Below are 56,071 nucleotides of genomic sequence, written 5' to 3' on the forward strand. Positions count from 1 at the left end.
TTGGGATTTATTATAACCAGTTGGTGCCGTACGGTCAACCGTCATTTGTCTCCCCTGTCCAATCGCCTGCTAAAGCTCCAAAAACCAGTGGTTGCTCTGCATCATCGATCCTTTCGGGTATTCAACCTCGCACGGGCCATCCAAGGTAAACCCGAGCTTCCTGCATACCCCATTGGAGCCGGGATTATCGATCGCTGGGAAAGCATGGATCGAGCGGTACTTTCTCTCGCGCTTAACGATGCCGATAACCTGAAGCATGGCCGCGGTAGCGAGCCCTTTGTTCTGATATAGCGGCAAAATACTCCAGCCCGTCTCGTAAACTTCTTCCCCTTGCCAGTCGCTGTCCCAGTATCCAACTGAGCCGACTTTTTCCCGATGCGGAAGTTGAACTACGCTAAACATATTTCCCGTTTTCTGCCCGGAAATATTCAAATACCGCTGATGCCGGTTCAGGAGTTTCTCCTCGGACTCCGGTCCGCCGAGATGCTCCGTCATTTCCGGAGTATTTTGCAAACGAAGCAAAACCAAATCGTCCTCGGACCATGCCCGGAGTTCCACTTGCACAGCATCCTTCGCCATTTATTCGCCGCCTTTCAAGAACGTATGTTCTATATCAAGGGTAACTGAAAATGAGCAGGTGTGCAACTCCCCATCGGAAGTTCACAAAAAATATATAAGCCATTTGTTAGGATTGTACAAATTTCGCGAAGTTTCGACATGGAAGCCTTTACCAAACTCTACTATAATTAAAAGAAACTATTTTCTCTTTTAAGGATATTTTTCCTCGATCACTAAAATTAAGGAGGCGGAGATCGCTCCGAATCGCACTTTTCTTTTTTGAAAGTTACAACCTTTATCCCTATTTCGCTTTGGAGGTAATCGATATTGAAAAAGACCAATAAACGTATGATATTATTTTTGCTTGTCTGGATGATGATCATCATGACGGTAGCGACTCCGGTTTCGGCTCAATCCTTCCGGGATGCTAAAGGCCACTGGGCGCAAGCCGCAATCGAGAAATGGAGCGACTACGGGGTTGTAAACGGATCCAATGGAACGTTCAAACCCAATGCCGACATAACGAGAGCAGAATTTGCAGCCATGCTCAATAACACGATGAAATACATAGAAAAAGGTGAGAATCCTTTTTCTGATTTGAAGAGCAATGACTGGTATGCCGACGCCATTTTGAAGCTGCATGCCGCAGGTGTTCTTAATGGATCGGACGGCAAAGCATCTCCTGTTGGACAACTGACTCGCCAGGAAGCCGCCGTCATGATCGCGCACGCTTTTCATATGGATGACACCTCGTCAACAGCCAGTGTTTTCAAGGATAATGACGCCATTGCCTCTTGGGCCAAGGGTGCTGTCGCCGCCCTGTCCGCGAAAAAGGTACTAAACGGTATGCCGGATGGAACCTTCCAGCCATTATCCCACCTAACGAAAGCAGAAGCGGTTACGATTTTAAACAATTTGCTGCAAGTGCTAATCACGAAATCCGGAACGTATTCCGAGAATGTTCAAGGCAATGCCTTGATCAACACGGGTGGAGTCACCTTACAGAATTCGAGCATTTCGGGGGATCTCTATATCGCTCCTGGCGTGGGAGAAGGCGAAGTGACCCTGAACAACGTCAAAATCGCCGGTTCCGTGATCGTCCAAGGGGGCGGGGAGCATTCGGTGATCTTGAATAGCGTCAGTGTCGGAGGCTCCTTGATCGTCAATAAAGCTGGCGGCAAAATCCGCATTGTCGCAACAGGAACAACCTCCGTATCTGTCGTCAGGCTCGAGAGCGGAGCGCTGTTGGTAACCAAGGAACTGTCGGCCGGCGGCGGGATTGAAACCGTCGAAATCCCGGCAAGTCTCGCAGCAGATCAAAAAATCGTCCTGGAAGGCACGTTTGCGAAAGTGACCAACTATGCGAAATCCGCCAACATCACAGCCAACGGCACGATCAAAGAGTTGGATGCCCAAGCGGATACTGCCGTAACCGGGAATGTTACCATCGACAAATATTCAGGTACTGACGGCGTTGCGATTACCGTAAATGACAAATCTGTTCAGCCCGGACAGAATAGCGGTGGTGGTGGCTTCTTCGGGGGCGGCGGAGGTGGCGGTGCCCAAATCATCGCGGTAACCGGCGTATCCATTGACTCATCCGACGCTACGATGGTCATCGGTGAGACAAAAACATTAACGGCTACCGTTCTACCAAGCAATGCGACTAACAATAAGGTTACGTGGACTGTCGCCGATGGCAGCACTAACGTCATCACCGTCAGCCAAACCGGCGTCGTCACCGCCGTAGGTAAAGGAACAAAGAACGTCAAGGTTGTAACGGATGACGGCAGCAAAACAAACCAGATCGCCATAACGGTCGTTGGCCAGGAACAAGCCATCTTCACCGCCATTGAAAAGGATTATCTCGGAACAAATGCAAGCCGCAACGCGATTATGGCAGACTTGAATCTTATAACGTCCCTGCCGGCATATCCCGGCGTCTCGATCGCTTGGAGTTCGGACAAGGAGGGCGTTTTATCTGCCGTCGGAAAAGTAACGAGAGGCAACGACGACCAAATCGTCAACCTCACCGCAACCGTAAGCGGAAGCATTTCAGGAACGAAAACCTACGAAATGATCGTCCGCGAAGAAGGCGTGATCAGCGTGGAAACCAGCGATTATATCGATTCGTATTTTGCCGACGGTTACCCGCAGGCCTATATGAAAAACGGATCGCTTTGGGTTCGATATAAGCTGACGAAACCGGCGGAAGTGTTCATGACCGTCGATTCGCTGCCCGACTCCCCACAATCGGACATACAGGCTGTGCTTGAAGGCTACTCTGGTAAAAATCGCAATATCGACTATGTGGGAGATTATCCTTATTTCAACATCGAAGCCTCCCAAGTCAATCAAATCCAAGAATTTCAAACGGTGAGCGACCCGGGACACATTGGCTCGGCTCGCGTGAACTTCGTTATCCGCGATAAAACCAATCATCTTTCCAGCGATGTAACATCTATTTTGCTGAAGCACACTCATCCGACTTACGAATACTCGCCAAGCCCTTTTACCATAGCGATCAATCAGGCGTTGTCAAAAATTTACGTTCACTTCACGACTTATTTGAATGAAAAGAGTTCAATAGTCCCCGGGGACTTTACATTAGACAGCGCCGGGTCCATAACAAAAGCCAGCATTGTAAACTCCCCCGATCCCGCACATGGAGGCGCCTATATTGCACTTGATGTCAGTGGCCTAGCTACGAATTCCTATTATGGAACTCTTCATTTATCATACAAAGGGAATAGTTTGCAGGACTATTCAGGTCGGTCCATTCACGAATTCTCCAATATGGTTGTATCGACCCACGAGCAAGCTGCCCGCGTCATGGTTAGCCCCGACCGAAAGAAGGTAATGGCTCGAATATACCCAAGTTGGGATTCTTCAGGGATTGGCGGAATCGAAAATAACCCGAGCAATCGCATAACGGTTTCCGTTGGAGACGCCGTATATCAGCCTGCCGCCACTGCTTATGAAGACATCCGCATCATGAAGACCTTTTATTTCACTTTCGCCGAACCGCTTCCGAAAGGGAATGTCACCCTCAAAATCGACACATCTGGAATGACAGACCTGGCCATGGATCCATTCACAGATCCGATCATGTCGACGCTAGTTTTTCAACTTGACTATGCAGGTACGCCGACCGCCTCTTATAAGGATGGCTACTTGAAGCTTACGTTCGCTAACGGCTTTATAGCGGATACACTGAGCTCGGCAGCAGGATTGGTGGTTCGTATTGGAGGGGTTGATTACACTCTACGAGGATTCATCGCTAAGCCCGACCCGTTTATCCAACCGGAGAAAAATGCATGGAATGTTTACGCCATCGACTTGAACGATAAATATTCGTCTCACATTAAGAATGTGATCGAAAATGCTTTCAGAAACGGGCAGCAGGTCCAGGTGAAATACATGAAAACGAATGGTGCAAATCCACTTCAGTTAGGTGATTCCATGGGAACGCTTGTTGATGACTTCGACTATGTGACGGTCACGCCATCTCCCAACTAATCATGCTCTCCCTCTTCCGAGATTGCCTTTGGTTTCCGAACCGGGCAATCTCTTTTTCATGTCCGCATCGCCCTCATATTCTTTTCCCAGCAAAAATAGTATGCTAAAAACAAAAAGAGAACCGATGGGAGTGTTGACGGATGGCGGTAAAGGTTGCCCTCTTTGACTTCGACGGGACGCTAGCGGATACGTTGCCTTTGGCATTCCGGTCATTTCAGTCCGTATTTGCGAAATACGATCAGCGGATAGTTACGAAAGAGGAGCTCGTGAAGATGTTCGGGCCGACGGAAGACGGAATCCTTTCGGCTAACCTAGCCAATGCCACCGTACTGGCCGATGCGACGCGCCATTTTTACGACGTGTATAAACAAGACCACCGGCAAGTCGTCCACCCCCACCCGGACATCCTCTCACTGCTGCAGACACTCAAGGAACACGGCATCCGCATCGGCGTGATCACCGGAAAAAGCCGGAGAGCCTACGAGATATCAGCGGAAGCGTTGGAGATGGCGCCATTTTTCGATCTGGTCATCACCGGGGACGATGTGGAACGACCGAAGCCCGACCCCGAGGGCGTGCTGAAAGCAATGACAACCCTAAACGGGCACAAAGAGGATACCATCTTCCTGGGCGACAGCATCGCCGACGTCAAGGCAGGGCAGGCGGCAGGTGTCCGCACCTTCGCTGTGCAATGGCTATCCACCTCCCAAAGCTCCGAATTCGAGCTGAGTCCGGAACACATCTATCGAACGGTTCCGCCCTTTCTCGACTGGGTATTCGGTGAAAATAAGGAATAAAGGCGCGTTCATGTTGCTCCGAGGGGCACACTCGCTATATGCTATAGGAAGACATCATTCCAATCTCTTGCGATAGGAGTCACCCCTCTATGACAATTGGCTTCTTCGACTCCGGTATTGGCGGGGTTACGGTATTGGCAGAATCGCTGCGTCGGCTCCCAGCGGAGGATTACCTGTATATGGCCGACACGCTGCATGTTCCATACGGCACGAAATCGAAAGAGGATGTGCAGATATACGTTCTTGAAGCGGTGGACCGGATGATCCGGCAAGGCATTGATGCTCTTGTAGTAGCTTGCAACACCGCAACCAGCATCACTATAAATGAATTAAGGGAGCGCTATTCGCTTCCGATCATCGGTATGGAGCCGGCGGTTAAACCGGCAGTGGAAATGAACCGGGCGACAGGAAAAAAAGTGCTCGTATTCGCCACCCCCCTCACCTTGCAGCAGCCGAGATATTACGCCCTAGTGTCCCGGGTAGACGAGGAAGGTATCGTGGAATCCTTACCGTTGCCTGAACTTGTCCATTACTGCGAAGCGCTTCAGTTTGATCGAAAAATAATGGGTGATTACTTTCGCTCCAAGCTTGCTTCCTACGATCTAAACAATTACGGCATTGTAGTCTTGGGCTGCACCCACTATATCTACTATGAAGAGATTTTGCGGGAGCTCTTACCGCCTCATATCCAGATTGTTGACGGGAACGTCGGTACCGTCAGACGGCTTATGGCGCAGTTGACCCGCTACGGAATCACAGCCGACAAAGGAAGCGGCCGTGTGCGGTTCATGTGCACCGGCGATGAGCCCGAATATCTGGCCAAAATGCAAACTGCCCTGACTTTGCTTCAGGAAGCGGCGGTTACTCCGGTTTCCTCCGAATGAGGCGGAACTAAGGCTACAACTCCCCATACCGAAAACAAACGCCCTCCATACTGCCGGAGGGCGTTTGTTTAGAAAAAGGCGTTTATTTCTTGTCGCGGATCTGCACGAGCAATCCGCTATCCCCGTAGCTGAACAAGCTGCTGTTCGCCCAGAGCAGGCCTCTCGCATTATACGGTACTTCCGTATCGTAAAAATCCCAGTTCTTCAAGTCAGGCGATACACCGATTATGCTGCCCTGCTTATACCGGTAATCCTTTCCGGTCCAGACCAGCCGTCCGCCAGCATAAAGTTGGGGGTCCTCCTTAACATAATCGTCGTAGGTTCCTTTTACCGTGGACCAGGCTATACCGTCCTTGGAGGTGTACACATGATCGGACATGATAATAAAACCATCCGCTTTCGCCATCACATTGGTAAACACGTTTGCCGGCCGGTTATAGTAATATTCGCCCGTTGAAGAATCCATCCTCTTCCATGAGGGATTATCCTTACCTAGAGTGAACGAAGTTTCCGTCCATTTGTTCAGATCCCCCGATGTAAGGACGACCGCCGTCTTGTTTTTCGTTCCCACCGCCACGACGGTTCCTTTATTCACCGCAACATCGAGAATGAAGGCCGATGTTTTCGCCCCCGCTTTCCAGGACGTTCCGTTTGCCGACGTATAAAATTGGCTGCCGGAGGCTTCCCCCGATTTGTTATACGTTTGGCTTACGGCCAAATACGTCTTCCCCGTCCAAACGACTCGTGCCAAGTATCCCCCGGAGGCGACGGTCGACTTCTTCCAGCCCGTTCCGGTTGCCGACGTGTACGCAGAACTTCCACCGACCGCGACAAACCCACCGCTTCCATAGGTCACCGAGGAAAGATACGGCTGGCCGGTGGAATAGCGGTCCGACGTCAGCGTCTTCGTCCAGTTTCCGCCGTCCTTGCTCGTCCAAATCGCCGGCACGTCGTAAACCATATCCGAACCTACCGCTACGTAAAGTCCGTTAGCATAGACCATGTCATAGAAATAGGAAGCCGGATAAGGCTTGACTTTTACGGACCAGTTGACCCCGTCCTTCGACACGGCAATCGAGCCGTCTTCCCGGCCGAACCCGACGAAATTCTGACCATCCTTTAAGACGCTCATAGCAAAAGGCTGGTTGGCGATCTTTTGCTTCGTCCAGTGCAGTTTGTCGGTTGACGTGTAAAGGGCTCCTTCACCTCTCCATAAAACCCCGTATATCATATACTTGGCTCCGACTTTGAACATGGGGCTTAAGCCGATATCGTACAAAGCCGGCTCATTTCTCACCAAAGAAAAGGTAATGCCGTCTTTTGACGTGAAAATATTGCCGTAATAATCAATCGCCGTTATCGTTCCGTCCGCCGCCACTTCCATGATGCTCGCCCAGTAATTGGGGATTAACCTGTCTCCGTTATACATGGCCTCATATCTAAGGTTCGGCTTGATGGAGCCCGATTGCTGTTTCCAGCTCTTTAAATCGTCGGAAGTATAGAGCAGCATCTCGGCTTTCACTTTATCCTTGGCTTTGACGGTAAATTGGTTCCGGCTGGAAGCCGCACCTTCATATGTATATCCGCCCGACATGACGACGTACCGCTTCCCGTTCCAGACGAGCTCACCATGATCCGGCACGGTGCCCCGTTTCTCCCAAGATACACCGTCGGCTGAAACGTAGACGGGCATCTCGTCGTCTCCCATCCTTACAGCACTAAGAACGTATTGGTTCTGAATGTAATCCACGTTCGATACGGAATAGGCTCCGTCATCATTTCTTAGCTCGAAGGAAGTCCAAGTCTTTCCATCCAAGGACCAGAAGGTTTGGGGCATAGAGGTGTTGAACGTTGAAAAATAGAAACGATCCTTGGCAAAAATAAGAGTCGTGTACTTGCTCTCCGCAGGGAGAGGCGCTTTGGACCAGGTATTGCCGAAATCCGTCGAGCGCATCAAGTACCGGTCGGTAGTGGCGACGATGACTCCTTTGCCGTTACCCGCAGACGACCCTACCAAATTGCCGTCCAATCCAGAAGGGGAAATATCGAATCGGGTGCCGCCGTCCGCCTTCTTCAAGGAAAACTTAACCTTTACCGGAGATGCGATCACTTTAGTGCTGGAAGCCGCTCCAACCTGGCCGGCTGCGTTATTGCCCCACGACCAAATGTCTCCCGCCGCATCTACCGCAAAGCTGTGATCTGCGCCGTATCCGCTTGCGATGGTGACGATGTTCTGTAACCCGCTGACCTGGATGGGAACGATGCTGTCTTCTTTGCTGCCGTCACCCAGTTGCCCCAAACCGTTCACTCCCCAGGCCCGAACCGTGCCATCCTCAAGGAGCGCCAGAAAATGGTTAGCACCGGACGCAAGCTTGCGCACGTGATTAAGGCCTGCAACGGGAGCGGCCTCAAAATACCCCCGATCGCGGGGAAACAATTGCAGATCACCTTTCAGCTTGCCTGTTCCCCAAGCCCAAACGGATCCGTCTTTGCGCAGGGCGTAACCTGTCGTCTGATTGTTGTCAAAGGTAAGCTCCACCGCATCGGTCAGCCCCTGAACCTGGACACCCTCATCCATTCCGGACAATCCCAAAAACCAAACGGTTCCGTCAGCTTTAATCCCGTAGCCATCCTCAATGGTGACGATGCCATCCAGGCTTGCCTTTCGCGTATTTACGGTAAAAAATTTCCCGCCTGGCATATCCGTCCAGGTCACCAGTTCGCCGTTCTCTTTCCATGCAAAAATATAAGTATCGCTTGCCGATATTTCCTTTACATTCGCTACACCCGGAACCTGTACGAACATCGCCTTTGCTTGTTGGTAAGGCTCATGCACCCATACGGTTCCATCCTCCAGCAGAACTGCCGTCGTTTCATCTTTCGTGCACAGTTCTTTTATAGGCTTGTTCGTAAAAAAGCCCATTGCCTTAGGCGCATCAATCCCTGCGACAAATGCAAAATCGTCATAGTGGCCCCAAGCATAAAGCTTTCCGCTCGCATCAAGAAGATAAGATTGTGAGCTTCCCGCCGCCAGAGTCCGCGGAACGGATGCGGAAACGGAGTTCCCTTCGGCATGGGCAGGCGTGCTCCACTTGCTGATCGGGAATGTTGCCGATAACGCTATAATCAAAACCAAAGTTCCCGCCCATCTGCGGAAGGAAGAAAAATACGACATAATGGCAAAAAACCTCATTTCTTGGAATGGTTCTTCCATTTTATATGGGATGCCTTCATTTCGCTGTGAGATTTGTGGACATGCAAAAAGAGCCCAGTCCGCGCCTTCAGCATGCCCGCTACAAAAGTTTCAGCAAACATTCAGTACCGCTTAAGCAGTCGCTAAGCTTGGTTTCAGGTACCCGGAAAATAATGGACTGTGGGCTTGCCGAGATTTTCCTACTCATGAGAGGAGCCCGGCCATTTATGTCTTTATCGGTCAACAATGCCACGACGGCGTCTTCAACGCAAGCAACGTCCGTCACCAGTACGCACAAGCATCACCATCTTCAAACGGCAGGCAAAAACACAAAAACCGGTACCGCGTCCACCGACACCATTGAATTCAGCGAAGCTCTCCAGATGTATATGGCCGGCAATCAGACCGACTATCCGCAACCGACGGGCAACTACGATGCAAACGCCAAGGAATACTCACTGTCTATCGATCAAAAGAAACAGATGCTAGCGGATATCCAAAACCTTCTCGGGAACGAAACTTCCGCTACCTCAGAAACGGAGAATTCCGACGCTCTCTCCTCCTTGAAGGACGAGCTCTCCGGCTACGATTCTGAAAGCACCACCGATGACAAGGTATCCGACCTGTTCGATCAAGTGATGGAGACGCTGCAAAGCATGCGTCCGGAACGCCCCGATGGCCCGCCTCCCGGAGATCGGCCCGACGGCCCGCCTCCAGCGATGACGACGGAACAGAAGAAAGCGTTTCTGACCGCGCTTCAGGAGAAAATAAGCGACGGCTCTTCCGCCACGGACGCTACGGACTCGTCTTCCGGCGCTTCCGTTCAACAAGGTTGGCAGGACTTGCTGGCTGAGTTGAAAAACTTCGATGCGGCAAACACAAGCGACGACGAAGTAGCGAATTTGTTCCAAGAAATCGTTCAAGCAGCCCGCCAGGAACAAAGTCTGCCACCTCGGGTAGACGCGATCTAACCGGAAAACCATTAGTCAGCGTACCCGCCATGGACTCGCGCTGTAGCTGACCCGCATTGCCTGATCGAATCGGCAAGCCCACACTTACCACTCCTTTTTTGAGGAACCCCCTATCTGCCACTACAAATCGATTGACAGACCCCCTTCCTATTGACAATTCATCCTACATAAAATAACATAACGTTATATAACACTTGTTATTTTTGTTGGAAGATGATCCCATGCCGCCCAAAAGAGAACTGACGAAAGAACGAATACTGGATGGCGCCTTTGATTTTGTCCGAGTCAACGGCTTTGATGCTCTAACCGCCAGAAGCATTACCCAATTCCTGCAATGCTCGACCCAGCCCGTTTATAGTGTCTTCGGAAGCATCGACGGGTTGAAGAAAGCGGTATACGAAAGAACGGCGGAGTTTGCTGGAAGCCGTATGAAAGAGTACCAAAACCGCGATAACGCCTCTGCGCTCAACTTGGCCATCGGCTTTTTACTGTTCGCCAAAGACGAAAAGCAACTGTTTCGCACCTTGTACCTCTCGGGATACAAAACCTACGATCCAAAGAGTGAACTTTTATTAGGCGAAGAATTGACCACCTCCCACATGCGCTTCAGCAAACGTCTCCACTCGGCTACCGCTCCCCTGATCAAATCGCTGTTTCTCAAGCTCTCCATCTATCTCATCGGAATCGGAACGATGATGAACTCGGGTACGCTGGAGTTGGGCATCGACGAGGCAAAGGAAATGGTTACCGAAATGTACGAAATGCTACTCACCAAAGAGGGGCTTAACAACACCGGAAGCCGAACCGGCGGACAAGGGAGTGAAGGATGATGACGGAAACCATCGGAATAAAGCTGGCGGAAGGCGGGTGCGCTGAGGTTTTTGAATGGGGCATATCCGGGAAGAAAATCGTCAAGCTGGCGAAGCCCAACACCGATCTCATCTCCTTGCAAAACGAGATGCATCATACCCATGTCGCTTGGGAACTCGGGCTGCCGGTTCCCCGGGTTTATGAGTTGGTAGAGGCGGAGAGCAGAAACGGGATCGTCTTTGAGCGTATAAACGGCGATTCTCTTCTGGAGCGATTTGTCAGAGCGATTATGGAGCAGCAAGAAGAGCCTACCGCCGGTGAGGAAACGGATGAATTCGGGGATATCCATTCAACTGCCGATCTGCTGCACCTTGTTCATACCCATACAGCCCGGAACATGGACATGCCGGATCAACGGCAACGCATCAAGCGGGACATTTGGTGCGTGCCCTACTTAGAGGACAGCGAGAAAACAGCGGTGACCGCCCTGTTGGATCAATTGCCGCCAAAGCACGCACTCTGTCATGGCGATCCGAACCCGGGAAACATCCTGCTTGCGGATGGCCGTCTCGTCCTTATCGATTGGAACGACGCCACCGTCGGCAATCCGGAAGCGGACTTGGCCGAATACGTGGTGATGATGCGGTACGCCGTTTTGCCAGCCTCTGTCCCGGAAAGCGTGAAGCTTGTCTTTCATGAATTCCGGGAAAAGGTCATCCGTGAGTTCATGGCCGAGTATGAAAAAAAGTCCGGCATCACCTACGCAGACATAGTGCCATGGCTAGTTCCCATAGCCGCCCGCAAGTTATCGGCCGACAGTTTGTGCGAGGAAGAGCGCTCTTTACTTATCAGCGAGATCAGAAGTAAATTAAAGCTTCTGAATAGTACGGTTTAAAAGATCAACACCCTCCCGATGGGAGGGTATCGTTTTTATTTCGAAAGCTGACCGCCTCTCCTGTATAATGGAACCATCTGATTTTGGAAAGGATGCGCACCCATGAACATCACCGAATACACCGTCGAGCTGGTCAAGGACCCCTTCGGCATCATCTCGGGCAAACGCTATGAGTATTTTATCGACTTGGACATCGACGAAGAGGATGAACTGTTCTCGGAAAATGGAGTCTCGGTCCGGGTCATTTACAAGGTGGACGGCAAAAAGGAAGGCATCGTGAAGTACGAGCTGTTGGAGCGGACAACCCACAAGCTGCTGGATTTTGATCTGGAACAGGACGAAGTGGAGGAACTGGCTGTCTTCTGCAAGGAACATTTGGCGGAGGATTGAAGAGACCGCTTGCTGCAGCCGTGACAAAAGAAACCGGATCATCCCGCCAAACGGGAAGTCCGGTTTCTTTTATATATCTTATCGTTTATAGATTGAGCATCTTCATGCTGGCTTCCGGATAGCGCTGCCCTGCCGCAACGCCTTTGGGAGCCGCTTCTTCGATCCGGTCCAAATCGCTCTTGCTCAGTTTCACCGCCGACGCCCCAACGTTTTCCTCCAGATAAGAGCGGCGTTTCGTTCCGGGGATCGGCACGATATCCTCCCCTTGGGCGAGCAGCCACGCCAACGCCAACTGCGAGGCGGTGCAGTCTTTTTCGACGGCGATGCTCTTGATCCGGTCTACCAGCTCCAGGTTTTTGCGGAAGTTATCCCCTTGGAAACGGGGGGAGTGGCGCCGGAAATCATCCTCCGCCAAATCCTCGAAACGCTTGATCTGTCCCGTTAAAAATCCCCGTCCGAGCGGACTATAGGGGACGAAGCCGATGCCCAGCTCCCGGCAAAGCGGCAGAATCTCGTCTTCCACGTCCCGGCTCCAGAGGGAATATTCCGTCTGCAAGGCGGCGATGGGATGCACCGCGTAAGCCCGGCGAATTGTGGCCGGACCCGCTTCGGACATGCCGAGATACCGCACCTTACCTTCCCGGACCAGATCGGACATGGCGCCAACGGTTTCTTCGATCGGCACGTTCGGGTCGACCCGGTGCTGGTAATAAAGATCGATGTGATCGACTCCCAACCGGCGCAAACTGGCCTCGCAGGCGGAGCGGACGTATTCCGGCCTGCCGCTCACGCCGAGACGCTTGCCGATCTTTTCATCGAAGGTGTTGCCGAACTTGGTGGCCAGCACGACTTCGTCCCGCCTCCCTTGGATGAACCGGCCAACAAGCTCCTCATTTTTTCCGCAGCCGTACATATCCGCCGTATCCAGAAAGACGACGCCCAGATCCAGCGCCAGGTGCAAGGTTTTCGCAGACTCCTCGTCATCACGTCCGCTGTAGAAATCGGACATCCCCATGCAGCCGAGCCCGAGAGCCGAAACGACTAAACCGCTTTTGCCTAACGTCCTCTTCTCCATATCCACGCCACCTTTCCCCGTTTGAATTCTTTTCCATCTTACTCTTCCCTATAGGGCAACGCAAAAAAGGACGTTCGATCCAGATGTCCCCTCGCAATATTGAAAAATTATCAAAAGTTAATTACACATGCCGATGGTTCCTTTTATAATTAAGAAAAATTTGGCAATCAGGGGGAGAGCATTATCGACCAAATCAAGGCTATGCAAACCATCATCGAAAACATTATGAAAGAGAATATGTCTGCAGAAATAGCCGATAGGCTGCAGCATGCCGCTTTTCCCATATCGCTTCCAAAGGGAGAGATTCTGGTTCATGCCGGGGATCACCAGACTGAATTGTATTTTGTTCGGGGGGGCATTTTGCGAAGCTATTATCTCGATCGGGACGGCAACGATATGACGAAGCATTTTCTGGAGGAGAACGCCTTTTGCGGTAGCGAAAGCCTGATTCGGCAGGAACCATCCACTTGCTGCATCGAAGCCCTTGAAGACAGCGAAATCCTTGCTTTTCACGCGTCAGACATCAAGAATTTGATCCGTACGTTTCCCTACTGCATGAATGTCTATGCCAAAGGACTGGAAGCTGTCATCCGTTACAAGATGGACCGGGAGATCAGCTTTCTAGTCAAAAGCGCCACAGAGCGTTATCTTGATTTCAAACGAATGCATCCTCAACTGGAAAAACGGGTCAATCAAGCGTACATCGCCTCATATATCGGCATAACGCCGATCTCGCTAAGCAGAATCCGCAGGACCATTCGCGAGGAAGGGACACAGACGGAAAGGGGGGCCTTACGGTGAAATGGGTCCAAATGCAAAACAGCAAAATCCCGGCGATCGCCTTGGGCACCTGGTCGTGGGGAAGCGGTTTGAACGGAGGAAATCATGTTTTTGGGAATGGTTATCGCGAAGAGGAGTTAAAGCCAGTTTTTCAAAAAGCGCTCCAGCATGGGTTCACGCTTTGGGACACGGCGGCGGTCTACGGAATGGGCGCTTCGGAGTCCATCATCGGTCAATTGATAAAAGACGAGCATGATATCATCCTGTCTACCAAATTCACCCCCCTCGGCTTTCAGACAAGGGGAGCGATGCGCCGCTCCTTAAATAAAAGCCTGGGCAGACTCGGTCTTGACCATGCCGATCTATACTGGATTCATAACCCGAAGAGTGTCCGGAAATGGACGAATGAACTGATCCCCCTCATGAAAAGCGGAAAAGTCCGCCATGCCGGCGTCTCCAATCATAATCTTCAGGAAGCAACAAAAGCTGCAGCCCTTCTGGAAAGCGAGGGTCTGCAGCTGTCTGCGGTGCAAAATCATTATAGTTTGCTGAACCGGACATCGGAAGAGGCGGGGATCTTGCAATGGTGCCGCCAGCGGGGCATCGTTTTTTTTAGCTATATGGTTCTGGAGCAAGGCGCGTTGACAGGAGCCTACAGCGCTACTCATCCATTCCAAAGCGGAACGCGCAGGGGCAAGGCATACCCCCCGGACGTGTTAAAAAAGCTCGAGACGCTGACAGCCGTCCTGAATCGAATCGGTGCGAGCCACGGAGCCGGGCCGGCGCAAGTTGCAACCGCATGGGCGCTATCCAAAGGCACGGTGCCGATTATCGGGGTCACAAAAGAATCCCATATCGACGGCGCGTCGTTCGCCCTGCAGCTAGAGTTAAGCCAGAGCGACATAGCCGATATGGAGAAAGCAGCTAGAGATACAGGACTTGAATTGAGAGGCTCCTGGGAAAAGAGCATGCGTTCAAGCTAGAGAACTTGAAAAAACGGACGTTCCCTGTTCAGGTGCCGCAGAACGTCTGATACTGACAAGCTGAGGGCGGTGCGGGAGAGGCATAGGTCATCTGCTCGGGAGAATGGGCGAAGGGATCGGCCACAGCCGTATGCAGACTCTCCATCACCCTGAGGTCCCCATGATTAACAGCCGCATCCAACGCTTCCTCCACCTGGTGATTGCGAGGGATTAGCGCCGGATTTTTTTGCCGCATTAATGCTTTAGAAGCTTCCCAGTCTTCCGATTGCTTTCCTAACCTTGTTTGCCACTGTTCCCGCCACCGGCCAAAAGCTGCAGTTTCCACCAAAGCGGAAACTCCCGGTCTCGTGTCGTCGAAGGTCAACGCAAGGAAGGTGTTGGTGTAATCGGCCTTATGAACTTGCATCAAGCCGAGGAGATCATGGATCAACGCTTCATCCTCCGGCTCTTTATTGAACATTCCCAGTTTCGCCCGCATGCCCGCAAGCCAGAAGTTTCGGTACAGATCGGCAAATTTCGATATCGCCGTTTCCGCCAGCTTGACCGCCTGCTCCTCCACTTCGTGCAGGAGAGGAAGAAGCGTCTCCGCAAAGCGGGCGAGATTCCACTGGGCGATATGCGGCTGATTGCCGAAGGCATAGCGTCCCCCCGTGTCGATGGAGCTGAAAACCGTGGCCGGGTCATAGGCATCCATAAATGCGCATGGACCGTAGTCAATGGTTTCGCCGCTGATGGCCATGTTGTCGGTGTTCATCACCCCGTGGATAAAACCGACCAACTGCCATCGGGCGATTAGCTCGGCTTGGCGCTTAATTACCGCATCAAGGAATGCACGATAAGGGTTATCCGCCGATGCCGCTTCCGGATAATGCCTCCCAATCGCATAGTCCGCCAAGGTGCGAAGCTCATCGGCGGTGCACCACTGGGCCGCATATTGAAAGGTGCCGACCCGCAGATGGCTGGCGGCCACCCGCGTTAAAACCGCTCCGGGCAGTTCGGTTTCCCGGTAGATCGGCTCGCCGGTTGCAGTAACGGCCAAGCTGCGGGTGGTCGGGATGCCCAATCCCGTCATGGCTTCGCTGATGATGAATTCCCGGAGCATCGGTCCCAATGCAGCCCGACCATCTCCCCGGCGAGAGTAGGGTGTCTTGCCCGAGCCTTTGAGCTGGATGTCATATCGCTCGCCGTTCGGTGCAATCTGCTCACCCAAGAGCAGTGCCCGACCATCACCCAGCATCGTAAAATGTCCGAATTGATGCCCGGCATAAGCTTGGGCAATAGGCTCGGCACCTTCCGGCACGCGGTTGCCCGCAAACACCTCCGCCCCGTATTCACCGCCCAGCTCCTTGGCATTCAGTCCCAATGAGGCTGCCAGTGGTTCGTTGAGAAGAACCACCTGCGGCGAACGCACCGGATTCAAACTCATCCGCGTAAAAAATGGTTCCGGCAAGCGGGCATAGCTGTTGTCGAAATTCCAGCCGGCTGTATTTTTTTCCTCTGTCATTCGATCACCTTTATCCGTTCGACATGGTTGAAAATAATCGTTCCGTCATCGGTTTAGTATGCGCCGCTCCGCATCTCGGAAATCCGCCATTTCGGCCCCTTGCTTCGACTGCATCTGTATGAAGTTTATCACACTTAGGCTCAACCAAAATAGTCGAGGCACATGGCCTCCCGAACTTCCTTCATCGTTTCCCGGGCGATGCCGCGAGCGCGCTCGGTTCCGGACATCAAAATGTCATCAACGGTATCCGGTCTGGCCGCATAATAGGACCGGCGTTCCCGCATCGGCTCGAGGAGCTGCTCCAAAGCCTCGATTATGAACCCTTTGCAGGCGGAACAGCCCATGGCCGCTTTTTCGCAACCTTCGCGGATTTCCTCGGCACCTTCCGGACGGAAAGCTTGGTGGTACGCATAGATTGGGCAAACGTCCGGATGGCCGGGGTCGTTTTTATGAATACGGGCCGGATCGGTTACCGCCCTCTTGATCTTGAGGGTAAGCTCTTCCGTCGATGAATCCAGCATGATGGCGTTGCCCAAGCTTTTGCTCATTTTCGCCTGGCCGTCGGTGCCCACCAACCGGGGCATATCGCCCACGAGCGGCTTCGGCTCCAACAGGATGGGCTTATACAGCTCGTTAAACCGCCGAACAATTTTTCGGGTCAATTCCAAATGGGGAAGCTGGTCATCGCCCACCGGAACGATCGTCGCCTTGCAAAAGGTAATATCCGCCGCCTGGCTCACCGGATAACCGAGAAAGCCGTAGTACATGTCGTCGAGCCCGCCGCTTTTCGATTCAGACTTGACGGTAGGGTTGTGACGCAGCACATTCACCGTAACAAACATGGAATACAATACGGTCAGTTCGGCAATTTCCGGGATCATCGACTGAACGAAAATCGTCGACCGCATCGGGTCGATCCCGACGGATAAGTAATCGAGCGCCACTTCCCGCAAATGCCGGCGGATAAAATCAGGCTGCTCAAAATGGGTAGTCAGCGCCTGAATGTCGGCCAGAAGCACAAAGGTTTCATACTGATCCTGCAAAATCACGCGATTCTTCAAACTGCCGGCGTAATGGCCAAGGTGAAGCTTGCCGGTTACCCGGTCTCCGGTTAAAACACGTTCTGTCATCGTTAATCATCCTCCCTGGATTATGGAGCGTTTTTCCGTACAGAAAAACGGCATCCCGATTGAACCAACCTAATCGAAACATCGACCGCCGCCACCAACCTTCTTCCATGGCCACCACCCCCTTTCATAAATAAAAAAACTCCGTCCCCTAAGGACGAAGTTATCGCTGTGCCACCTTAAATGACCGTACCACTGCATGACGCAAGCAGTTGACGGCCTTCTCCTTCCGGTGCGGAGATTCCGTTTAGCGAATCTCGATACCGTCCCCTTGATAACGGCGGGATGCCCGGCATTTCCCTACGGCGCCTTGCATGGCGGCTCGGAAAAGCAACTCCAAAGGCCATTCGATCACGCTTCGGACACCGGTTCGCAGCAACCACCGGCTCTCTGCAAGTCCTTCCCGCATGTCTACTTACCCTTTTTCTACGTTGTTACGATATTGAAATTATCCTAAACGATATTGCGAGATTAGTCAACGAATGGGATGAATGAGCCTATTGTAAAAACAAAGGTACCATAGGATAAGTGACGACCGTAATATGATGCTTGGCATTACAGAGGCTGGTTTTATTGATGAAGATAATGTACCTTAAGTAACAAGCGATTAATCGCGACTTCGGAGGCTGACCAAAAGAAAGGAAGACCCCTATGTTCAAGCTGCTGAGTCGAAGCATCCGCGACTTCCGTGCCGCATATCTGCAACTGTTGCTCTTCGAATATTTGTTTGTGATTTTGACCAGCTTTGTCATTCTTCCGATCATTACGCTCATCTTCAACCGTGTTCTGACGGTAATCGGTTCCGGTTCGCTTATGAACGACGATATCGTTCAACTCGGCTTGAACTGGCGAGGTATGCTCGGCCTTACCGCCATCGGTTTGGTCGCATCTTTTGCGGTGTTCATCGAGCTTTGCGTGCTCGTTATCCTCGTCCAGCAGCACTATTTCGGCAAAAGGATCGCAACCGCCGACGCGTTATTGACTGCACTCCGTCAGACGCCCCGGCTGCTCGGCTTCGGTGCCATACAGCTGCTGATGATCTTGCTCGTGCTCATCCCGTTCGTCGACTCGCCGATATCGAAGTCGTTCTATGCGCTATTCAACGTTCCAATCTTCATGGAGCGCAATGTGCTGCATCCTTCACTGGTCATGACCATCGTCTACATCGCTATTGTAACTACAGCGATTTACCTTGTGCTCCGGTGGATCTTCGTGCTGCATTATATCGTTCTGGAAGGCAAAACAATCGGAGCCGCCATACAAAGCAGCCACGCCTTAACGCGGGGCAAGCGCTCGAAGGTGCTCGTTTCGTTACTCCTAATGAACGCGCTCGTCATAGGGACGGGTTTTGCAGCGATCTCCTCCTTGTCGTTTTTGCCTTATTGGCTCAATCATAACGTGCTGAAGGCGTTCACCGCGCACTATTCCCTGACACTGTCCTCGATGCTTACCTATATCCTGACGCTAACGGTCATGCCGACCAACATCGTCGTGCTGACGCGTTTGTTCTATTTGTTCAAACGAAGCAAAGAACGGATTGCCGGCGATCAGCTGAAGCTATACCACAGTTTTTTAGGCCGCTGGGAGGAGAAATTGACGGACGCAGCGAGGCGATTTCCACGTAAACGGACGTTGTTCGCCGCTCTCGCTCTCGTATATGTATCCTTAGCGCTGTTCGTTGGATGGAAAGCCAACGGGCATTTGGTCTACGCCAAGTGGAGCGTGCTCATTTCCGCTCATCGGGGTGACGTGGAGAACACCACGACTCCTGAGAACTCGCTTCCCGCCGTTTTGGACGCAATAGACAAAGGCATCCAATCCGTCGAGATCGACATACAGTTGACCAAAGACGGCGTGGCTGTCCTCAACCACGACGCTACTCTCAAACGTATGGCCGGAGTGAACAGCCGGATAAACGACTTAACGTACGCTCAGGTAAGCAAGCTCGCAATCGGGAAAGATCCGGACGGCAATCCGGTTCCCATCGCCACACTGGAGGATGTGCTGGGCGAGGCGAAAGGACGAATCAAGCTGCTGCTTGATCTGAAGCCCTATGGGACAAGTGAACCCCTCGTAAAAGAAACAATCCGATTAGTCCATGAATACGAGATGGAAGATGCCGTTTACATTCAGTCATTCGACAGCACCGTGCTGCGGCAAATCCGGGCACTGTCCCCCGACATCCGGATTGGTCAAATCATGTATTTTGCCTTTGGCAATTTATCATCGCAGGACGTAGACTTTTATACCGTCGAGCAAGTAATGGTGACAAAGTCATTTGTCGATCAAGCGCACGCCGCTGGACGCGAGGTATTGGTGTGGACGGTCAACGGGCGGCGCAATCTGAAAGAAATGCTAAAATTCAAGATCGATGGCCTCATCACCGACACGCCGGTACAGGCGCAATCGATGATCGAGCTGGATTTTATAAATTAGCACAACAAAAAATGCAGAGCGGCGGCTTTGGGACTGACCCCTGTTTCTGAGACAGGGGTCAGTCCCTTGAATAGACGCCCTTTTTTGTATATTATGTTTGATTAATATAAATCTGGAAGGTGATCAATTTGAAGCGAACTTTGATTATGGGCGGGTCTACGTTTGTAAGCCGTTCATTAGCTGAACATTTCATTCTTAAAGGCTATGAAGTAGATATCCTTACAAGAGGGGTGGGGAAATTAACTTATACCGGTTTCAGAGAGCATCTGAAGTGTGACAGGCATTCGTCCCTTGAACTCCAAAAAACACTGGAAGGAAAACAGTATGACTATATTTTGGATATTTCCGCTTACACCAAGAACGACGTATCCACACTTTTAGCATGCATAGATACCACGGCACTAAAAAAATACATATTCTGCTCATCTGCCGCCGTATATAAACCCGGCTTCGGCGCTCTATCCGAAAGTGACGAACGTGGCGAAAACCCGAACTGGGGACAATACGGATTAGATAAAAAAGAAGCCGAGGATTATTTGTTCCAGCAATACTTGAATACTGGTTTTCCGATGTTAATCTTCAGGCCCACCTATATCTACGGTGAGAATAATAACTTGTACCGCGAAAGCTATTTTTTCGATCGAATCAAACAGCGTAAGGCCATTCCGATTCCTTGTAGTCCAAATGGACAACTCACGCAGGTTCAATTCATACACATAGCCGACTTGTGCGAAGTTTTCGAATCCGCTCTGACCACCGATACCGTTGGAAAGGCGTATAATGTTACACACCCAGAGCTCATGTCCTGGGAAAAGATGCTCCATTGTTTCAGCCAAGTCACAGGAATCGAAGCAACAGCCAAACCAATCGATCATGAAGCTTTGCATGTTGAGGTGCGATCCTTTTTCCCGTTTCGGGACGTTAACATGGAGTTGGATATTTCCAACCTTATAAACGCCGGCCTTCATACCCCTTCTATCGCTCTAAGCGATGGACTGCGCAGGACATATCATTGGTATTTGCATCATTTGCCTCAACTGTCGGACAGCCGGATGACTAAAGTGGATGATCTGTAACCTCCGCACCTGTCCCCATGCACTGCGCACGATGCGTCAGCTACTTTTCTCTGCCACCTTTCGGCGCACTAGAGACTTTCACTCTTTAATCGATTGCGCTGCCGAGCGCACACAGGACCGTAACAACCTGCTTACCAGCAGATCGTTACGGTCCTTTTTACATTATCCCGCTCACCTCTTGCGCCCCCTCTCCCCCACTCTACTCCCGCCGCAAACGGCATATTAATTTTCTATAGTTTCTTGCCATTTAATAGAATATACTAAATAAGAATATTTATAAGGAGGAAAGCAACATGAACTACATACCAAAAAAATGGTCATTCATTATTTCCCTCTTTTTGATTCTTCAATTAAGTCTCGGATGCTGGATTTCACCCGTAGCCTTAGCGGTTGCCCCGAGCCTAGCCGTGGCTACGAGCAGCGGATCTGCCGCCTTCACTTCCGGCGATAATGCAGCTTCAATCCCCGTTACCATCGACCCTGGCCTAACGGTTTACAATCCGGACAGCACAATGTTAACCAGCGGGACAGTAGCTATCACAAGCAATTTCCAAGCTGGTGAAGACGTGCTGACGTTTATCAACGACGGAGCGACAATGGGCAATATTACGGCGAGTTACGATGCCAGCACCGGGGTTCTTACGCTGACATCCATTGGCGCTTCAGCCACCCTAGCCCAGTGGCAAAACGCCCTCCACTCGGTCACGTACACCGATTCAGCCGTCACTCCAAATACGGCATCGCGTACGATTAGCTTCTCGGTGTATGACGGATCGGTACTGAGTAATACGGCAACGAGAACCGTTACCGTAGCTGCAGTGGATCAGACACCTATCGTGACTTCAAGTGGCGGGCCAACCGGGTTCGTGGCTGGCGGTACCTTACCTTCGATCCCCGTAGTTATTGACTCCAGCCTAACGTTATCCGACTTGGACAACACAACGCTTGCCAGCGGAACTGTAGCCATTACAGGTAACTACCACAGTGGAGAAGACATACTGGCGTTCTCGAATACCAATTCGTCTTTATATGGCAATATTGTGGCAAGCTACAATGCCGCCACCGGGGTCCTTACATTGACGTCTTCCGGCGCTACGGCCACCCTAGCACAGTGGCAAAGCGCCCTCCGCTCCGTCACGTACACCGATACAGCCGTCACTCCAAATTCGGCAACTCGCACGATTAGTTTTTCTGTAAATGACGGAGTAAAGACCAGCAGCAGTACAACGAAGAGCATTACCCTAACAATGGCGACAAACCAGCCGCCTATCGTGATTTCGAGTGGCGGGTCAACCGGCTTCACCGCTGGCGATAACGTTGCTTCAACTCCAGTTGCTATCGACCCCGGCCTAACGGTTTTCGACCTCGACAATACGACACTATCTAGTGGAACTGTAGCCATTACAGGCAATTTCCATAGTGGGGAAGACGTACTGACGTTCACGAACAGCAGCTCGCTTTTATATGGCAATATTGTAGCGAGCTTTAATGCCGCCACCGGGGTTCTTACGCTGACATCTTCCGGCGCTACGGCCACCTTGGCCCAGTGGCAAAACGCCCTCCACTCGGTCACATACACCGATTCAGCCGTCACTCCGAATACGGCAACGAGAACGATTAGCTTCTCGGTGCATGACGGATCGGTAATGAGTAATACAGCAACGAGAACGGTTACCGTAACCGCAGTGGATCAAACACCTATCGTGACTTCAAGTGCCGGGCCAACCGGGTTCGTGATCGACGGTAACATGCCTTCAACCCCCGTTGCTATCGACTCCGGCCTAACGTTAGCCGACCTGGACAACACAACATTAGCCAGCGGTACAGCAACCATCACAGGTAATTTCCAAGCTGGAGAAGACGTGCTGGCATTTACGAACGACGGAACAACCATGGGTAACATTTCGGCAGCCTACAATGTCACCACCGGGGTGCTTACGTTGACGTCTGCGGGCGCTACATCCACCCTAGCCCAGTGGACAAGTGCCTTGCGCTCCATCAAGTACACCAATGCGTCAGCAACGCCGAATACATCGACGCGTACGATTAGCTTTTCTGTAAATGACGGAGTAAAGACCAGCAGCAGCGCAACGAAGAGCATTACCATAACAATGCCAATAAACCAGCCGCCTATCGTGACCACTAGTGGCGGATCAACCGGCTTCACCGCCGGCGATAACGTTGCTTCAACCCCCGTTGCCATCGACTCCGGCCTATCGGTTTCCGATCTAGACAATACGACACTATCTAGTGGAATTGTAGCCGTCACAGGCAATTTCCAAGCTGGGGAAGACGCGCTGGCATTTATGAACGATGGAGCAACCATGGGCAATATTACGGCAACCTACAATGCTTCCACCGGAGTGCTTACATTGACGTCTTCCGGTGCTACGGCCACCTTGGCCCAGTGGCAAAACGCACTCCGTTCGGTCACGTACACCAATTCATCCGCAACGCCAAATGCATCGACCCGCACGATTAGCTTCTCTGTGAATGACGGGTCAGCTAATAGCAGCATTGCAACGAAAGGTGTTACCATAAAGGCGTTAACGAGCATAAGCGCTGCTCCGCAAACCATAAACGTTACAGCTGGGTCAACCGCTTCTACGACAATAACAGCCCACTATTCGGATTTGTCCGAAACGGATGTAACCTCTTCCGTATCTTGGACTGTTCAAACACCTGCGGTTGCAAGTGTATCCGGGGGGACGATAATAGGCCTCAAGGCGGGAGGCACGGTCTTGACAGCCGTCTATGGGACCCAAACGGTGAATATGAACCTGACGGTGACATCCAGCGGAAGCAGCGGTAATTGGAATCCTGGCCCAAGTACAAGTCCGGCCGATCCCGATCCTGACCCCGTAACGACTCCGGCTGAAGAGGCCTCGCCTTTTTATGGGCTCGTTGACCTCGGTCATCTGATAGCCTCTATTAAAAACGACTTGGCTGCCGGGAATGCTACAGCATTCCAAGATACACCCTCCCACTGGGCTACCAGCAGCATTACACTTGCCGTTAGATTAGGGATATCCTCCGGCTATCCGGACGGAACCTTCAGACCGGATACTTCGATTACACGAGCCGAGTTCAGTACAATGATCGTAAAAGCCTTAGGCCTGCAAGCTGGAGGCGGAACCCGCGCATTTCAAGATACTCAGAACTCATGGGCGCGGAATTATATCGAGATCCTTGCTACAAATGGAGTCATAAACGGATACCCGGACGGAACGTTCCGACCGGATAATGGGATTACGCGCTCTGAAATGATGGCCATGATCTCGAAAATTTTGATTTTGGACAAAACCGACGTTGGCAAGGGCAAAGATTTCGTCGATGTTGAGCCCAATCATTGGGCCTACGATATAATCAAAGAAGCCTCAGCCGCCGGAATCATCCAGGGGCGAGGCCAGAATCAATTTGCACCCGACGATAACGTCACGAGGGCGGAGGCCATTACGGTTATCATTCACGTTCTGACAACGGAACCGACGATTCGGGACTTGCTATTGTAAGGATCGATATAATAAGGGAGTCATCTATCATTTTCCTTGTAAAAGAGGGTCGCAACGTCTGCTCAACGGCAGCCTGTTACGGCCCTCTTTTTATCTATTAACCCCCTTACCCACGAACCTCGGAAAACGCACGAAGGGGGACATACAGCCGATTATTGTAATTCAACACACTGACATCACTAGATGAACTTTCTTTTCCATCTACAAAAAGGTGCAATAAAGTCGGATATAGCCTCGCTTTCACTTCGTTGGATACCGATGCCGCCGCCACCGATGCCCCGCTTAAGACGAAGCCGCAGATCAACCCCATTACGAAACGTTTCATTTTGCCCTCTCTCCAATCCCATAAATTCCCAAATCCATCCTATAGACGAATAAATAACGGGAAAGTTGCGAGGACGAGCCGGAAAGGCTAGTCTGCTTTGCAATATCTTTTTACGAACGTGAAAATCAGCTCATCCAGCAAAGGGTTGGCCGTTTCGTTGGTAATGCCGTGTTGGAATAAAGCCGGCCACGTGAGCGCACCTTCAATCATGGCGTAAAACACCCGCGCCGCAAGAGCCGGATTGTCGATTTGCAGTTTGTTATCTTTGTGTGCCGCCATAAGCCAGTTTATAAACGGTTCAAGGGGAGAGGCATATTTCGCCCGGGTCATACGCGCATAATCGATATCCCGAATAAAGACAGAGGTCAAAACCCGTGATAATCCGAGCCTGGAGGGACTGTTGATCAAAAATAATTCAGCATGCGCAAAGGCTGCCAATTGTTCTTCTAACGGTTTTGCAGGGTCATACTCAATTTGCTTCAAGATTTGTTGTTCACTGAGGAGCTTGGCAATCACCGCTTGAAAGAGATTCTCCTTATTGGAAAAATGGTTATAGACCGTACGTTTGGAAACACCCGCGATCTCGGCAATCCGATCCATACTAGCATTGTCGTAACCCATTTCGGTAAACACCTGCATAGCCCCATTAAGGATGGATTCATGCTTCCTGCTCTTATCTCGTTTTTTGACTGCGGGTATAACGTCCATCTATCTATGCAATCCCTTCTATCGACAAAAATTAACTACACCGCATAGTGCAATTAACCCTTGTTTGGGAATTATTTACACTGTACAGTATAGTTAGCGTCTGAAGAAATTACAATGATATTGCTTAGGTTACGTGCACTGGAACTGTCGGGGGGCGAAGATGAGTATGACACCCTTTCGCAGCAACCTGTCACGATCTTTAGGGGCGGCTTTCTTGCTGCAAGCCTTAGCTTCGCTGGTCAGTGGAGGTTTTTTATTCAACCCGCTAATTGTTGAAGAGGATATACGCAAAACGATGCTCAACTTAGCCAGCCATGCGCCTCTTGTCCATGCAAGCATCATAGGCGATATCGTCACGGCTGCAGGGATCATATTTCTAGGAGCCATTCTCTTTGCGGTTGTCGGAAGCCAAAACAAAGGGATGGCCCTAACCGCCTTAGGATTGTACATCTTCGAGGCTGGGATCCTTGTCGCGAGCAAATGCGTTGTCTTTGGCCTGTTGAAGATCAGTCAAGACTATGCGGCTACCGGGGATAAAGCCATTGAACGCCTAGCCAGACTGGCTTTGGAGGCGGAGCATTTTATGTACACCCTGCACATGCTCCCCTTCGGTCTTGGCGCTATTCTCTTTTATTTCTTGCTGAACAAGTCCAATCTTATACCAAAATGGCTATCGCTATGGGGTTTGATTGCCGTCCCATTTGTGCTTGTTGGCGCTGTATGGACCATTTCCGACGCACATGTTCCTCCTGCTATTCTTGTCCTCGCTTTACCGTATGTCCCCTTCGAGTTTTTTGCCGGCCTATTCATACTGGTTAGAGGTTTTCACATGCCAATTCGGAAGGACTTGATCCAATGAGAGCGGTTGTGTGCACCAAATATGGCCCGCCGGACGTGCTTCAACTTATGGAAGTCCAAAAGCCTTCTCCCAAGCATGATGAGGTATGCATCAAAATCCACGCTTCCGCCGTAACGGCCAGTGACATCTATATTCGAGCCTCCCAATTGCCGCTCCGGTTTTTACTGCCAATGCGACTCTTTTTGGGGTTCACAAAACCGAGAAAGTCCATCATCGGAATGGTATTGGCTGGAGAAATCGAATCCGTAGGAAAAGACATCAAGCGGTTTAAAGCAGGGGATCAGGTTTACGGGATTACCGGTTTCGGACTTGGCGCTTACGCCGAGTACAAATGCATGAAAGAATCAGACTCCATGTACGGCTGCCTATCCCTAAAACCTGCAAGTATAAGTTATGAAGAGGCAACAGCCGCGGCATACGGCGGGCTTTTGGCATTGCAACGGGTGGAAGAAGGGAATATAAGTCCCGGTCAGAAGGTTCTTATCTACGGGGCATCAGGAACTTCCGGAACAATGGCCATCCAATTGGCAAAATACTATGGCGCTGAAGTTACCGGAGTATGCAGCACGCGCAATTTGGAATTCGTTAAATCTTTAGGGGCCGATCAGGTGATTGACTACACCAAAGAGGACGCTGCACCTCCCGTAGGCCCTTACGACGTTATGCTCGATACAGCGGGAAAAGCCAAAGACTCAACCGTAAAAGAGCAGTGCAAGAAAGCTCTGCGCTCGCAAGCAAACTATCGGTCCATCGATGACGGGAAATTAGAATTGAGCTCCAAACGCCTTGTAAAAATCAAAGAGTTGATCGATGCCGGCCACTTAAAACCGGTAATCGACCGAATCTATCCGATGGAGCAAATTGTAGAAGCTCATGAATACGTAGAAAAGGGCCGCAAGCGTGGAGGAGTCGCCGTATCCATTAAGCATCCCACGATGCCCCACACTTAATTACCAAAATGCAGGCGCTTTGGTGCATCAACCGCAAGCAGCGCAGGAGGATGCCCTCCATCAACGCGCCTGCCAAATACTCGCATAGGCATAGTTACGTACCGTACCATACCATCGATACCACGGAGAACCGCCTTCCTGCTGGGCATAAAACAGCGTCACTTCCGATTCAGGATCAATGACCGACGTAACAGCATCTTGCGCCATCCCAGCCAAACTCTCCATTTTGACTAAGGGAATTGTTATCCTCCCGATTCACTAAGGTTCGCACACCTAGGCCGTAACTGTTTGCAGCCTGTCGAATGCTTATTATTTGGATTATTTTTCCAGACAGCTCTGCAACAGTAAATCGACTCCCCCACGTAAAACGTTTGAAACTCCTCGTTAAACGGCGTTGACGGAGTTAGCAGCTAAACGCTGTATCTGAGTTCCGTTCTTCCAGCCAATTCTCAATTTGGATAATCAAATTTTCCGGATAGGTATAGCCGAATGTAGTCGCTACAGCAAAAGACAGACGACTGAATAACTCAAATGTTGTATTAAGTGCTTTCCAACTGCTGCTTTGTTCGAATCCTCCGAATGATTGCTTTAAATCTGCGATTATGCTTTGGTCGGCCCAATCCTTTATGAATTTCCCTGCATGCCACGTGTCGTAGTCAGGCCCATTCACGGCTTTGGCGTGCCACTCGATCATCTGCAGAAGCAGTTTTTTGCAATCCTGCTCCCGTTGATAGGCAACCCACATTTCGCCGCGCAATATTTGCTTCGCCGTATACAGACAGACGAATGCAAACATGTTCACGACCTGTAAATAAGATTCTTCGGTAATCGAGTTACTTTCGGGAACCGTTGTCTTTTTTGGCAATAAGTATTGACTCTTCCCTGTCTTGTCGAGAAGAATCCTGGCACCGCGTTGGAATCCGAGAGGAATCCGACCGTTCTCAATTGAGTTCTCCAGATCGGAAACATGGCGAAATAAAAAGTCGACCTGCAGCCCTCGATCAAAGAGAACAAGTCTTTCTGGATCCCCTCCGGCAGTTTGAAACACAAAGCTTGTCCACACATCGCCGATATCAATCAACCATTTATCGGTTCGAAAATAATAATCCGGGTTAGTTGAAAAAATCACGACATCTAAATCGGAGAACTCATCAAACGGCTTGTCAACTCTCGCTCGCGATCCAACGACATAGGCCGCCGAAATCTCACTGTTATTAAGCCCCCAGGCATATAGGCGCTCTTCAAGTATCTCATAAGGATCAGTTGCCATTTTACTTACCTCCGATTACGTAGACTCCAACAATATATAAGATAGGTTCTGTTATAAAAAAATTTCACTGACCCCAATTACTCTAGAACATTTTTCTGCCAAATACCACGCCGCACTTACGCGACGGAACTCATACCAACATCGGTCGGTTCATTTCAGCGAAATTGGAACATATGATCCGGATTCCGTTCCGACCGCTAAATAATCGACATCCTTGTGCTTCGATTCGACCATTGACCGCATAATCCTGAAAGCGACGTCGAGCTGTCCGCCGTCCTCTTCCGTTCTCAACGTACGAACGCCTGGCGGCAGAATCTCAGGGCAGCCAATCGTACAGAACACGGTCAGTTCAAGCTTCAGCCCCTGTGAAGCATTCGCGACGAACAATCCGACAAATTCGTTCAACGCCACCCCGCTCTTCCCTTGTTGCCGCAACAGGAACTCGGGCAAGCCACTGGCGCTGTCAGCGGACAGCACGAAGACCGACGCCGAATCGAGCTGCGAAGCGTTGATGATCTCCGTCATCATGCTCTCGTTGGAGAATTCGTCCAGCACGAGAAAACACTGCTTGCCGCTTCCACCCGATCGCTCCATCCATAACGCGAATGCCTGGCGGTAATCGATCACGACCTTTTTGAACAACGGATCGTCGATGTAACTGTCTATCAACACGATCGGCACCCCGATGCTGAAGTGAACCGATATGTCCCGAAACTTTTCCCTCTTCACATCGACAAGCAAAACGCCGTCCACTTCACGCTGACGCACGATGTCAAAAGTCGGTCTTTCCGAATCCATTCCGAGAACGAGCAGGTGGAGGCCCGCCTGCTTGCAGAGAGTTTCCGCTCGTTCGGCCAGCATACCGTAGTACATCTTCCTCCATAAGCCGTCCCGCTCGCTTCGGTTGAACAGCAGCGCCACCATGCCGGAATTCCCCTTGGCGAGAGAACGCGCCGTCAGGCTAGGGATATAATTCAGCCTCTTGGCGGTCTCCAGTACGCGGCAACGCGTCTCGTCCTTTATGACCTGATTGTTCACATTGTTCAAAATATAGCTGACCGTTGCCACCGAAACCTTCGCTTCGCGAGCTATATCTTTCATCGTCGCTTTTTTCAAACCAGACACCTCGATCATTCGCAGTTCTCGACGGGATTATCACAAGCCGACTAAGCGGATATTCACCGCCATCGCTCATCTCGAAATTCCAGTCGGCTCATCCTCCCACTCCTCTACAATGAAATGGAAACTGGACGATTCGGAAGTATCGAAGCGTCTGCCTGTCTCCCTTTTCTCATGAATACCAAAACCCCGCGAAACTTTTACATAGAACGTCAAATCCCTCGGCAACAGGAAACGCCCCTGGTACAAGCCGTCCCGTACTTTCGGAATTCCGAATCCGGCATGGATCTGCGTATTGTTAGGGGTGGTCAGTGGGACGTCTACGCGAATCTCGATCGACACGGTATCTGGCAGTTCACGAACGACCTCGATGCAGGCCGAGTCGGTAACGCCGCCATATCGAACCGTCACCTCCGCCGTCCCTTCGGACAGCGGAACAATCGTGCCGTCGTCATCAACCTTTAACACTTCGGGTGGATCAACCGCATATTCAGCGGCAAGTAGACTCATTTCAAAGCCTGTGTCAAAAGTGACCTTCGGATACAACTTCGATCGAAGCCCCAGAAGCCCGATCTGCTTTCTCCCTTCAAGATTCAGGCAGAGGGGACGGCCAATCTCGCCAAACAGGTACAACAATGGGCTATGCAGCCGTCTCGCCCAATCCGCTTGCGAATGGCCGGCCTTCTCATCGAATAAAAACATCAAATCTTCGCCAGGCTTGAAGCCTAGGCTGATCAGTTCTTCAACAAATGCCCGCACGTGGCGCGGCATGATAAGGCCCTCTGCTCCGCCAATATCGACCCAGACTCGTACAGGAGGCTTGTTCGGGTAAGAGCGGTAAAGCTTCATCTCGCTGATAGGTTCGCGCTTGCTCGCGCTGGTTGCTTGGTCGTTTACCACCGCATGCACAAAGAATGGGGACAAAATCGCGACGTGGCCGAATACGTCCGGCCTGCGAAACGCGATGTGATACGAAACGAGCCCGCCGGCCGACGAGCCAATTAAGGCAGTATGCTCCCGGTCTGTTAAGGTGCGAAACGTACGGTCGATCAACGGCTTCAACTCCTCAACGATAAACCGTTCGTACAACTCCCCTTTGCAGTCGGCATGAAACGTCTCTCCGACCCCTGGATTATCGTGGAAGTATTCGGATACCCTTTGATCCGATATCGACGAAATAGCGACGATTACCATTTCCTTTGCCCGATCTTCACGGATTAGCCGTTCCGCCGTCCGGTGCATCTCCCATGAATCTCCCTTTTCGTCGGACGAGAACATATGCTGACCGTCTTGTGCATAAAGGACCGGGTACCGAAGCGTTTCTGCTTCGTGATAAGAAGGGGGCAAATAGACGAAAACATCTCGCGAGTTATCCAAAAACGTTGAAAACACGTGGGAAAGCCTGACGATCTCCATTTCCGCAAAACCGTCCCCTCATTTTCACTTAAGCGTTTAATGTTTAGAACTTAATCGCTTAAGTTATATAATGGAAAAATTCTACTCTAAGCCCTTTTTCTTTGTCAATCGGAAATAATCAACCGATTCTTCCGGCTTCCGACAACAATGGTAGACAAATGCGCCTCACCAACTATTTTGCTTGCATCCGGTCCAAAGTTTTCTGATTGATTCCATTTTGCTGACATATAGAACAGGAAACCAAATAGGGCTGCACAGATCACCTACCGGCAACTTGTCACAACCCTCCAACCCACGTCTATCTCGGTCTATCGGCTCTTACTATTCTTCCTGTTTGATCCAAAATGACATAAAAGCTCCGGAAAACGAGTTTTTAAAGTCTTCAATGTCAACAACATGATTTTCCCAATTTAATTCAATCGCTGATGAAGGATGATTGACAATAAAACCTTTTAAAACTCTATTATCCCTTACTGCCCCAACAACTACGATCAAGTGACCTCCCGTTGGGATGACTACGCCATCACTATTTATTTTCCCGCCAGTAAAGCCGGCAGTAACTGACGCAATACATGGACGATTCTTTTCTAATTCAAATAGAACATCACTTACCTTGCTTTGCCTGAATGCTTGACCTTGAACTTTATAATCATTTGCAATTTTAACTAACCCTTTATGAATCCATCCTCGATCACAATGTGCTCCCTTTTCTACTCCCTTATATACTAATTCACCATATGGATCACTTAGCTTAAGTCCACGATGCTTCTGAAATCCATCGATTACCATTTTAATGGAAGCGATTCCGCAACCGCGCACTTGCCAATGTTCTGCCTCATGTATGCTCCTAAACCCCTGTAAGTGGACATCATTGAAATCAACTCGCTGACTGTAAAATGGGATAGGATACGACACTTTAATCATTTCTTCTAGCTCATTTTGATCATCGATTTCCAATGTTCAGGTGCTCCTTCTCGATCCGCTTGAATTTCCAGATATTATAATCATTATACCCGCCAAAAAAGGCCGGAACAATCTGCTCACCGGCAGTTAGTTCCGACCCACTTCCTTGTTCCAAGCCGCGTCCTTACGCGCCTTCTTCCTCCATCTCTTCCCGCGGCTCAGAGCCGACGGCGATGGGGTTCTATCCAGCCTGTACTTCTTCATGGGATATTGGGTTCATACAGAGTGAACGTGATTGCAGCGGGAGTCAGTCGTTTGTAAGTTGTTGTCCTTGGCTTATGAACCGCTCTTCCCAAAATGGGTACAAGAAAGCCGCCAAAAGATGGCGGCAACAAATCTGCATCATTGCTTCGTTTAGACCCTTGTGTGCATACAGATCAGAGGGTAGTGCAATTCGGAGGAAACACAGTCCGGCCTGGTCACGGCAACGGTTCAAACGGTGGTATTGATGGATTCGGTGTTTCTGTTGGTACTATTATTATTGGCGGCTGTAATGTTGGTACTGATGTTGGTACAGATATCGGTGTTGGTGTCGGCGTTGCTGTCTGTGTCGCTGTTGGTGTCGCTGTTGGTGTCGCTGTTGGCATTGCTGTCGGTGTCGGCGCTTCTCCGACCGACCATAATCGGCCTGATGCGCTTTCTCGGACTTGTATGGACGTGGTAAGGCGCATTCATGCAGTTGCGTGCTCTCATTTCGAGAAGCTCTTTTATACTTCTTTTGTTTCTAGTAATGCGTACATAAAAAGGAGAACGACCCTGAACGCATTATTGCGAAGGGCCGCTCTCTGTTTTACTTATGTTATTCTAATAAAAATCCAAATAATCTAAGGTATTACGTCCTAACGGTTACGACCCACACTACTGTAGAACCGTCCTGTGCTGTTACTGTGTAGATAATAGGACCCTTAGAAAAGTCTGTTGTAGCTCCAGATGCGGGACTTATCGTTGCATTTGCCGATACTGTAATACTTGGTGTTAGATTTTTCAAATCGGTTCCAGTTGAAACTTGAATGGTTACTGTATGAGCTACTGCATCAATTGTTGCTGGAGCTATTGAATTCGCTAGTGTAAAACCTGTAATGTCTTTCGCTTCATAATTTGGATTATCGAGCACTACATATCCTAATGGAACATCGTTAATGTCATAGAATACAAAATAATCATATTTCGTACTATGGTTATAGGTTGTGTATTCGGTGTTTGTTCCGTTAGATTTTGGAATCATTTCTCGCTGTTCTCCAACCCTAACTTCATCATGGGTAAATGGTCTAATCTGATTTGTCCCTATCCATGTCATGTACGCAAAACTGGAAAGTGAGGAATTAATTTGTCCACTTTCAACTCTTAACTTAGATCCTTTATTTACATACTTTTGACCAGAATCATGAAGAGCCTGAATTTCTGAATCTGTTAAGGCTCGAATCTCGAATCCGCTCTTATCACTTATTTCTTGTACCGGTGTTGAATCATACGCTTTTTCAATCCGTTGTCCATCATTTAGAGAGACCCAAATCGACCCGGTAACCGGCATATTCGGAATATTAATTTGTAGTCTACCAGATGTTTCCGTTTGGGTAGCCGTGGCAATTTCTGTACCTCCAGCAGCGGAATCAAAAACATGTACGATGCTTCCTATAGGTACACCACTAAGCATTATCCCAGAAGATGAATGGGAATAAATGGTTGGATCTTCAAAACGGCGGATGTGCAAGTAATACGTATTATTACCTATGTAATTATTTTGAACCGAAATCGTGAAGGCCCCCATTGTACCAGCGGGAATACTAAGTGTGTATATTCCATTTATTGGCTGAATCTCAGTAGCACCCTGAAATACTTTAATTGAAGCATCTTGAGAAACAGCAGTTGCTTGCAGTTGAACAGATTGTACATGGTTCGGAACAATAACTCTATAATTGGTATGATCCGGTTGGAATCCTACACCGCCCGTCGAATTAAAGGAAGTGTCTTCTTGTTTAAGCGTATATGCGTTGGTGCCATCAGTAATTTGTAAGGAACTAAGGGATAGATCCGAAGAAGCAACTGCATGTATTGATATTTGATTCGACACAGCGACAACTTCATGAGTCACAGCATTTTCCAGTGTGAGTCTGAATGTATAGACGCCTGATTTGGCTACGATGATCCATTCTTTCGAAAATTGAGTAGTCATAAAAGTATCGATAGACTGCCCATCTTGTGGACCAAAACCATTTTTCAAAATATTTACCCAACGGTCCTGATCATACGCGAATAGTTGAACATCTTCACCAGTTCGACCTGCTGATGCACCGATATCTACCGGCTTAATTCGAACTTTACCAGCATTAGGATTCCCATTGTCTTTACTTAGACCTAATGATGGAACAATACCAATACCATGCCAATAGATATTGTTTTGAAAGTAAACGCTGTCGGTGACCGTCTGAGAATTACTATCTATAAGTTCATATTGTGCGTTTACAGGAAGTAACTGAGAATTTTCTTTTTGATAGGCCGAATTCGGTATAGCCAAAGAGTACACATTTGGGGAAGGCTGTGTAGGTGTAGGCGTTGGTGTAGTCGTACCTGTAGTCGTACCTGTAGTCGTACCTGTAGGCGTAGGTGTAGGCGTTGGTGTAGGCGTTGGTGTAGGCGTTGGCGTAGGTGTTGGTTGATCGTTCTTCACGGTATCTACACCCTTAATGAAGTTGACTGCCATAGCTGCTGCTTGTTCACGATTAGCATTACCTTGTGGATTGAATGTACCATCAGAATTGCCATGAATTAATCCATACTTAAACGCTAAGGCAACATAGTTCTTAGCCCAATCAGAAATACGATCAGCATCTTTGAAGTTCAAAGGAGCCGTATCATCAATCTTACCTTGCGTTTGTAATGCCTTTGCCATAACAACTGCAGCTGCTTCCCTTGTTAATACATCATTGGGATTAAATCTACCATTGCCTTCACCGCTTATAATTCCTGCTTTATATGCTGCCTCTATGTATGGGACGGCCCAACCTTTAACATCATTGAAAGAAGATTTGGCATTCAAATCTACAGGAAGTTTGAGGGATTTTACGAGAATTGTTATAAATTCTGCGCGTGTCAAAGCACCTTTTGGATTAAAATGGTTTTCATCGCCCCCATTCACAATACCTTCTTGCTGCAGCTTGATGATCGCATCTTTTGCGAAAGAGCCATCAATATCCTTAAAACTGGTTGTTTCAGCGAAGGCAGGAATTGTAGAGATAAATACCATCGCTGAGGCTAATGCAGCTACAAAGAACTTTTTCATTGTACTAGTTTCCTCCTGACGTCTAGTAAATTACCTTTCGAGCATATTTCCTAGATATTAACATAAAAGCAGTCCCCATGATTTAGCATTATATGACAATTTTCCAGATTTATAATCGTTTTATTTACAATTTTTTCGATTTCCGACACTTTTTAACAATAACCTGACAGGACACACTCGCTGAAGTTTGGCTCCGGGGTTCCTGCAACTACTTTCTCCAACGAAAACGCCAAAAAGGGTCGGAACATTCTGCTCGCAAGCAGTCTGTTCCGACCCTCTATTTTGTTCCAATCCGCGTCCTTACGCTTCTTCCGCTAACTCTTCCCGCGGCTCAGGATCGATAATATCAGTTATCTCCTATCTAAAGACCAACTTATCATTTCTTCATCCCTAGACACTTCAGCAAAGCCTATTTTCCGCAAAACCTTTGCAGACCCTGAATTGGTTACCAAGCATTTAGCAGTAATCGACTTTACTTCGGGTTGGGAACACGCCCAGTCAGCCAAAGCTTTTGCCGCTTCAGTTCCATAGCCTTTCTCTCGTTCACCTTCAATAATTGCATAACCTAAATCAACTTTACCTTCTGCATTAGGCCTGCCTTTAAACCCTGCGTCACCAATAATCATCATTCTATCTTTTCTGATTATCAGCCAAGACTCAAACCCGGAAGGTTGCCGTCCAACCAATTCCAAATTTTTTATTATTTTTGGCAGGGTTTCTATAGCATCGTCGTCGGGCCATCCACTCGCTAGGTTGAATCCTTTATCGGTTAGTTCATTATAGTTATTTTCCAAAACCGAAGTTGCTATTTCAAATGTGAAGGGCACTAAGAGCAATCGGTCTGTCGAGATTTGTTTGACTCCCATTCTATGAATCCACTCTTTCCTTATAGATGAAATACGTGCGTGTCAATTCATCTAGCCTTATCCATGCAAAAGTCTAAACTCATCCTCGAGAATAGCCATCATAATCATGTCATGAAACATACCGTCCATAAAAAGAACGTCTCTCTGCAATCCCTCTCGTTGAAAACCAATTTTCTCATACACATGGATCGCCCGCGGGTTGAAAGCATATACACCCAAGTGAATTCGATGAAGATTTAACGTGTCAAATCCATATCTAAGCATACGTATCATGGCTTCTGTTCCGTATCCACAACCTCGATGCTGTGTCCCTTGAATACCGATGCGAATATTTGCGCTTCGATTATCGGTATCCCTTTCATTCAACACGACTTCACCGAGTAACTCTCCTGTTTCCTTCAGCACAATCATTAAATCGATACGATCCTCGTTTGCAACACCAATTTTCCGAATCCAATTTCCAATTTCTTCCCGGGAGAAGTCTTGATGTGACCCCGTCAATCTATTCAGCTCAGGGTCCTGTAAAAAAGCGTAGTATGCATCGAAATCCGACTCTCGTACAAAACGTAATTCTATAGCATTACCCTCGATGCGCAGTTCTGTAGACTGTTCTGTCATAACGACCTCTCCTAAACCATTAATCATTGAGAATCTGGGCAGCTTTTTTTTACATACAGGCGCTACGCATCTACTCAATACATCCATAAATTCACCTTAGTATACAGTAGCTGGGAGAACCAACGGAAGAGAAAGAATTATTAGTAATGAAGATGCCCTTGATGTAACTACCTTCTCCGACTTTCTGTTTGCAAGTTGTTGAACAGATACCCAAAAGGGCCGCAACAACCTGCTCCTTAGCAGATCGTTACGGCCCTCTTCATTGATCCCATACGCGTCCTTACGCGCCTTCTTCCTCCATCTCTTCCCGCGGCTCGGAGCCGATGGCGATGGGGTTTTCCTCGTAGCTAATCCAATCGCTCCAGCTTCCGGCATAAAGCTTAACATGAGGGTAGCCTGCTTCCATAAAGGAGAGCACATTGGGACAGGCGGTGACGCCAGAGCCGCAGTAGACGATGACTTCGGCATCCCGGGGGATGCCGGAGAAGCGGCGGTGCTGTCCCTCCGCCGGCTTCCAGTGGCCCACGCCGTCGATGGCCTCCTTCCAGAAACGATTGACCGCACCAGGGATATGACCGGCGATCGGATCAATCGTTTCTTCTCGGCCGGCGTAGCGGGCCGGGTCGCGGGAGTCGACCAGCACGGCTCCCGGCGCGTTCCGCTTCATCCGTACCTCCTCGATGCCGGCCAACCAGGCCGGCTGGAGGCGCGGTACGAAACGGGCTGCTTCCGGCTCGGGCACTTCCATCGTCACCGGATATCCGGCTTCCCGCCAAGCGGTGAAGCCCTGATCCATGACGACGACGTGTCGGTGCCCATAATAGCGCAGCAGCCACCAGAAGCGGGACGCATACGAGCCGCCTTGGTCGTCGTACGCGACAACGCGGGTTTCCGGGCCTATGCCAGCCCGGCCTAATTTCCATGCAAGTTCTTCCGGCGATGGCAGTGGATGCCGTCCGCCATGCTCGCCTACCGGAGCAGACAAATCCCGCTCCAGATCAAAGTAAACCGCCCCCGGCAAGTGGCCTTCGGCATATGCAATCCCCCCTGCATCCGGGGAACCTAATATGTACCTGCAATCCACAACCACTACATCAGGAAGTTCCCTATGATCGTTTACCCATTCCATACTGACGATGGAAGACATGGGACTCACTCTCTCTTCCTTGTTTTCTTTCATTATACACCAGATTGCGCCTGATATGCCTCCGCAAAAGGCAGAAATCGAGAAAAGGAATAATTTTATGTTAATAATTTTTTCATTATGTGTGAGCTACACCACTGAAATTTTTGTGATATTTTTGGATAATAAGGAAGCATTCATCACATTTTGTCGAAAGGAATGACCCCCACATGATCACCTGGAGAGAAGAACTTAACATTGGCATTGACATAGTGGACGAGCAACATCAGGAACTGGTACGCCGCATGAACGAATTTATGACCGCCTGCACCCAAAAGCAAGGCAAAGAAGTCATCGAAGAAACCTTGCGCTTCCTGGCTTCCTATGTGGTGGAACACTTCCACGATGAAGAGCAATTGATGGCCCGCAGTCAATTCCCCGAATATGAACAACACCGCGAGGAGCATGAACGTTTTGTCGCCGATGTGAACGCACTTCTTAGCCAAATTGAGACCTCCGGTGTATCGGTTCTCACCACCATCAAGCTGAACCGTACCTTGGTCGATTGGCTGATCAACCACATCCAAAAAAATGACCAAACCTTCGGCGATTACCTGAAAGAAAAAAATTTCAAGGCCTAACGAACGCCATCTTCCTCATGAATGACCGGCTTTCCTCTTATGAGGCAGGAGCCGGTTTTCATTTGGTTCCGTATATTGTGGGCTGATTACGTCTTTGTTAATCTGAACTCGTAAGAGTTGCTTGTATTAGGAGGGCTTACCGTGAACGATTTCGTCCATCCCTGTCTGGATTTCCGATTTGTACCGTTTACGATGGAGTATGGTCAGGAAATATGCCATTGGCAATACGAACCGCCTTACGACCTGTACAATTGGGGGGCTTGGGAAACCCTTGAAGCGGCGGGCGATGAATTTGCCGATCCATATATACGGGAAACGCAATTTTCCGGCGTACTGGATGAAAACGGGCGGCTTATCGGCTTCGTGCAATTTTTCCCCATTGTTGGAGTAACCCGATTGGGGCTGGGCTTGCGTCCAGACTTATGCGGATCGGGGAACGGAGCGACCTTCGCCCAGGCTTGCGCGGAAGAAGCGCTGCGGCGTAAACCTCTAGACGCCGTCGACCTGGAGGTGCTGGTTTGGAATGACAGGGCTCGCAAAGCCTACGAACGAGCCGGCTTCCGCATCACCGATCGCTATGAGCGAAAAATGCCGGATGGCATGGGCGACTTTTTTTGCATGGAATACATTTGTGAAAAAGATGTGGAATCTCCTTGAAAACACAACGACTTTTCCCGATTTGCCGCGTATAATCCTCAGACCTCATTAGAGCAACTAGACGATTCAGGAGGATGCTATGAAACGAATCATTCTTATATTTTCCACTCTACTGTTGCTTCTCTCCGGAGCATCTGCATATGCGCAGACAGGGAAAGATACGGCAGTGCTGAAGGCAACTGTTCTTCCCTATTACCCTGTGGATTTTGTGTCGTATTCCGACACCAACGCTTACGACAAAGTTACAGCCCTGCTTCAGGCTGGGGTGATCAAAGGCTCGCCAAACACCGGCGGTTCCGTTAAGCTGAATCCGGAAGGGACTATGACTCGTGCCGAGTTTTTCGCGATGCTGGTCAACGCCGCCGAGTTGAATTCCAAAGCTCCCGCCCCATCTTTCTCAGATGTTCAAGCAGGAGCCTGGTACGCCGAACCGATACGAATCGCCACCTCCCTCGGTTTTGCCAAGGGCTATCCCGAAGGAACCTTCCGGCCCAATAGTCCCATCACCCGGGCGGAAATGACGGCGGTTATGGTCAGTACCTTCAAGAACACCGTGCAAGCCGAAGGGAAGATAATAACCTACACGGATCTGCCTATTAATGACTGGTATACACCAGCCGTTCAACAAGCCGCGAAAATGGGCCTTTTGGACGAGCAGCCGAAAAACCTCTTCCAACCACAAGCTCCCGCCAAACGGATCGACGCGATGTTGATGGTGTACAATGCCCTTTTCCATGAAAGCTCCGCTCTGCCGAACGATTGGACACTGACCAACCTGGTACAGGATGTGATGATCGAGAACTATATGGGGCTGAACAACAAGGATTTCGACCGGATCGCCAACGCCGCCCATACGTACGCTACCGGCTTTTTCACGCAATACCTACTGCTGAACAGTGAAGGTATCGCCAGCCTGACCAATGACGGAAATCGGGTGTTTCTATATTTCGAGGGCTCTCCGCACGCGGAAATCCAGCTAAAAGCCGACCGCTATGCAATGATTACCGTCACCGGCTATACCGACGTCTCCCGGGTCATTTATCCCAACGGCTCCGTTCTTACCAAAAAGGTTCCCATCGAGGACACCCTTTACCTCCGCAAAAAAGGTAACGATTGGTTCGTCTTCGGTTCGAAAAACGGATACCTCTCCATTAAGGAATGGCTGCAACCAAAAGCTACAGTCTCCTATCGTCCTGCAGCTAAATAATGACGACATCAACAGTCCTCCCTTCCAGCGCAGACATGCGCCGGCGTGGGGGACTTTTTTTGCTGCAAATCCTTTGATTCAGGGTTAAGCTTCCACCCTCCCCGCCGATACTGGATAATATGGCAAAAGACAGTGGGCAACCCCTTTTGGAATACTTATCTGCCCAAAAATCTGGTATGATTATAGGAATGTCTTTAGTCGCGAGTGATAATACCCGCCATTGGAGGAAGATGGCATTGGCCCAGATTAAACTGCCTTTGAACCGGATTCGATTTTTGTCCGACGCCATGGAAAAACATATGAATACCGTCATCTTGTCCCGGGGCTGGAACTACTACCACCGCGGGCTTGTTGGCGATCTGGAGCTTACCCATCACGAGCTGCGGGCAACCGTGCACGGCACAACTCCCTATGACGTGACCCTCAATCTCGAAAACACCGAGGAAAGCTTCTGTACCTGCCCGTACGAAACGTGGTGCAAGCATATGGCCGCCGTTTTATTTAAAGCCTATGCGCCTCATGGTCGGCCCGAGCTGCTATTCGTCAATATGCAAAAAAACCTCAACACCAAAAGCAAGTTGCGGAACACAAGCCGCGCCAAAAAGGCATCCGCCCCGGCTCAGGCCAATCTTTCGGCGGAATCCCCCGAGACGTGGCATGATTTTTTCGAAAGCCGCTTCACCGGCTATATTCTAAGCCATCAGCAATCAGTGGAGACATTTTACCGCACGGCACGGGAGACGTTGGAACCCCTCGCCGCAAGTTGGGACCCCTCTCTTCGGCTGCTGTTCCGGATTCATGTGCTTTTTTTCATTCTGCGCCGGATCGACCGGTTTCATCGGGAAAGCCGCGCTTCTTATTTGACCTACTATTTTGAAGCGGCGGGGAGAACCGTTTATGCCCGCTGCCAGTCTACGCTTGTCGAGCTAATCGGGGAAGACACTGCTAAAAAGGCGGTAGGCAAGCACCCGAAAATCTGGCGGGAAACGACCCGGCTGCTGCGGGATTATTTGCTGGACGAGCGTCCCGGTGTTACAGATTGGCTGGACTTGTACCGTTTGTTTTGGTGGGCCCTCGGAACGCCGCACAGTTCAGAAACGGCTTGGGAGAAAGATCAACTCGCCGCGTATCTCGACGGACGAGCGACGACGGGCAATGAACCTGCACCTGGGAAAACACGCCGCCATGTAGAAGAGGATGCATTGGAGTCCGCTCTTGAGCATAACGAATGGACTCCGCGGCAAAGGGACCAACTCCTCTTGGCCCTCTCCCATTTCGATGTCATAGAAGGACGGGATGATCTCGCTTTTGCCCGGTTGGAAGAGCTGAACACCCGACAGGCGGGAGACTATTACGCCGTACTGGACCGGCTAAAGGCGACAGGACAATCCGAGCGGTTTGTCGCCTGGCTGAACTGGCTTCTGCCGACGCTGACGCGGGCGAAGCAGGAAGACTTCAACCGGATATGCAATTATTGGGCGGAAGCCGCGGGAACGCTCATCCCCGACGAGAGTTGGGTGGACATCCTCCGCTCTCTTCTGCCGCGCAGCTATACCTACTACACGGATTATTTGATCAAGAACGGCCATTACCGGGACTGGGTCGACTTGCAGCTCTCCATCCGCATTTCATCTGCGGATCTGTATTCTCTGGACATCCGCCGCATGCAGGATGCTCATCCCGACTTGCTCATCCCCCTCTACCATCAAACCATTGATCGCCTTGTCGGGGAGAAAAACCGCAACGCCTACCGGGAGTCCGTCCGGTTGTTGAAGAAGCTGCGAACATGCTACAAGCAAACCGGAAAAATGGAACGCTGGGAGCAATACATCGACCGGATGGCAGACAAATACAACCGCCTGCGGGCTTTTCAGGAAGAATTACAGAAGGGAAAGCTGCTGCCATGATAGCCTCCGCAACGTATACCGTTTATGCCGAATGGATGGACGAAGGCGCTCTGTTCCTGTGGGGGAGCCGGGGTAAAGGCTCCATTGACGCCGCTGAGCTGAAGGATCATCTCTTCGCCTGGCATGAACCTTCATTTTACGGCACGTTTATCCAACTTCATGAAATGGGCTATCGCGAAGGCGTTAAACTCCCTGCCGAGGAAGCCCTTGATTATTTTTGCTCTACGCAGGAGCTGCGCCACGTGAGCCGGGTGTGGAGCGAAGAGGTTGCTGCGCTGAAGGCGCTGGCTCCTGCCGTAAAAGACGCGCTGGATCATGGGCGGTATATGCCCGATTACGAGCAGTTCAAGCGCGGTTCCTTCGGCTGGAAGCTGACGCTGCCGGAGGCGCTGGAGCCTCTGGCGGCAGGGGATACTGCCCGCCACTTCCTGCACGCTCTTGCGGCGGAACGGGCCGCAAGCGATCCCGGGCTCCGAGCGGCGCTCGCTCGGCTATCCACACGTGTGGAAGGAGAGGCCGTGGAGGGCGGGGACCCTAATCTGTGGCTCGATGAGGAGGACTTCTTGGCCGCTATCGGCTGGGTCGCCGACCCCAGTCCGTTTCGCACCTGTTTGCAGCTCATCGAGCCTGGCGCGGAAGGGGAGGCGGAGGCGGCCCCGGGCGGCGGAGGCGGAGGCTGGCGGCTCAGCGTGGCGCTGCAGGACCGCGGCCGTCCTGACTGGCTGACTCCCGTCAGCCAGTCGGGCGAACCCGCCGCGGATGTTGCGCTGCCGCCTGCCTGGGCGGAGGCGCTGCCCCGCGTGCCACGGGATGTGCAGCGCTGGCTGCACATCCTGCCGTGGCTGCGGGACGCCGACGCCCAGGCGGACGCCACAGGCGCCGCAAGTGCCACCGACGCCGCTAGCCCCGCCGGGCTGCCGCGGCTGAAAACCGAGCTCGCCGACGGCGAGGCTTGGGAACTGCTCACCCACGGAGCGCTGCGACTGGCTGAAGCGGGCTGTGCCGTGCTACTGCCCGCTTGGTGGGAACGCGCCAGCAAGCGCAAACCGCGGCTGCGCGCCAAGGTGAAGTCGTCGGTAGGCGCTGTTTCCAGCTCCCTCTTGGGGCTCGACGGCATCCTCCAGTTTGACTGGAGGCTCGCCATCGGCGACATCGAGCTGACGGAGGGAGAATTCCTTCAGCTTCTGGACGAGAAAAAGCGTCTGATCCGGTTCCATGGCGAGTGGATTCAACTGGACCCTGCTCAATTGGATCAAATCCGCCAAGCGATGAAACGGGCCCGGAAGAAACGCGGTCTCAGCTTTCAGGAAATTCTGGAAATGCATCTATTGGGCGAAGCCCCTATACCGGGAACCGCCGCGGAGGGCATTGCCGAAGACGACCGGCTAATGATGGAAGTCGAGCTGGACGATTACATGCTTGCCTTAATGGACCAGTTGGAGCACAGCTCCCATATCCCGCTGGTAGAAGCTCCGACGGATTTTCACGGTTCTTTGCGCCGTTATCAGGCGGAGGGCTTAAGCTGGATGCTGTTTTTGCGCCGGCTGGGACTTGGCGGCTGTTTAGCCGACGATATGGGCCTTGGCAAAACCATTCAATGGATCACCTATCTGCTGGCCGCCAAAGAGCAGCGGACACAAAGATCAGTCGACAGCGCAACCGCCACCGGCGACGACAATCAAACCGTCATAACCGATACAGAGCAACAGCTCGCTCCAATCGTGCCGCTTTACCCGGAGGACGCTCCCTCCCTGCTCATCTGTCCCACTTCCGTTTTAGGCAACTGGCAAAAGGAGCTGGAGCGCTTCGCACCGTCGCTTAAGGTGCATCTGCACTACGGCGGCGCTCGGCTGAAGGGAAAATCTTTTGCCGATGGAGTAAAGGATGCGGATTTAATCCTCACCTCCTATACCCTCGCAAACTTGGATGAAAACGAACTGAAGAGCGTCTACTGGAGCTCCATCTGTCTCGATGAAGCGCAAAATATAAAGAACGCCTACACCAAACAAGCCACTGCCATCCGCCATCTCACCGGCTACCATCGCATCGCCATGACCGGTACACCCATTGAGAATCGGCTGACGGAGCTATGGTCGATTTTTGACTTTTTGAATCCCGGGTACCTGGGGTCTTTGCGGGACTTTACGCACCGCTTTGTCACCTCCATCGAGCGCTCCGCCGACCAGGAAGCGACGGGCAAAGTGCAAAAGCTGGTGCGCCCCTTCCTGTTGCGCCGACTTAAGAAAGACCCGGCTATCCAGTTGGACCTGCCCGAAAAGAATGAGGCCAAAGTTTACGTCAGCTTGACCGCCGAGCAGGCTTCTCTATACGAAACCCATATCCGCGACATGTTCGAGCGCATCGAGAAATCCTCCGCCATGGAACGCAGAGGATTGATACTCGCCTCCCTCACCCGGCTCAAGCAGGTATGCAATCACCCTTCCCTATACCTGAAAGAAGGCGGCAGACGCTGGAAAGAGCGCTCCAACAAATTGGAGAGACTAATCGATATGGTGCGAGAGCTGCGTTCCGAGGGAGACCGCTGCCTCATTTTCACCCAGTTCGTCGAAACCGGCCATTTGCTGCAAAAAGCACTAGAAGATGAGTTGGAAGAAAGCACCCTCTTCCTTCACGGCGGAACGACGAAACATACCCGCGACGATATGATCGCCCGCTTCCAAAACGAAACGCTTCCTGATTCTGAGCGCCCGGCCATTTTTATTCTTTCTCTAAAAGCGGGGGGCACCGGATTGAACCTTACAGCCGCCAATCACGTCTTTCATTTTGACCGTTGGTGGAATCCCGCCGTGGAAAATCAGGCGACGGACCGGGCTTACCGCATCGGCCAGATGCGCAACGTTCAAGTGCATAAATTCATCACCCTCGGCACGATGGAAGAACGGGTGGATGAAATGATCGAGCGCAAGCTGGGCTTAAGCCAACAGATCGTTGGCGGCGGCGAGAACTGGATCACCGAACTGAGCACCGACGAGCTGCGCGAACTGTTCCGGCTCCGGCGGGAGTGGATCGACTAAAATCAAGGAGGCTACCTCTCGATGATGCGAAAAAGCGTGCTAATCCCCTTGCTCATTGTTGTCTTCCTTCTGGGAACGGTAACGGGCTATCTGTTGCCCAAAAAAGACGAAACGGCGGCGACGCCTCAACCGACACCAACAGCCGGGACAACGCCTGGCGCATCCGTTGGATCGTCCAGCACATCCCCGACCGCTACTCCCAGAACGACAGGGGGCACTAGCACAACCAGCGTCACCAGCCCTGCCTCTACGCCTGCGGACCCAAATCTGGAACGGGTCCAGTCCATGACATTGGACGAAAAAATCGGTCAAATGCTTCTGGTTGGCATCGACGGAACGGAAATGAACGATCAGATGAACAGCCTGATCAAAACCTATCATGCCGGAGGTGTGATTCTTTACAAGCCAAATATCGAATCCGCCTCGCAAACCGTCACGCTGGTCAATGCGCTGAAAAAAGCCAACGCAGCCAATTCCGCCCCACTTTTTCTAGGTGTCGACGAAGAAGGCGGCCGGGTGTCCCGTCTGCCTGCGCCTTATACCAAGATGCCGACAAGCCGCTCCATCGGGCAGGTGGACAAACCCGCATTTTCCTATGAAGTCGGCCGCATGCTGGCCCGGCAAGTCGCTTCTCTCGGCCTTAATCTGGATTTCGCCCCCGTCATGGACGTGGACAGCAACCCGGATAATCCGGTTATCGGCGACCGTTCCTTCGGACGGAGCGCCTCCATTGTGTCTTCCCTCGGCGTGCAAACGATGAAAGGGCTGCAGGCCGAAGGGGTCGTCACGGCGCTCAAGCATTTTCCCGGCCATGGAGATACGTCGGTGGATTCTCACTTGGGCTTGCCTATCGTGAACCATAATCTGGAGCGACTGCGCAGCCTGGAGTTGATTCCTTTCTCTAAAGCGGTTAAAGCCGGCGCCGATATGGTCATGGTGGCGCATATATTGCTCCCTGCCTTGGACGCTGATTACCCTGCCTCCTTTTCGAAACCGGTCATTACCGATCTGTTGCGGGGCGAACTCGGTTATGACGGTGTTGTGATTACCGATGATCTGACTATGGGCGCGGTAACGAAAAATTACACCTTGGAAAAGGCGGCGGTGAAAGCCATTCAAGCCGGAGGAGATATTCTGCTGGTCGGGCATGGATTCACTGAAGAAAAAACGGTGTTCAACGCGGTGAAAGATGCGGTGCAAAACGGAACGCTCAGCGAAGAGCGGCTGAATGAAAGCGTCTTGCGCATTTTGAAGTTAAAGGAAAAATACCAGTTGAACGATAACGCGGGGACAACGCCTGACGTAAATGCCATAAACCAAGCGGCCAAAAAGCTGCTGAACACCTATATTAAATAATCGGCCGGAGGTGAATGCGCGAATGGTGCTTCTACAGCGATCTTTTTTTGCTCGAGATACCGTCTTGGTTGCGCAGGAACTGATCGGCTGCGTATTCGTCCGTAAGCCTTTTGGCGATGACGGACCAATAATCGCGGTGCGCCTTACGGAGACAGAGGCCTATCGTGGCACCGATGACCCGGCCAGCCATGCCTACCGAGGAAGGACGCCCCGCAATGCGCCCATGTTTGGCGCCGCAGGGCAGCTTTATGTCTACTTCATCTACGGCATGCATTGCTGCGTCAACGTTGTGACGGGAGAGTCCGGTATTCCGGGAGCGGTGCTGCTGCGAGGAGCGGAACCGGTGAGCGGACTGGATCAGATCCATGCCAACCGCCCCGGCGTGTCGGATAAGATCTTGCTGAACGGGCCTGGCAAGCTGACCAAGGGACTGGGAATCGCGATGGCTCACAATGAATACAAGCTTCCCTTTTCCGGCAGCGGTGAGATCGAATTGCACGCCCCGGACACCCCTCCTCCGCCGTTTCGCTGCACAAGCCGTATTGGCATTTCCCGCGGACAGGAGCTGCTCTGGCGTTTCGTCGCCGATGGCCCAGCTAGCCAAGCCGCCGCAAATAAATCCGTTCCGCCCTTTATATCCAGCTAAGACCGAAAAAAAGACAGAACAATGGGCAGGCTCCTGCGAGCCTCATTCCCTTGCTCTGTCTTTTTTGTTTTGAATCTAGTGAATCATCCCAACCAAGCGGCGGTTATCATCTGTCGTTATTGTCGTCTCCTTGGCCGTTTTGGTTGTTTTGTCCGCGGTTGTCTTTGCCATTTTGGCCTTTATTGCCCCGGTCATCATGTCCTGCCTTTTTCTTGCTGTCTTTCATCTTTTCTTGATCCTTTTGGGTAGCAGCCTTCTTCTCAGTGGCCTTTTTCTCAGCAGCCTTCTCATGATCCGCTTTTTGAGCCGCAGCTTTTTGCTCGGCAGCTTTTTGCAGCGCAGCCTTCTGGGCAGCCGCTTTCTGCTCCGCGGCCTTCACAAGGGCAGCTTTTGTCTTTTCGCTATCTTTCTGCTCATCCTTGTCTTTCACATACCCTTTGTCATGATCGTCTTTATCGCAATCGGGCGTATTGAAAGGAGCAGGGACATGCGTCGCCGCTGGGTTAACCGTAGGTACCGGAGCGGAGCCGACGTACTTGTCATTTACCCACACTTGAATGCTTACGGAAGTTTTCGGGTCCAGATTGAATTCCGAAATCACCCGTTTAACGAATTGATCCTGAGCAGTCTTATCGGTCAAATTGGCGCTCGCAATCAAACGATTCAGGAGATCAGTGGCCAGTTGACCCTTAAGATGCACATGGCCGAAGGATTTCAGATTGATCTTGATGTCCGTTTTAACACCTTTGCCGGTTTCCTTTTGGTTGATGCTGAACAATGCGGTATCGCTCTTGATCTTGATCAGCAGCTTGTCCCAATTCTGTGGGGTAGACGTCGGTGACCCAGTCGGGGCTACTGTTGCTGTCGGAGTTGCCGCTGCCGTCGGTGTAGCAGTTGGTGCCGTAGTAGACGTAGGCGTCGGAATTACTGTTGCTGTCGCCGTCGGTGTCGGTGTTGGCGTTTCGCTCGTTGTCGGCGTTGCCGTCGGTGTCGTGCTCGGCGTCGGTTGTGCGCTGGAAGCATTGATAAATGCAGCCTGACGCAGGTTATTCAAAACAACGGTAACATACGTGCCGGCGGCGAGGCTATCGAGGTCGGTCTTTTTATCATCGAGATAGACCCAGGGATTGCTTGCCAGCGGAAATTCCACTTCGTCGTCCGTCGTTTTTAGCTTCAAGGTTTCATCCTTAACGGAGACGAGTTGCCCCGCCACTTGCTTAGACGGCGTCTTCTCCGAATGATGGGCATAAGCGACCGCGCTGAAAGAAAGCGCGACAATGGATAAACAGAGAATGAACATGTAGCTCCATCTCTTTTTCATGGTAGTGTACCTCCTGATGGTGGGATTCTTGGTTGTTGTCGTCACTAGCGCTAGGTGATCTGCAACGGGGACCGGGAGGGCCCCCCCTGCCGCCTATTATAATCCTTCGGGCTCCCCTATCGCTTTTTGGGGGGGCCAATGGGAATAATGCGGCATCGGCCCCAATTTTTTCACCAGCGTCAATCCTTTACCCGCCTGACCAAGCAAGAAACACCACCTTCCCTTCATCCTTGTCCATCCTTGACTTCCCACAAAAAAAGAGCTCCGGCTCGCCGCCGAAACTCCTCCATCATTCGATTCTCTATTGATCCTTACCGCTCCGTCCGGTGGCCCGGCACCAACCCCTGCACTTCCCCTGGTGTCAGCTCCCGCCATTTTCCCGTCTTTAAACCGTCCAACCGGATGTTAATGATCCTCACTCTTTGCAGCCGTCTGACCGCATAGCCGAAATGGGCACACATGCGGCGGATTTGCCGGTTCAACCCTTGGGTGAGAACAATGCGAAAGGCTCGTTCCCCGACCATCGTCACCTTGCAAGGCAGAGTCACCGTGTCCAGAATCGGAACTCCTTTTGCCATGCCAGCCACAAAAGCGGGGGTTACCGGCTTGTCCACCGTCACGATATATTCCTTCTCGTGATGGTTTTCCACCCGCAGGATTTTATTCACGATGTCGCCGTCGTTGGTGAGCAAAATAAGGCCTTCCGAGTCCTTGTCCAGCCGCCCAATGGGGAAAATCCGTTCGGGATACCCGATAAAATCGACGATATTCCCTTTGATGTGCCGCTCGGTCGTACAGGTTATGCCAACGGGTTTGTTCAGCGCCAAATAGACGGTGGGCTTCTTTTCTCCGATCAGCCGGCCGTCGATGCGAACCTCGTCCCCCTCGTTAACCTGACTGCCAAGCCCGGCCTTTTCCCCATTGATGATAACCCTGCCGTCCTCGATCCATTTATCGGCTTCCCTGCGGGAACAGATCCCCGTTTCACTCATATATTTATTGATTCGCATCGGCCTATCGATCCCTTCCTGCGTGTTCACGAGAAAATTCCTGCAGCCTTCATTGTACCAACTTGGCCCGTTTTATGGAAACCGAGATTTGTTTCACCGGCAAAGCCCAAGGGTAATCAGAGTCATGAAAGGTGGGATACGCTATGTTGAAATATCCATTGCTGTTTCTTCTGATCGCCATTATCGCCGGTATATTCGGATTCGCCGGAATCGTTCACGCAGCCGCAGGCATAGCTAAGGTCCTGTTCGTGCTGTTCGTGATCCTGTTCATCGCGTCGTTTTTCTTCGGCAGACGCAGCAAATCCAGCGGCTATTAAGCGCAAACAGCTTTTGTAAAGCGGGCGGGATTCCATTCCCGCCTTTTTTGTTGTTAGCCGTTACATGTTTGTCCCTTACCTTTCCATACTAACAGATAGATCGGCAACTTTATGAAAAGCGCGAAGGGAGAAAACGTATTATGCCAGCCAACTCCAGCAAGCAGCAGCCTAAACCGACGATGCCCCCCCAGCATCAAGACCAACAGCCGGGAATTGAAAGTGAAATGCATCCGAAACCGAAAGCGGTGGATTCCAAATATAAAGGCAGCGGCAAGCTGATGGGAAAAACCGCCCTCATTACCGGCGGAGACAGCGGTATCGGCCGCGCTGTCGCCGTCGCCTATGCGACCGAAGGAGCCAAAGTCGCCATCGTCTACTTGAATGAGCACGGCGATGCCGAAGAAGCCAAGCGCCTGGTCGAGGCGGAAGGCGGCAAGTGCCTGCTCATCTCCGGCGACATCGGCGACGAAGCCTTTTGCAAGGATGCGGTAAAAAAGACGGTAGACGAATTCGGCGGACTGGACATTCTCGTTAACAATGCCGCCGAGCAGCATCCGCAGAAGAACATCGAGGACATAACCTCCGAGCAGTTGGAGCGGACGTTCCGCACCAATATTTTCGCAATGTTTTACATGACCAAAGCAGCGGTCAAGCATATGAAAATAGGCGCAGCCATCATCAACACCACGTCGGTCACCGCCTACCAAGGCAGCCCGCAGCTTTTGGATTATTCCTCCACCAAAGGGGCAATCGTCGCCTTCACCCGCTCCTTGTCTCTGAATCTCATCGAAAAGGGCATCCGGGTCAACGGAGTCGCGCCGGGACCGATTTGGACGCCGCTCATTCCTTCCACCTTCGATGCCAAGAAAACGTCCGAACACGGCGCTACGGTACCGATGAAACGGCCTGGCCAGCCGGAGGAGTTGGCGCCCGCTTACGTGTTCCTCGCCTCCGACGACTCATCCTATATATCCGGGCAAGTCCTCCATGTCAACGGCGGGACTGTGGTGAACGGTTAAATGCATCAGCAATGCGGCAGCGGCAGGATACAGCAAAAGACGCAGGTCCCTTATCGGACCTGCGTCTTTTTTCGGTTTGAAGATGGCGTATCCCCGCGTTTACTCCGCGTCGAGAATTTCGGCTACCTTCCAACCATCTGCGCCGGATACCAGCTTCAGCTTTTCCGCTGAAGGGTAAGCCGATTTGGTAGAGTCGGTCAGCACGTAATCCACCCGGTACACTAGCGAGCCGTCGGTATTTTTCACCGGTTGACCAATGGTATAGCGGTCCACCCACGGGCTGGAAACGCCGGTTACCCAATTGAAGCTCTCGAAGCCCTCTTTGCTCTTCTCCTTCAGGGAATCGGTCATCAACGCGTACTGCCACGCGCCGTTGCGGGTTTTTACCGCTTCCGCGTAATCCGCCACCGCTTTATCCGCACTGTCCGCCGCCAGAGCCAGCTCCAGCAACTCCACCCGTCTGTCGTCCGCAAACGCGTCCGGCTTGGTGATCGTCACCGTCTGGCTCTGCCCGTTCCAAGCCACGTCGGCGCCCAGCGCTTCCGCCAACTGCTTGGCCGGAACCAGGGTCGTTCCCTTCTCAATCCGCGCTTTCCCTCCGGTGTCGAGCAGCGTGCCGTTCACGACGATCGTAAGTCCTCCGTTTGCTAACGCAGTCGCTCCTAAGCACAAAGATACCGCCAACACGCTACATACGATCCATTTTTTTCGCATAAACCATTCCCCCTCATGCTTTCAACAGACAAGGTTTATTATCCATGCTCAAGATGACGCGTTCCATTCAGAAAAAGTTACATCATCTGCCGGCCTAAAGATTTCCCGCTCTCATGCCGGATCAGGAAGGATTTCCCCGCCCGCTGTGGAATAAGTGGGAACGAGCTTTATTGCTTTTACCCCCCCACTGCGAAAGGATGACCATTTATGATGCAAAAGCGAATACGGGCGCGTGTTGCGGCCTTTGCGCTCGCCAGCCTGTTATTTGTCGTACCTGGAACCGTCAGTGCAGCCCAAGTCCAAACTGCCAAACCCTCTGGTGAAACGGCAGCTGCGGCTCAAGCAACAACGGTTACCCCCGACATCTCCACCGTGATCGATAAAGTGACTCCAGCTGTAGTCGCCGTCATCGGCAAACCGGTCAACCCGGATAACAACACGACCGGCGGCCGTTTTGACCTGGCTCACGGAACCGGCGTCATCGTCCAATCGAACGGTGTTATTATGACCAATGCCCACGTGGTGAAAGACATGACGAATTTAATCGTCGTCACAGCCGACGGCACATCTTACCCAGCTAAGACAACCCACTATGACGAGGACAGTGATTTGGCACTGGTTAAGATAGAAGCGACGGGACTGCCCACCGTTTCCTTTTCCAAAGAGTCCGTTAAAGTAGGAGACAGCGTCGTCGCCATCGGCACCCCCATCTCCTTTGCCTTGCGCAATTCCGTGACCCTTGGCATCGTAAGCGGCATGGATCGTTCGGTCAATTCCATGTACCAGCTGCTACAAACCGATGCCGCCATCAACCCTGGAAACAGCGGCGGACCGTTGGTGAACCTGAAAGGCGAGGTCATCGGCATCAACACGATGAAATACACTGATATCGGTCTGGATAACCTCGGCTTCGCTATTCCGGCCCAAACCGTCCAATACGTACTGGACGAGTTCATGAAAAACGGCAAGGTGCTTCGCCCCTACCTCGGGCTCGAGCTGGAGGAAAGCTGGGAAGCGGTAGTTGGCTTGCCCACCCAAAAAGCGTTGAGCGTCACCTATGTGGAGCCCGGTTCTCCTGCTGCAAAAGCGGGCATCAAAGAGGGGGATTCGCTCCTTTCCATTGGGACGGACAGCCCGGGAACGCTGGTCGCCTTGAATGAGGTGCTAAAAAAATACAAACCCGGCCAACAGGTAGAGCTGACCCTGAAGTCCGGCAGCAATACGGTCAAAAAGCAAATTACCCTGGAAGAAGCGGTGACCGACGAAAGCTGGAAGACGACATCGAACAGCACGTCCATTGACCCGGATGAAGGAAAAACGAAGATCGGCGACAGCCAAAACAAATGGTCCATGAAGTATCCGTCCGGATTGGTCATTTTCGATGATTATCAAGGGGAGAACAGTACGATTTTCGGCGATGCCAAAGGTGAATTCAGCTTCTACATTCGGGTGGATGATCTAGATACCGAGGGCATAACCTCGGCTTCGCTCCTCCGCACCCTGACCTACTCCGATAAATACGGCACGATTTTGGAAAAACGGTATGTAAACGACGCCACCCAGCCTTATGCCCTGGTCACTGGGAAAGCGTCCGACGGCACCTATACCCAAGCCCGCGCTTATCTGAAAAACGGCAAGCTTTACACTGTATCCATGTACATTACGGATTCCAAAGTATTCACCAATAAAGCAAAGCTGAATGTGTTTGTTGAATTGATGAACAGCTTCCGCACATCCTTCGATACGAAAGACCCGGAGCTGAAAGATATCGGCCAAGTCCGCCATATGAAGAAAGTGAAGACGGAATACGGCGTCTCCTTTGAGATTCCTTCCGGTTGGAAATCCGTACAATGGGCCGACGGCTTGCAATATGCCGACAGTACCTACGGCAAGCTGTTGAATGTCAGCGTTCTGTCCGCCGAAACCGGAGATACCGCCGCCAATTGGGCGAAAGATGAGGAGAAAACGTTCCTCGACAGCTATGCGAAAGATTACCGCGAATCCAGCGGCATCAAAACCACGACCATCGCCGGTTCGCCGGCTGCTGAAGATGTGCTCTCCTACACACTTGGTGCTGACTGGACGGCAATGGATACCTTCTATGTCATCAAGGACAAGTATAAATTTATGTTCCAGTTCTCCTACGACCAGACGGAAAACCCACAGGACATGGCGGACCTGGCCCAATCCGTCATCGGGACCATTCAGTTCGACAAGAACCTGGCCAACTCTTCCCTAGGGTATATCCAGGACGAACGCCGGGAGACGGATCCAAACAATACGTTTACTTACAACAACCGCAATTATAAATACTCGGTGAAAATGCCTTCCGTCTGGTGGAACGACTTGCCTACCTACGACAAGGACCCGAAAGAGGCAACCTTCCTCTTCAATGGCGGCAGCGTGCAGATCGTAGCGGAGACGAAAAAATTCGATGACGCCGTCAAAGACCGGATGAACGTGCATAAGCAAGCCCATCAAGAAGACAGCGATTATACCTATAAGTCGGAAAACACGACCATCTATGGACTGACCGCCAAAAAGTTCACGATCCAGGACAACGTCGGCGACATTCCGGCGCAAACCACCGAGTACGTCTTCACCAAAGGCAGCTTTACCTACACGCTCATTCTCAGCCTGAACGACGCTGTCCGCACCGATGCCAACGTCCGGCGGATGGAGCAGGTGCTGGGATCCTTTACTTTCCTGAAATAAGCATATTCTCATAGGTTGACACGAAGGGGCCGGTTCGCCGGTCCCTTCGATTTTTATCTGAACCGTTTGTTCGCTATAATAAGAAGACCGGATTGAAACGCCCATACGGGCGGAAGGGAGCCGAAATCATTCATGCAGTTTGTCCGTTACGAAAGCTTTCGCCAGTATCTCAAGAAATACCCGATTACCTCGCTCATTCTTGCCGCCAATGTCGTGATGTTCATCATCGTTTCCTCCTGGAGCCATGCGGGACACACCATGAGCGAATCCATGTTCCATTTCGGAGCGATGTACAAAATCAGCGCCGCCGACACCGGCGTAGATCCGCTTTACGCCCCTTTTTGGAGGTATCTCTCCTCCGTATTTCTGCACTTTGATTTATCTCATCTGTTATTCAATTGTTTTTCCACCCTGGTATTCGCGCCTCCGCTGGAGCGGATGATGGGCTCGCTGTTTTATCTCGGCTTTTACTTGCTTTGCGGAATCGCGGGCAATGCGGCTAGCCAGCTTTGGCACACCGACACCTACCTGGGCGCAGGTGCATCGGGGGCAATTTATGGCGTATTCGGAGCCTTTTTGTTCATGGGCATCTTTACCCGTAGCAAGCTGGATAAGCAATCTCGACAGACGGTAATCGGCACATTGGCCATCGGGGTGGTCTACTCCATCGCCGTGCCGAATATCGATTTATACGCCCATTTGGGCGGGCTGGCCGGAGGATTTGTGCTGGCTGCTCTCTTATCCGTAACAGGGAGGATTAAAGAAATGAAACCAACGATCATTGCCGGCATTTTTGCTCATCCCGACGATGAATCCTTTGGCGTTGCGGCTACGTTCCATCAGGCGGCGCGCAGCGGATGCAAGATCGTGGGCTATTGCGCCACCGCCGGGGAAGCCGGAATCGCCGGACCGCGTCTCGGTCTGACGCCGGAACAGTTGGCGGCAGTGCGTGTAAAGGAACTGGAACGGGCGATCAACATCATCGGCTACTCCGCTATGGATCTGCGCGGACTTCCCGACAAGGGACTGACGGCACTGCCCGCAGGCATGCTGCTGGAAGAAGTGATCGGCTTTATCGACAAGCACAAACCGCAGGTTGTGGTGACTTTTCCCGAGGATGGCTTGAGCGGGCATCCCGATCACATCGCCATCTACCACGCCGTCCGGGAAGCTGTCGCATCGGGCCGCTGCCCCTCCGTGCAAAAGTTGTATTATATCGCTAGCGGCAAGTTGGAGGAAATGGGCCACGGGGCGACTGTTACCTTAGACGTGACGCCTTACGCAGAGATGAAGCGGCAGGCGCTGTTGGCTCATGATTCGCAGTATCCTTCTTCCATCGAGCGATTCTTCGGCGATATCCGTGAAGCTGGTTCTCCCGCCGTAAAAAACTTTCCCAAAGAGCGCTTCGTCCTCGTCTGGGAGCGAGGCGCCTGGTTCCCGGGCCGCAAGGAATCGTCCATTACCGACGGGGTCAAGTAAGTGTTGAGCCGGTTACACAGCATCAAAAAGAAAAACCTGC

The 56,071-nt window shown here is 51.3% G+C and carries 46 protein-coding genes; 26 read left to right on the forward strand and 20 right to left on the reverse strand.

Annotated features, from left to right (window positions below; genetic code table 11):
* Nucleotides 1-69 precede the first annotated feature (69 nt).
* Nucleotides 70-579, reverse strand: a complete 510-nt coding sequence (locus tag TJ79_RS12295) for a GNAT family N-acetyltransferase (RefSeq protein WP_040950598.1) — start codon at nt 577-579, stop codon at nt 70-72.
* A 351-nt stretch (nt 580-930) separates the two neighbouring features.
* On the opposite strand from TJ79_RS12295, the gene TJ79_RS25980 reads away from it, so the two are divergent.
* The 3 genes from TJ79_RS25980 (at nt 931) to murI (ending at nt 5,758) form a co-directional block, all read left to right on the forward strand.
* Nucleotides 931-4,077, forward strand: coding sequence for an S-layer homology domain-containing protein (locus TJ79_RS25980; RefSeq protein ID WP_238322988.1), 3,147 nt, complete (start codon nt 931-933; stop codon nt 4,075-4,077).
* Between the two features lie 140 nt (nt 4,078-4,217).
* Nucleotides 4,218-4,874 (forward strand): HAD family hydrolase, encoded by a 657-nt coding sequence (locus TJ79_RS12305; protein ID WP_040950599.1) that lies wholly within the window; start codon nt 4,218-4,220, stop codon nt 4,872-4,874.
* Between the two features lie 89 nt (nt 4,875-4,963).
* Nucleotides 4,964-5,758 (forward strand): glutamate racemase, encoded by a 795-nt coding sequence (murI, locus tag TJ79_RS12310; RefSeq protein WP_040950600.1) that lies wholly within the window; start codon nt 4,964-4,966, stop codon nt 5,756-5,758.
* An 82-nt stretch (nt 5,759-5,840) separates the two neighbouring features.
* On the opposite strand, the gene TJ79_RS12315 is transcribed toward murI, so the two are convergent.
* A complete protein-coding gene (locus tag TJ79_RS12315) occupies nt 5,841-8,933 on the reverse strand; it encodes a hypothetical protein (protein WP_162162950.1) in 3,093 nt (1,030 codons plus the stop codon).
* 245 nt (nt 8,934-9,178) lie between these two features.
* Between TJ79_RS12315 and TJ79_RS12320 the strand changes: the two genes are divergently transcribed.
* The 4 genes from TJ79_RS12320 to TJ79_RS12335 all read left to right on the forward strand — a co-directional run bounded on the left by TJ79_RS12320 (nt 9,179) and on the right by TJ79_RS12335 (nt 12,017).
* On the forward strand, nt 9,179-9,922 hold the full coding sequence (locus tag TJ79_RS12320) for a hypothetical protein (protein WP_040950602.1): 744 nt from the start codon (nt 9,179-9,181) through the stop codon (nt 9,920-9,922).
* Between the two features lie 221 nt (nt 9,923-10,143).
* A complete protein-coding gene (locus TJ79_RS12325) occupies nt 10,144-10,752 on the forward strand; it encodes a TetR/AcrR family transcriptional regulator (RefSeq protein ID WP_052339537.1) in 609 nt (202 codons plus the stop codon).
* Nucleotides 10,752-11,627 carry an aminoglycoside phosphotransferase family protein gene (locus TJ79_RS12330; protein ID WP_040950603.1) on the forward strand — a complete coding sequence of 292 codons (876 nt, stop codon included), beginning with the start codon at nt 10,752-10,754 and terminating at the stop codon, nt 11,625-11,627. The genes TJ79_RS12325 and TJ79_RS12330 overlap by 1 nt, the downstream gene beginning before the upstream one ends.
* Nucleotides 11,628-11,729: 102 nt before the next feature.
* The gene (locus TJ79_RS12335; protein WP_040950604.1) at nt 11,730-12,017 is read left to right on the forward strand and encodes a DUF6509 family protein; all 288 of its coding nucleotides are present in this window, start codon (nt 11,730-11,732) and stop codon (nt 12,015-12,017) included.
* Between the two features lie 85 nt (nt 12,018-12,102).
* On the opposite strand, the gene TJ79_RS12340 is transcribed toward TJ79_RS12335, so the two are convergent.
* Nucleotides 12,103-13,092, reverse strand: a complete 990-nt coding sequence (locus TJ79_RS12340; protein WP_040950605.1) for an aldo/keto reductase — start codon at nt 13,090-13,092, stop codon at nt 12,103-12,105.
* 225 nt (nt 13,093-13,317) lie between these two features.
* Between TJ79_RS12340 and TJ79_RS12345 the strand changes: the two genes are divergently transcribed.
* Both TJ79_RS12345 and TJ79_RS12350 read left to right on the forward strand, forming a co-directional pair.
* Complete coding sequence (locus TJ79_RS12345; RefSeq protein ID WP_238322989.1) at nt 13,318-13,893, forward strand: Crp/Fnr family transcriptional regulator; 576 nt, start codon at nt 13,318-13,320, stop codon at nt 13,891-13,893.
* Nucleotides 13,890-14,855: an aldo/keto reductase gene (locus TJ79_RS12350; protein WP_202903319.1), complete on the forward strand. Its 966-nt coding sequence runs from the start codon at nt 13,890-13,892 to the stop codon at nt 14,853-14,855. The genes TJ79_RS12345 and TJ79_RS12350 overlap by 4 nt, the downstream gene beginning before the upstream one ends.
* 28 nt (nt 14,856-14,883) lie before the next feature.
* On the opposite strand, the gene TJ79_RS12355 is transcribed toward TJ79_RS12350, so the two are convergent.
* The 3 genes from TJ79_RS12355 to TJ79_RS27195 all read right to left on the reverse strand — a co-directional run bounded on the left by TJ79_RS12355 (nt 14,884) and on the right by TJ79_RS27195 (nt 17,895).
* Nucleotides 14,884-16,359 carry a protein adenylyltransferase SelO gene (locus tag TJ79_RS12355; RefSeq protein ID WP_040950607.1) on the reverse strand — a complete coding sequence of 492 codons (1,476 nt, stop codon included), beginning with the start codon at nt 16,357-16,359 and terminating at the stop codon, nt 14,884-14,886.
* A gap of 140 nt (nt 16,360-16,499) precedes the next feature.
* Nucleotides 16,500-17,489, reverse strand: a complete 990-nt coding sequence (trpS, locus tag TJ79_RS12360) for a tryptophan--tRNA ligase (protein ID WP_040950608.1) — start codon at nt 17,487-17,489, stop codon at nt 16,500-16,502.
* A 244-nt stretch (nt 17,490-17,733) separates the two neighbouring features.
* Nucleotides 17,734-17,895 carry a hypothetical protein gene (locus TJ79_RS27195; RefSeq protein WP_155987863.1) on the reverse strand — a complete coding sequence of 54 codons (162 nt, stop codon included), beginning with the start codon at nt 17,893-17,895 and terminating at the stop codon, nt 17,734-17,736.
* A gap of 242 nt (nt 17,896-18,137) precedes the next feature.
* Here TJ79_RS27195 and TJ79_RS12365 point away from each other — a divergent pair, with 242 nt between their 5' ends.
* The 3 genes from TJ79_RS12365 (at nt 18,138) to TJ79_RS12375 (ending at nt 24,510) form a co-directional block, all read left to right on the forward strand.
* Nucleotides 18,138-19,922 (forward strand): glycerophosphodiester phosphodiesterase, encoded by a 1,785-nt coding sequence (locus tag TJ79_RS12365; RefSeq protein WP_040950609.1) that lies wholly within the window; start codon nt 18,138-18,140, stop codon nt 19,920-19,922.
* Nucleotides 19,923-20,050: 128 nt separating this feature from the next.
* Nucleotides 20,051-20,998: an NAD-dependent epimerase/dehydratase family protein gene (locus tag TJ79_RS12370; RefSeq protein WP_040950610.1), complete on the forward strand. Its 948-nt coding sequence runs from the start codon at nt 20,051-20,053 to the stop codon at nt 20,996-20,998.
* A gap of 293 nt (nt 20,999-21,291) precedes the next feature.
* The gene (locus TJ79_RS12375) at nt 21,292-24,510 is read left to right on the forward strand and encodes an S-layer homology domain-containing protein (protein ID WP_052339538.1); all 3,219 of its coding nucleotides are present in this window, start codon (nt 21,292-21,294) and stop codon (nt 24,508-24,510) included.
* A 106-nt stretch (nt 24,511-24,616) separates the two neighbouring features.
* On the opposite strand, the gene TJ79_RS27200 is transcribed toward TJ79_RS12375, so the two are convergent.
* Together TJ79_RS27200 and TJ79_RS25985 are read right to left on the reverse strand one after the other, a co-directional pair.
* The gene (locus TJ79_RS27200) at nt 24,617-24,835 is read right to left on the reverse strand and encodes a hypothetical protein (RefSeq protein WP_155987864.1); all 219 of its coding nucleotides are present in this window, start codon (nt 24,833-24,835) and stop codon (nt 24,617-24,619) included.
* Between the two features lie 87 nt (nt 24,836-24,922).
* A complete protein-coding gene (locus TJ79_RS25985; protein WP_052339539.1) occupies nt 24,923-25,543 on the reverse strand; it encodes a TetR/AcrR family transcriptional regulator in 621 nt (206 codons plus the stop codon).
* A gap of 160 nt (nt 25,544-25,703) precedes the next feature.
* Between TJ79_RS25985 and TJ79_RS12385 the strand changes: the two genes are divergently transcribed.
* Nucleotides 25,704-26,402, forward strand: coding sequence for a DUF4386 domain-containing protein (locus TJ79_RS12385; protein ID WP_040950611.1), 699 nt, complete (start codon nt 25,704-25,706; stop codon nt 26,400-26,402).
* Nucleotides 26,399-27,352, forward strand: coding sequence for an NAD(P)-dependent alcohol dehydrogenase (locus TJ79_RS12390; protein ID WP_040950612.1), 954 nt, complete (start codon nt 26,399-26,401; stop codon nt 27,350-27,352). The genes TJ79_RS12385 and TJ79_RS12390 overlap by 4 nt, the downstream gene beginning before the upstream one ends.
* 60 nt (nt 27,353-27,412) lie before the next feature.
* On the opposite strand, the gene TJ79_RS27205 is transcribed toward TJ79_RS12390, so the two are convergent.
* The 5 genes from TJ79_RS27205 to TJ79_RS12410 all read right to left on the reverse strand — a co-directional run bounded on the left by TJ79_RS27205 (nt 27,413) and on the right by TJ79_RS12410 (nt 32,114).
* On the reverse strand, nt 27,413-27,559 hold the full coding sequence (locus TJ79_RS27205; RefSeq protein ID WP_155987865.1) for a hypothetical protein: 147 nt from the start codon (nt 27,557-27,559) through the stop codon (nt 27,413-27,415).
* A 196-nt stretch (nt 27,560-27,755) separates the two neighbouring features.
* Nucleotides 27,756-28,622, reverse strand: coding sequence for an aminoglycoside 6-adenylyltransferase (locus TJ79_RS12395; RefSeq protein WP_040950613.1), 867 nt, complete (start codon nt 28,620-28,622; stop codon nt 27,756-27,758).
* 150 nt (nt 28,623-28,772) lie between these two features.
* Complete coding sequence (locus TJ79_RS12400) at nt 28,773-29,756, reverse strand: LacI family DNA-binding transcriptional regulator (RefSeq protein ID WP_040950614.1); 984 nt, start codon at nt 29,754-29,756, stop codon at nt 28,773-28,775.
* Between the two features lie 57 nt (nt 29,757-29,813).
* Nucleotides 29,814-31,157, reverse strand: coding sequence for an alpha/beta hydrolase-fold protein (locus tag TJ79_RS12405; RefSeq protein ID WP_040950615.1), 1,344 nt, complete (start codon nt 31,155-31,157; stop codon nt 29,814-29,816).
* Between the two features lie 321 nt (nt 31,158-31,478).
* Nucleotides 31,479-32,114, reverse strand: a complete 636-nt coding sequence (locus TJ79_RS12410) for a C39 family peptidase (RefSeq protein WP_040950616.1) — start codon at nt 32,112-32,114, stop codon at nt 31,479-31,481.
* A gap of 303 nt (nt 32,115-32,417) precedes the next feature.
* Here TJ79_RS12410 and TJ79_RS27210 point away from each other — a divergent pair, with 303 nt between their 5' ends.
* Nucleotides 32,418-32,948, forward strand: coding sequence for a hypothetical protein (locus tag TJ79_RS27210; protein ID WP_155987866.1), 531 nt, complete (start codon nt 32,418-32,420; stop codon nt 32,946-32,948).
* Nucleotides 32,949-32,952: 4 nt separating this feature from the next.
* Here the strand turns inward: TJ79_RS27210 and TJ79_RS12420 are convergent, their stop codons facing one another.
* The 4 genes from TJ79_RS12420 to TJ79_RS12435 all read right to left on the reverse strand — a co-directional run bounded on the left by TJ79_RS12420 (nt 32,953) and on the right by TJ79_RS12435 (nt 38,031).
* Nucleotides 32,953-35,400, reverse strand: coding sequence for an S-layer homology domain-containing protein (locus tag TJ79_RS12420; protein WP_040950618.1), 2,448 nt, complete (start codon nt 35,398-35,400; stop codon nt 32,953-32,955).
* 350 nt (nt 35,401-35,750) lie between these two features.
* Nucleotides 35,751-36,266, reverse strand: coding sequence for a GNAT family N-acetyltransferase (locus TJ79_RS12425; protein WP_040950619.1), 516 nt, complete (start codon nt 36,264-36,266; stop codon nt 35,751-35,753).
* A gap of 57 nt (nt 36,267-36,323) precedes the next feature.
* Nucleotides 36,324-36,884 carry a GNAT family N-acetyltransferase gene (locus TJ79_RS12430; protein ID WP_040950620.1) on the reverse strand — a complete coding sequence of 187 codons (561 nt, stop codon included), beginning with the start codon at nt 36,882-36,884 and terminating at the stop codon, nt 36,324-36,326.
* Nucleotides 36,885-37,164: 280 nt separating this feature from the next.
* Nucleotides 37,165-38,031 (reverse strand): sulfurtransferase, encoded by an 867-nt coding sequence (locus tag TJ79_RS12435; protein ID WP_040950621.1) that lies wholly within the window; start codon nt 38,029-38,031, stop codon nt 37,165-37,167.
* Between the two features lie 206 nt (nt 38,032-38,237).
* Here TJ79_RS12435 and TJ79_RS12445 point away from each other — a divergent pair, with 206 nt between their 5' ends.
* The 7 genes from TJ79_RS12445 to TJ79_RS12475 all read left to right on the forward strand — a co-directional run bounded on the left by TJ79_RS12445 (nt 38,238) and on the right by TJ79_RS12475 (nt 47,456).
* Complete coding sequence (locus TJ79_RS12445; RefSeq protein WP_052339540.1) at nt 38,238-38,648, forward strand: bacteriohemerythrin; 411 nt, start codon at nt 38,238-38,240, stop codon at nt 38,646-38,648.
* A 141-nt stretch (nt 38,649-38,789) separates the two neighbouring features.
* A complete protein-coding gene (locus TJ79_RS12450; protein ID WP_238322990.1) occupies nt 38,790-39,305 on the forward strand; it encodes a GNAT family N-acetyltransferase in 516 nt (171 codons plus the stop codon).
* Nucleotides 39,306-39,384: 79 nt separating this feature from the next.
* Nucleotides 39,385-40,512 carry an S-layer homology domain-containing protein gene (locus TJ79_RS12455; protein WP_040950623.1) on the forward strand — a complete coding sequence of 376 codons (1,128 nt, stop codon included), beginning with the start codon at nt 39,385-39,387 and terminating at the stop codon, nt 40,510-40,512.
* Between the two features lie 236 nt (nt 40,513-40,748).
* Nucleotides 40,749-42,419, forward strand: coding sequence for an SWIM zinc finger family protein (locus TJ79_RS12460; protein WP_040950624.1), 1,671 nt, complete (start codon nt 40,749-40,751; stop codon nt 42,417-42,419).
* On the forward strand, nt 42,416-45,454 hold the full coding sequence (locus TJ79_RS12465) for a DEAD/DEAH box helicase (RefSeq protein ID WP_040950625.1): 3,039 nt from the start codon (nt 42,416-42,418) through the stop codon (nt 45,452-45,454). The genes TJ79_RS12460 and TJ79_RS12465 overlap by 4 nt, the downstream gene beginning before the upstream one ends.
* Nucleotides 45,455-45,475: 21 nt before the next feature.
* Nucleotides 45,476-46,810, forward strand: a complete 1,335-nt coding sequence (nagZ, locus tag TJ79_RS12470; RefSeq protein ID WP_155987867.1) for a beta-N-acetylhexosaminidase — start codon at nt 45,476-45,478, stop codon at nt 46,808-46,810.
* Between the two features lie 22 nt (nt 46,811-46,832).
* Nucleotides 46,833-47,456, forward strand: coding sequence for a DNA-3-methyladenine glycosylase (locus TJ79_RS12475; RefSeq protein WP_052339541.1), 624 nt, complete (start codon nt 46,833-46,835; stop codon nt 47,454-47,456).
* Nucleotides 47,457-47,562: 106 nt separating this feature from the next.
* Here TJ79_RS12475 and TJ79_RS27215 read toward each other — a convergent pair whose 3' ends face one another.
* Both TJ79_RS27215 and rluF read right to left on the reverse strand, forming a co-directional pair.
* Entirely contained in the window at nt 47,563-48,777 is a 1,215-nt protein-coding gene (locus TJ79_RS27215; RefSeq protein WP_040950626.1) for a hypothetical protein, read from the reverse strand.
* 311 nt (nt 48,778-49,088) lie between these two features.
* Nucleotides 49,089-49,787 (reverse strand): 23S rRNA pseudouridine(2604) synthase RluF, encoded by a 699-nt coding sequence (gene rluF / locus TJ79_RS12485; protein ID WP_040950627.1) that lies wholly within the window; start codon nt 49,785-49,787, stop codon nt 49,089-49,091.
* A 143-nt stretch (nt 49,788-49,930) separates the two neighbouring features.
* Here rluF and TJ79_RS26685 point away from each other — a divergent pair, with 143 nt between their 5' ends.
* Nucleotides 49,931-50,104, forward strand: a complete 174-nt coding sequence (locus tag TJ79_RS26685; RefSeq protein WP_040950628.1) for a DUF1328 domain-containing protein — start codon at nt 49,931-49,933, stop codon at nt 50,102-50,104.
* A gap of 140 nt (nt 50,105-50,244) precedes the next feature.
* Nucleotides 50,245-51,123: an SDR family oxidoreductase gene (locus TJ79_RS12495; RefSeq protein ID WP_040950629.1), complete on the forward strand. Its 879-nt coding sequence runs from the start codon at nt 50,245-50,247 to the stop codon at nt 51,121-51,123.
* A 99-nt stretch (nt 51,124-51,222) separates the two neighbouring features.
* Here the strand turns inward: TJ79_RS12495 and TJ79_RS12500 are convergent, their stop codons facing one another.
* Nucleotides 51,223-51,837 (reverse strand): copper amine oxidase N-terminal domain-containing protein, encoded by a 615-nt coding sequence (locus TJ79_RS12500; protein WP_052339542.1) that lies wholly within the window; start codon nt 51,835-51,837, stop codon nt 51,223-51,225.
* Nucleotides 51,838-52,044: 207 nt separating this feature from the next.
* Between TJ79_RS12500 and TJ79_RS26690 the strand changes: the two genes are divergently transcribed.
* Together TJ79_RS26690 and TJ79_RS26695 are read left to right on the forward strand one after the other, a co-directional pair.
* The gene (locus TJ79_RS26690; protein WP_202903320.1) at nt 52,045-54,552 is read left to right on the forward strand and encodes a S1C family serine protease; all 2,508 of its coding nucleotides are present in this window, start codon (nt 52,045-52,047) and stop codon (nt 54,550-54,552) included.
* A gap of 132 nt (nt 54,553-54,684) precedes the next feature.
* Nucleotides 54,685-56,031 carry a rhomboid family intramembrane serine protease gene (locus TJ79_RS26695; protein ID WP_081756882.1) on the forward strand — a complete coding sequence of 449 codons (1,347 nt, stop codon included), beginning with the start codon at nt 54,685-54,687 and terminating at the stop codon, nt 56,029-56,031.
* The last annotated feature ends 40 nt before the right edge of the window (nt 56,032-56,071 follow it).

It is taken from the genome of Gorillibacterium massiliense (genome assembly GCF_000455485.1).
GTDB lineage: Bacteria > Bacillota > Bacilli > Paenibacillales > NBRC-103111 > Gorillibacterium > Gorillibacterium massiliense.

Excerpts from the sequence above, each read along its gene's own strand:
- TJ79_RS12420 (WP_040950618.1), bottom strand. The coding sequence starts at position 35,400 with ATGAAAAAGTTCTTTGTAGCTGCATTAGCCTCAGCGATGGTATTTATC.
- TJ79_RS12435 (WP_040950621.1), bottom strand. The coding sequence starts at position 38,031 with ATGTCTTCCATCGTCAGTATGGAATGGGTAAACGATCATAGGGAACTT.
- TJ79_RS12405 (WP_040950615.1), bottom strand. The coding sequence starts at position 31,157 with ATGGAGATCGTCAGGCTTTCCCACGTGTTTTCAACGTTTTTGGATAAC.
- TJ79_RS12445 (WP_052339540.1), top strand. The coding sequence starts at position 38,238 with ATGATCACCTGGAGAGAAGAACTTAACATTGGCATTGACATAGTGGAC.
- TJ79_RS12425 (WP_040950619.1), bottom strand. The coding sequence starts at position 36,266 with ATGGGAGTCAAACAAATCTCGACAGACCGATTGCTCTTAGTGCCCTTC.
- TJ79_RS12400 (WP_040950614.1), bottom strand. The coding sequence starts at position 29,756 with ATGATCGAGGTGTCTGGTTTGAAAAAAGCGACGATGAAAGATATAGCT.
- TJ79_RS12455 (WP_040950623.1), top strand. The coding sequence starts at position 39,385 with ATGAAACGAATCATTCTTATATTTTCCACTCTACTGTTGCTTCTCTCC.
- TJ79_RS12390 (WP_040950612.1), top strand. The coding sequence starts at position 26,399 with ATGAGAGCGGTTGTGTGCACCAAATATGGCCCGCCGGACGTGCTTCAA.
- TJ79_RS25980 (WP_238322988.1), top strand. The coding sequence starts at position 931 with ATGATGATCATCATGACGGTAGCGACTCCGGTTTCGGCTCAATCCTTC.
- TJ79_RS12475 (WP_052339541.1), top strand. The coding sequence starts at position 46,833 with ATGGTGCTTCTACAGCGATCTTTTTTTGCTCGAGATACCGTCTTGGTT.
- rluF (WP_040950627.1), bottom strand. The coding sequence starts at position 49,787 with ATGCGAATCAATAAATATATGAGTGAAACGGGGATCTGTTCCCGCAGG.
- TJ79_RS26685 (WP_040950628.1), top strand. The coding sequence starts at position 49,931 with ATGTTGAAATATCCATTGCTGTTTCTTCTGATCGCCATTATCGCCGGT.
- TJ79_RS27215 (WP_040950626.1), bottom strand. The coding sequence starts at position 48,777 with ATGAAAAAGAGATGGAGCTACATGTTCATTCTCTGTTTATCCATTGTC.
- TJ79_RS12315 (WP_162162950.1), bottom strand. The coding sequence starts at position 8,933 with ATGTCGTATTTTTCTTCCTTCCGCAGATGGGCGGGAACTTTGGTTTTG.
- TJ79_RS26690 (WP_202903320.1), top strand. The coding sequence starts at position 52,045 with ATGATGCAAAAGCGAATACGGGCGCGTGTTGCGGCCTTTGCGCTCGCC.
- TJ79_RS27200 (WP_155987864.1), bottom strand. The coding sequence starts at position 24,835 with ATGAAACGTTTCGTAATGGGGTTGATCTGCGGCTTCGTCTTAAGCGGG.
- TJ79_RS27210 (WP_155987866.1), top strand. The coding sequence starts at position 32,418 with ATGGGTACAAGAAAGCCGCCAAAAGATGGCGGCAACAAATCTGCATCA.
- TJ79_RS12345 (WP_238322989.1), top strand. The coding sequence starts at position 13,318 with ATGAAAGAGAATATGTCTGCAGAAATAGCCGATAGGCTGCAGCATGCC.
- TJ79_RS12320 (WP_040950602.1), top strand. The coding sequence starts at position 9,179 with ATGTCTTTATCGGTCAACAATGCCACGACGGCGTCTTCAACGCAAGCA.
- TJ79_RS12430 (WP_040950620.1), bottom strand. The coding sequence starts at position 36,884 with ATGACAGAACAGTCTACAGAACTGCGCATCGAGGGTAATGCTATAGAA.
- TJ79_RS27195 (WP_155987863.1), bottom strand. The coding sequence starts at position 17,895 with ATGCGGGAAGGACTTGCAGAGAGCCGGTGGTTGCTGCGAACCGGTGTC.
- TJ79_RS12495 (WP_040950629.1), top strand. The coding sequence starts at position 50,245 with ATGCCAGCCAACTCCAGCAAGCAGCAGCCTAAACCGACGATGCCCCCC.
- TJ79_RS12340 (WP_040950605.1), bottom strand. The coding sequence starts at position 13,092 with ATGGAGAAGAGGACGTTAGGCAAAAGCGGTTTAGTCGTTTCGGCTCTC.
- TJ79_RS12465 (WP_040950625.1), top strand. The coding sequence starts at position 42,416 with ATGATAGCCTCCGCAACGTATACCGTTTATGCCGAATGGATGGACGAA.
- TJ79_RS12335 (WP_040950604.1), top strand. The coding sequence starts at position 11,730 with ATGAACATCACCGAATACACCGTCGAGCTGGTCAAGGACCCCTTCGGC.
- TJ79_RS26695 (WP_081756882.1), top strand. The coding sequence starts at position 54,685 with ATGCAGTTTGTCCGTTACGAAAGCTTTCGCCAGTATCTCAAGAAATAC.
- TJ79_RS12355 (WP_040950607.1), bottom strand. The coding sequence starts at position 16,359 with ATGACAGAGGAAAAAAATACAGCCGGCTGGAATTTCGACAACAGCTAT.
- TJ79_RS12500 (WP_052339542.1), bottom strand. The coding sequence starts at position 51,837 with ATGCGAAAAAAATGGATCGTATGTAGCGTGTTGGCGGTATCTTTGTGC.
- TJ79_RS12365 (WP_040950609.1), top strand. The coding sequence starts at position 18,138 with ATGTTCAAGCTGCTGAGTCGAAGCATCCGCGACTTCCGTGCCGCATAT.
- TJ79_RS12385 (WP_040950611.1), top strand. The coding sequence starts at position 25,704 with ATGAGTATGACACCCTTTCGCAGCAACCTGTCACGATCTTTAGGGGCG.
- trpS (WP_040950608.1), bottom strand. The coding sequence starts at position 17,489 with ATGACAGAACGTGTTTTAACCGGAGACCGGGTAACCGGCAAGCTTCAC.
- TJ79_RS12295 (WP_040950598.1), bottom strand. The coding sequence starts at position 579 with ATGGCGAAGGATGCTGTGCAAGTGGAACTCCGGGCATGGTCCGAGGAC.
- TJ79_RS12325 (WP_052339537.1), top strand. The coding sequence starts at position 10,144 with ATGCCGCCCAAAAGAGAACTGACGAAAGAACGAATACTGGATGGCGCC.
- murI (WP_040950600.1), top strand. The coding sequence starts at position 4,964 with ATGACAATTGGCTTCTTCGACTCCGGTATTGGCGGGGTTACGGTATTG.
- TJ79_RS12330 (WP_040950603.1), top strand. The coding sequence starts at position 10,752 with ATGACGGAAACCATCGGAATAAAGCTGGCGGAAGGCGGGTGCGCTGAG.
- nagZ (WP_155987867.1), top strand. The coding sequence starts at position 45,476 with ATGATGCGAAAAAGCGTGCTAATCCCCTTGCTCATTGTTGTCTTCCTT.
- TJ79_RS12395 (WP_040950613.1), bottom strand. The coding sequence starts at position 28,622 with ATGGCAACTGATCCTTATGAGATACTTGAAGAGCGCCTATATGCCTGG.
- TJ79_RS12375 (WP_052339538.1), top strand. The coding sequence starts at position 21,292 with ATGAACTACATACCAAAAAAATGGTCATTCATTATTTCCCTCTTTTTG.
- TJ79_RS27205 (WP_155987865.1), bottom strand. The coding sequence starts at position 27,559 with ATGGCGCAAGATGCTGTTACGTCGGTCATTGATCCTGAATCGGAAGTG.
- TJ79_RS25985 (WP_052339539.1), bottom strand. The coding sequence starts at position 25,543 with ATGGACGTTATACCCGCAGTCAAAAAACGAGATAAGAGCAGGAAGCAT.
- TJ79_RS12305 (WP_040950599.1), top strand. The coding sequence starts at position 4,218 with ATGGCGGTAAAGGTTGCCCTCTTTGACTTCGACGGGACGCTAGCGGAT.